General features: G+C 67.1%; 49 protein-coding genes and 3 pseudogenes. 38 read left to right on the top strand and 14 right to left on the bottom strand.

Annotation, left to right across the window (positions count from 1 at the left end; all coding sequences use genetic code 11):
• Positions 1–243: 243 nt before the first annotated feature.
• Positions 244–528 (bottom strand): DUF2782 domain-containing protein, encoded by a 285-nt coding sequence (locus tag AC5P67_RS15115; RefSeq protein WP_005411628.1) that lies wholly within the window; start codon positions 526–528, stop codon positions 244–246.
• A gap of 98 nt (positions 529–626) precedes the next feature.
• Here AC5P67_RS15115 and polA point away from each other — a divergent pair, with 98 nt between their 5' ends.
• Complete coding sequence (gene polA, locus AC5P67_RS15110; RefSeq protein WP_012481616.1) at positions 627–3,401, top strand: DNA polymerase I; 2,775 nt, start codon at positions 627–629, stop codon at positions 3,399–3,401.
• 339 nt (positions 3,402–3,740) lie between these two features.
• Positions 3,741–4,220, top strand: a complete 480-nt coding sequence (locus AC5P67_RS15105) for a DUF421 domain-containing protein (RefSeq protein WP_024957711.1) — start codon at positions 3,741–3,743, stop codon at positions 4,218–4,220.
• Positions 4,221–4,262: 42 nt separating this feature from the next.
• On the opposite strand, the gene AC5P67_RS15100 is transcribed toward AC5P67_RS15105, so the two are convergent.
• From AC5P67_RS15100 to AC5P67_RS15070, 7 genes are all read right to left on the bottom strand, one after another.
• Positions 4,263–5,426 (bottom strand): hypothetical protein, encoded by a 1,164-nt coding sequence (locus AC5P67_RS15100; RefSeq protein WP_076739418.1) that lies wholly within the window; start codon positions 5,424–5,426, stop codon positions 4,263–4,265.
• Positions 5,427–5,521: 95 nt separating this feature from the next.
• A complete protein-coding gene (gene hemF, locus AC5P67_RS15095) occupies positions 5,522–6,418 on the bottom strand; it encodes an oxygen-dependent coproporphyrinogen oxidase (RefSeq protein WP_012481613.1) in 897 nt (298 codons plus the stop codon).
• 54 nt (positions 6,419–6,472) lie between these two features.
• Positions 6,473–8,086 carry a hypothetical protein gene (locus AC5P67_RS15090; RefSeq protein WP_495214857.1) on the bottom strand — a complete coding sequence of 538 codons (1,614 nt, stop codon included), beginning with the start codon at positions 8,084–8,086 and terminating at the stop codon, positions 6,473–6,475.
• Positions 8,087–8,123: 37 nt separating this feature from the next.
• The gene (locus tag AC5P67_RS15085) at positions 8,124–9,245 is read right to left on the bottom strand and encodes a hypothetical protein (RefSeq protein WP_111193555.1); all 1,122 of its coding nucleotides are present in this window, start codon (positions 9,243–9,245) and stop codon (positions 8,124–8,126) included.
• 34 nt (positions 9,246–9,279) lie between these two features.
• On the bottom strand, positions 9,280–9,840 hold the full coding sequence (locus AC5P67_RS15080) for a hypothetical protein (protein WP_012481610.1): 561 nt from the start codon (positions 9,838–9,840) through the stop codon (positions 9,280–9,282).
• 30 nt (positions 9,841–9,870) lie between these two features.
• The gene (locus tag AC5P67_RS15075) at positions 9,871–10,290 is read right to left on the bottom strand and encodes an NUDIX hydrolase (protein ID WP_111118214.1); all 420 of its coding nucleotides are present in this window, start codon (positions 10,288–10,290) and stop codon (positions 9,871–9,873) included.
• Positions 10,287–12,659, bottom strand: coding sequence for a S9 family peptidase (locus AC5P67_RS15070; protein ID WP_111193554.1), 2,373 nt, complete (start codon positions 12,657–12,659; stop codon positions 10,287–10,289). Before AC5P67_RS15070 ends, AC5P67_RS15075 begins: the two co-directional genes overlap by 4 nt.
• 168 nt (positions 12,660–12,827) lie before the next feature.
• Between AC5P67_RS15070 and AC5P67_RS15065 the strand changes: the two genes are divergently transcribed.
• The 28 genes from AC5P67_RS15065 (at position 12,828) to AC5P67_RS14930 (ending at position 40,278) form a co-directional block, all read left to right on the top strand.
• Positions 12,828–13,157, top strand: a complete 330-nt coding sequence (locus tag AC5P67_RS15065; protein WP_005414880.1) for a hypothetical protein — start codon at positions 12,828–12,830, stop codon at positions 13,155–13,157.
• A 37-nt stretch (positions 13,158–13,194) separates the two neighbouring features.
• Positions 13,195–13,848 carry an RNA polymerase sigma factor gene (locus tag AC5P67_RS15060; RefSeq protein ID WP_012481607.1) on the top strand — a complete coding sequence of 218 codons (654 nt, stop codon included), beginning with the start codon at positions 13,195–13,197 and terminating at the stop codon, positions 13,846–13,848.
• Positions 13,845–14,060 (top strand): hypothetical protein, encoded by a 216-nt coding sequence (locus AC5P67_RS15055; RefSeq protein WP_012481606.1) that lies wholly within the window; start codon positions 13,845–13,847, stop codon positions 14,058–14,060. Before AC5P67_RS15060 ends, AC5P67_RS15055 begins: the two co-directional genes overlap by 4 nt.
• Positions 14,061–14,378: 318 nt before the next feature.
• Positions 14,379–15,677: an ABC transporter permease gene (locus tag AC5P67_RS15050; protein WP_044571075.1), complete on the top strand. Its 1,299-nt coding sequence runs from the start codon at positions 14,379–14,381 to the stop codon at positions 15,675–15,677.
• 1 nt (position 15,678) lies between these two features.
• Entirely contained in the window at positions 15,679–16,878 is a 1,200-nt protein-coding gene (locus tag AC5P67_RS15045) for an ABC transporter permease (protein ID WP_012481604.1), read from the top strand.
• Positions 16,879–17,007: 129 nt separating this feature from the next.
• The gene (locus AC5P67_RS15040; protein ID WP_012481603.1) at positions 17,008–18,405 is read left to right on the top strand and encodes a cytochrome ubiquinol oxidase subunit I; all 1,398 of its coding nucleotides are present in this window, start codon (positions 17,008–17,010) and stop codon (positions 18,403–18,405) included.
• A gap of 1 nt (position 18,406) precedes the next feature.
• Positions 18,407–19,420 (top strand): cytochrome d ubiquinol oxidase subunit II, encoded by a 1,014-nt coding sequence (gene cydB / locus AC5P67_RS15035; RefSeq protein ID WP_005414876.1) that lies wholly within the window; start codon positions 18,407–18,409, stop codon positions 19,418–19,420.
• A gap of 217 nt (positions 19,421–19,637) precedes the next feature.
• Positions 19,638–20,381, top strand: a complete 744-nt coding sequence (locus AC5P67_RS15030; RefSeq protein WP_005411612.1) for a beta-ketoacyl synthase chain length factor — start codon at positions 19,638–19,640, stop codon at positions 20,379–20,381.
• Positions 20,374–21,171 (top strand): lysophospholipid acyltransferase family protein, encoded by a 798-nt coding sequence (locus tag AC5P67_RS15025; protein ID WP_005414875.1) that lies wholly within the window; start codon positions 20,374–20,376, stop codon positions 21,169–21,171. The genes AC5P67_RS15030 and AC5P67_RS15025 overlap by 8 nt, the downstream gene beginning before the upstream one ends.
• Entirely contained in the window at positions 21,158–21,415 is a 258-nt protein-coding gene (locus AC5P67_RS15020; RefSeq protein WP_005411610.1) for a phosphopantetheine-binding protein, read from the top strand. Before AC5P67_RS15025 ends, AC5P67_RS15020 begins: the two co-directional genes overlap by 14 nt.
• Before the next feature lie 17 nt (positions 21,416–21,432).
• Complete coding sequence (locus tag AC5P67_RS15015) at positions 21,433–21,690, top strand: acyl carrier protein (RefSeq protein ID WP_005411609.1); 258 nt, start codon at positions 21,433–21,435, stop codon at positions 21,688–21,690.
• Between the two features lie 22 nt (positions 21,691–21,712).
• The gene (locus AC5P67_RS15010; protein ID WP_005414874.1) at positions 21,713–22,264 is read left to right on the top strand and encodes a COG4648 family protein; all 552 of its coding nucleotides are present in this window, start codon (positions 21,713–21,715) and stop codon (positions 22,262–22,264) included.
• On the top strand, positions 22,257–23,942 hold the full coding sequence (locus AC5P67_RS15005; protein ID WP_109337363.1) for an ApeI family dehydratase: 1,686 nt from the start codon (positions 22,257–22,259) through the stop codon (positions 23,940–23,942). Before AC5P67_RS15010 ends, AC5P67_RS15005 begins: the two co-directional genes overlap by 8 nt.
• A complete protein-coding gene (locus AC5P67_RS15000; RefSeq protein WP_109337362.1) occupies positions 23,932–24,702 on the top strand; it encodes a glycosyltransferase family 2 protein in 771 nt (256 codons plus the stop codon). The genes AC5P67_RS15005 and AC5P67_RS15000 overlap by 11 nt, the downstream gene beginning before the upstream one ends.
• Before the next feature lies 1 nt (position 24,703).
• Positions 24,704–25,645 (top strand): lysophospholipid acyltransferase family protein, encoded by a 942-nt coding sequence (locus AC5P67_RS14995; protein WP_024957723.1) that lies wholly within the window; start codon positions 24,704–24,706, stop codon positions 25,643–25,645.
• Positions 25,635–27,185, top strand: coding sequence for an HAL/PAL/TAL family ammonia-lyase (locus AC5P67_RS14990; RefSeq protein ID WP_005411604.1), 1,551 nt, complete (start codon positions 25,635–25,637; stop codon positions 27,183–27,185). The genes AC5P67_RS14995 and AC5P67_RS14990 overlap by 11 nt, the downstream gene beginning before the upstream one ends.
• Entirely contained in the window at positions 27,172–27,603 is a 432-nt protein-coding gene (locus tag AC5P67_RS14985; protein ID WP_005411603.1) for an acyl-CoA thioesterase, read from the top strand. Before AC5P67_RS14990 ends, AC5P67_RS14985 begins: the two co-directional genes overlap by 14 nt.
• Complete coding sequence (locus AC5P67_RS14980) at positions 27,600–28,229, top strand: LolA family protein (RefSeq protein WP_012481598.1); 630 nt, start codon at positions 27,600–27,602, stop codon at positions 28,227–28,229. The genes AC5P67_RS14985 and AC5P67_RS14980 overlap by 4 nt, the downstream gene beginning before the upstream one ends.
• Complete coding sequence (locus AC5P67_RS14975; RefSeq protein ID WP_049459616.1) at positions 28,201–30,576, top strand: MMPL family transporter; 2,376 nt, start codon at positions 28,201–28,203, stop codon at positions 30,574–30,576. The genes AC5P67_RS14980 and AC5P67_RS14975 overlap by 29 nt, the downstream gene beginning before the upstream one ends.
• A gap of 52 nt (positions 30,577–30,628) precedes the next feature.
• The gene (locus AC5P67_RS14970) at positions 30,629–31,879 is read left to right on the top strand and encodes an NAD(P)/FAD-dependent oxidoreductase (protein ID WP_043034447.1); all 1,251 of its coding nucleotides are present in this window, start codon (positions 30,629–30,631) and stop codon (positions 31,877–31,879) included.
• Complete coding sequence (locus AC5P67_RS14965) at positions 31,867–32,424, top strand: DUF3261 domain-containing protein (RefSeq protein WP_005411599.1); 558 nt, start codon at positions 31,867–31,869, stop codon at positions 32,422–32,424. Before AC5P67_RS14970 ends, AC5P67_RS14965 begins: the two co-directional genes overlap by 13 nt.
• On the top strand, positions 32,421–33,605 hold the full coding sequence (locus AC5P67_RS14960; RefSeq protein WP_495214851.1) for a beta-ketoacyl-ACP synthase: 1,185 nt from the start codon (positions 32,421–32,423) through the stop codon (positions 33,603–33,605). Before AC5P67_RS14965 ends, AC5P67_RS14960 begins: the two co-directional genes overlap by 4 nt.
• Entirely contained in the window at positions 33,602–34,057 is a 456-nt protein-coding gene (locus tag AC5P67_RS14955) for a hotdog family protein (RefSeq protein ID WP_005411597.1), read from the top strand. The genes AC5P67_RS14960 and AC5P67_RS14955 overlap by 4 nt, the downstream gene beginning before the upstream one ends.
• Positions 34,054–34,785, top strand: coding sequence for a 3-ketoacyl-ACP reductase FabG2 (locus tag AC5P67_RS14950; protein WP_005414863.1), 732 nt, complete (start codon positions 34,054–34,056; stop codon positions 34,783–34,785). The genes AC5P67_RS14955 and AC5P67_RS14950 overlap by 4 nt, the downstream gene beginning before the upstream one ends.
• Positions 34,785–36,023, top strand: coding sequence for a beta-ketoacyl-ACP synthase (locus AC5P67_RS14945; protein ID WP_005411595.1), 1,239 nt, complete (start codon positions 34,785–34,787; stop codon positions 36,021–36,023). The genes AC5P67_RS14950 and AC5P67_RS14945 overlap by 1 nt, the downstream gene beginning before the upstream one ends.
• 62 nt (positions 36,024–36,085) lie before the next feature.
• Entirely contained in the window at positions 36,086–36,526 is a 441-nt protein-coding gene (locus tag AC5P67_RS14940; RefSeq protein WP_005411594.1) for a hypothetical protein, read from the top strand.
• Between the two features lie 160 nt (positions 36,527–36,686).
• Positions 36,687–36,947 carry a YcgL domain-containing protein gene (locus tag AC5P67_RS14935; RefSeq protein ID WP_005411593.1) on the top strand — a complete coding sequence of 87 codons (261 nt, stop codon included), beginning with the start codon at positions 36,687–36,689 and terminating at the stop codon, positions 36,945–36,947.
• The gene (locus tag AC5P67_RS14930) at positions 36,940–40,278 is read left to right on the top strand and encodes an ankyrin repeat domain-containing protein (RefSeq protein ID WP_111193550.1); all 3,339 of its coding nucleotides are present in this window, start codon (positions 36,940–36,942) and stop codon (positions 40,276–40,278) included. Before AC5P67_RS14935 ends, AC5P67_RS14930 begins: the two co-directional genes overlap by 8 nt.
• Before the next feature lie 209 nt (positions 40,279–40,487).
• On the opposite strand, the gene AC5P67_RS14925 is transcribed toward AC5P67_RS14930, so the two are convergent.
• Complete coding sequence (locus tag AC5P67_RS14925) at positions 40,488–42,266, bottom strand: monovalent cation:proton antiporter-2 (CPA2) family protein (protein WP_005411591.1); 1,779 nt, start codon at positions 42,264–42,266, stop codon at positions 40,488–40,490.
• 344 nt (positions 42,267–42,610) lie between these two features.
• Between AC5P67_RS14925 and mgtE the strand changes: the two genes are divergently transcribed.
• The gene (gene mgtE, locus AC5P67_RS14920; RefSeq protein WP_043034452.1) at positions 42,611–43,981 is read left to right on the top strand and encodes a magnesium transporter; all 1,371 of its coding nucleotides are present in this window, start codon (positions 42,611–42,613) and stop codon (positions 43,979–43,981) included.
• Between the two features lie 85 nt (positions 43,982–44,066).
• Positions 44,067–46,787 carry a bifunctional acetate--CoA ligase family protein/GNAT family N-acetyltransferase gene (locus AC5P67_RS14915; RefSeq protein WP_495214848.1) on the top strand — a complete coding sequence of 907 codons (2,721 nt, stop codon included), beginning with the start codon at positions 44,067–44,069 and terminating at the stop codon, positions 46,785–46,787.
• 63 nt (positions 46,788–46,850) lie between these two features.
• Here AC5P67_RS14915 and AC5P67_RS14910 read toward each other — a convergent pair.
• Both AC5P67_RS14910 and AC5P67_RS14905 read right to left on the bottom strand, forming a co-directional pair.
• A pseudogene (locus AC5P67_RS14910) lies at positions 46,851–46,961 on the bottom strand (YbjQ family protein); the annotation flags it as partial.
• 686 nt (positions 46,962–47,647) lie between these two features.
• A pseudogene (locus tag AC5P67_RS14905) lies at positions 47,648–47,876 on the bottom strand (transposase); the annotation flags it as partial.
• 159 nt (positions 47,877–48,035) lie between these two features.
• Between AC5P67_RS14905 and AC5P67_RS14900 the strand changes: the two are divergent.
• From AC5P67_RS14900 to AC5P67_RS14890, 3 genes and pseudogenes are all read left to right on the top strand, one after another.
• Positions 48,036–48,413 (top strand): hypothetical protein, encoded by a 378-nt coding sequence (locus AC5P67_RS14900; protein WP_043034456.1) that lies wholly within the window; start codon positions 48,036–48,038, stop codon positions 48,411–48,413.
• Between the two features lie 172 nt (positions 48,414–48,585).
• Positions 48,586–49,351: pseudogene (locus tag AC5P67_RS14895) on the top strand (transposase).
• A 128-nt stretch (positions 49,352–49,479) separates the two neighbouring features.
• Positions 49,480–50,181, top strand: a complete 702-nt coding sequence (locus tag AC5P67_RS14890; RefSeq protein ID WP_099473848.1) for an alpha/beta fold hydrolase — start codon at positions 49,480–49,482, stop codon at positions 50,179–50,181.
• On the opposite strand, the gene AC5P67_RS14885 is transcribed toward AC5P67_RS14890, so the two are convergent.
• A complete protein-coding gene (locus tag AC5P67_RS14885) occupies positions 50,144–50,920 on the bottom strand; it encodes a YdcF family protein (protein ID WP_495214846.1) in 777 nt (258 codons plus the stop codon). The genes AC5P67_RS14890 and AC5P67_RS14885 overlap by 38 nt on opposite strands.
• Positions 50,921–51,307: 387 nt before the next feature.
• Here AC5P67_RS14885 and AC5P67_RS14880 point away from each other — a divergent pair, with 387 nt between their 5' ends.
• Positions 51,308–51,634 (top strand): hypothetical protein, encoded by a 327-nt coding sequence (locus tag AC5P67_RS14880; protein WP_099527226.1) that lies wholly within the window; start codon positions 51,308–51,310, stop codon positions 51,632–51,634.
• 1 nt (position 51,635) lies between these two features.
• A complete protein-coding gene (locus AC5P67_RS14875) occupies positions 51,636–53,369 on the top strand; it encodes a hybrid sensor histidine kinase/response regulator (protein ID WP_049395767.1) in 1,734 nt (577 codons plus the stop codon).
• A 62-nt stretch (positions 53,370–53,431) separates the two neighbouring features.
• Here the strand turns inward: AC5P67_RS14875 and dkgB are convergent, their stop codons facing one another.
• Positions 53,432–54,241, bottom strand: a complete 810-nt coding sequence (gene dkgB, locus AC5P67_RS14870; protein ID WP_076739400.1) for a 2,5-didehydrogluconate reductase DkgB — start codon at positions 54,239–54,241, stop codon at positions 53,432–53,434.
• 125 nt (positions 54,242–54,366) lie between these two features.
• A complete protein-coding gene (locus AC5P67_RS14865) occupies positions 54,367–55,581 on the bottom strand; it encodes an MFS transporter (protein ID WP_076739399.1) in 1,215 nt (404 codons plus the stop codon).
• Positions 55,582–55,686: 105 nt separating this feature from the next.
• On the opposite strand from AC5P67_RS14865, the gene AC5P67_RS14860 reads away from it, so the two are divergent.
• Complete coding sequence (locus AC5P67_RS14860) at positions 55,687–56,589, top strand: LysR family transcriptional regulator (RefSeq protein ID WP_005411584.1); 903 nt, start codon at positions 55,687–55,689, stop codon at positions 56,587–56,589.
• Positions 56,590–56,739: the final 150 nt, after the last annotated feature.

The following is a 56,739-nucleotide window of genomic DNA, read 5'->3' as shown; positions in this document are numbered from 1 at the left end:
TTCAAGCGTTCCCGGGGAGGGGACCCGACGCCGGCCGCAGGATGCGCGCCGGCGTTGTTTTTTGTCGGGGATCGGGGGGCGGATCCACGCATGGCGTGGATCTACTGATAGGCGGTCACCCACGCATGGCGTGGATCCACGTTCGTTGTCCCGGTAGATCCACGCCATGCGTGGATGGGCCGTGCCGATGGCCTTGAGGGGTCAGAGCCCTTTCCTGTGGAGAGGGATCCGACCCCGGTCACATCACCAGCTGTACAGCTTCCAGTACACCGGCGACACACCGTCCTTGTCGTTGTCGAAACGGCCATCGCCGTTCTTGTCGTACATGTAGAACGGAGCACCGCGCGATGGCGTCACCTTGACCATGCGCAGCTGGCCGGACACACGGTATTCCTCGATGACATCGCCGTTGTCCATGGTGCGCTTGGAGACATCGGCGCCCTTGACGTCCACCGGGGGAGCACCTGCGCCACCCATGCTGGCGCAGCCAGCGAGCAGGAGCAGGGAAGCCAGCATCAGGGTCTTCATCGGCGGGGGCCTTTGCCTGGAGAGAGCCCTGATTATGCCCCATCGCCAGGTGCGTGCCGTGTCGTCGCGGTGCAGGCACGGGCGCGTAGAATCGGCCCATGAGCAGATTAGTCCTGATCGACGGGTCCAGTTACCTGTACCGCGCGTTCCACGCGCTGCCGCCCCTGTCCAATGCACAGGGTGAACCCACTGGCGCACTGTTCGGCGTGGTCAACATGCTGCGTTCGACGCTGAAGGAACGCCCGGCCTACGTCGCGTTCGTGGTCGATGCGCCCGGCAAGACCTTCCGCGATGACCTGTACGACCAGTACAAGGCCAACCGCCCGCCGATGCCCGATGAGCTGCGCAGCCAGGTCGAGCCGATGTGCCGCATCGTCGAGGCGCTGGGCATCAGCATCCTGCGCGTCCCCGGCGTGGAAGCCGACGATGTGATCGGCACGCTGGCCCTCCAGGGCCTGGCGCAGGACCTGAAGGTGACCATTTCCACCGGCGACAAGGACTTCGCCCAGCTGGTGCGCCCGGGCATCGAGCTGGTCAACACCATGACCGGAAGCCGCATGGATTCGGATGCGGCGGTGATGGAGAAATTCGGCGTGCGCGCCGACCAGATCATCGACCTGCTGGCGCTGATGGGCGACACCGTCGACAACGTGCCGGGCGTGGAGAAGTGCGGGCCGAAGACCGCCGCCAAGTGGCTGGCCGAGTACCAGCACCTGGATGGGGTGATGGCGGCCGCGCCGACCATGAAGGGCAAGATCGGCGAAAACCTGCGCGCGGCGCTGGAGCGCCTGCCGCTGAACCGCGAGCTGGTGACCATCCGCACCGACCTGGCGCTGGACGCCAGCCCGACCACGCTGGCCCTGCGCGAGCAGGACGTGCCGGAGCTGACCGAGCTGTATGCGCGCTACGGCTTCACCCAGGCGCTGAAGGAGCTGGGTGCGCCGGTGCCGGCACCGGTGGCCGCCAGCGAGGCGACCCCGAGCCTGCGCGGCACTGCGGCCGGCTTCGCGCGTGGCAGCGTCGAGGCGCCCGCCGCCGGCACGCTGGATCCGGCACTGTCCGCGCCGGGTGAATACGAGACCGTGCTGAGCGCCGAGCAGCTGCAGGCCTGGGTCGAACGCCTGCAGCAGGCCGACCTGATCAGCTTCGATACCGAAACCGATGCGCTGGACGCGATGCGTGCGCGGCTGGTGGGCATCAGCCTGGCCGTCGAGCCGGGCAGGGCGGCGTATATTCCGGTCGGCCACGATTACCCGGGTGCGCCGGCCCAGCTGCCGATGCAGCAGGTGCTGGACGCACTGCGCTCGGTGCTGCAGGACCCGGCGAAGAAGAAGCTGGGCCAGCACGGCAAGTACGACCTGCACGTGCTGCGACGCCACGGCGTGCAGGTGCAGGGCTACCACGACGACACCATGCTCGAGAGCTTCGTGCTCAATTCCACCGCCACCCGCCACGACATGGATTCGCTGGCGCTGCGCTACCTGGGCTACAGCACCATCAAGTTCGAGGACGTGGCCGGCAAGGGCGCCAAGCAGATTCCGTTCTCGCAGGTGGGCATCGACGAGGCCAGCCGCTACGCCGCCGAGGACGCCGACATCACCCTGCGCCTGCACCACGCGCTGCAGCCGCAGCTGCTGGCCGAGCCGGCGCTGGACAGCGTTTACCGCGGCATCGAGATGCCGCTGGTGCCGGTGCTGGCCAGCATCGAAGCCAACGGCGTGCGGGTCGACACCGACGAACTGCGCCGGCAGAGCCAGGACCTGTCTTCGCGCATGCTGGCCGCGCAGCAGAAAGCCACCGAGCTGGCCGGGCGCAGCTTCAACCTGGATTCGCCCAAGCAGCTGCAGGCGGTGCTGTTCGACGAGTTGAAGCTGCCGGCGGTGGTGAAGACCCCCAAGGGCCAGCCCAGCACCAATGAAGAGGCGCTGGAGGCGATTGCCGACCAGCACGAGCTGCCGCGCGTGATCCTGGAGTACCGCGGGCTGGCCAAGCTGCGCAGCACCTACACCGACAAGCTGCCGGAGATGGTCAACCCGGATACCGGCCGCGTGCATACCAGCTATCACCAGTCCGGAGCCGCCACCGGCCGCCTGTCCTCGTCGGACCCGAACCTGCAGAACATCCCGATCCGCACCGAGGACGGCCGTCGCATCCGCCGCGCGTTCGTGGCGCCGGAGGGCTTCCAGCTGCTGGCGGCCGACTATTCGCAGATCGAACTGCGGATCATGGCCCACCTGTCCGAGGACCCGGGCCTGGTGCGTGCCTTCGAGCAGGGCGCCGACGTGCACCGTGCCACCGCCGCCGAGGTGTTCGGGCGCACGCTGGAGGAAGTGACCCCGAACGAGCGCCGCGCCGCCAAGGCGATCAACTTCGGGCTGATGTACGGCATGAGCGCCTTCGGCCTGGCCCGCAACCTGGGCATCGACCGTGGCCAGGCGCAGGACTACGTGGCGCTGTACTTCAGCCGCTACCCGGGCGTGCGCGATTTCATGGAGCGGATGCGCCAGCAGGCCCGCGACCAGGGCTATGTGGAAACCCTGTTTGGTCGTCGCCTGTACCTGAACGACATTCATGCACGTAACCAGGGCCTGCGCGCCGGTGCCGAACGCGCGGCGATCAACGCGCCGATGCAGGGCACCGCCGCCGACATCATCAAACGCGCGATGGTGGACGTGGACCAGTGGCTGCGTGACAGCGGCGCACCGGCACGGATGATCCTGCAGGTGCACGATGAACTGGTGTTCGAAACCGAAAGCAGTTTCGTTGAAGACTTGCGTTTGCAGGTGGTCGAGCGCATGTCGCAAGCGGCCAAACTGCGGGTGCCGCTGGTGGTCGATACCGGCGTCGGCAACAACTGGGACGAAGCGCACTGAGGGTATTTCAGGCCGAAAACGACGTGAATTCGTTCATTCGTCAGAGGTTTCTGACTCGATCATGAATGTTGTCCTGATCGAGGTTCATTAAATTGGGCCCCTTCACGAACCGTTAGTGTTCGGAGTGCTTCTATAACTCTCGACAGGCGCAACGCCTGTTGTGGATCTCTCCCATCCCCTGGAGCAGATCTCGGAACGGGGACTCCTCCCCAAGTGCCCGTTCCCCGGCCCCGTTGACCTCCCCCTGGTCAGCGGGGCTTTTTATTTGTGCCGCCGCAGCACCAGGATGGGGTCAGATCCTTGGTGCTAGGCTGGGCTACCGTTCCACAGGGGAAGGCCATGCCCGATCTGTTTGCACTGGCAATGCCCTGGTGGGAGTTCATCCTGCGCGCGGTGGTGGTCTATGTCGTGGTGCTGGGCATGGTCCGGCTTGGCGGCAAGCGGGCTCTAGGGCAGATCACGCCCTTCGACGTGCTGTTGATCGTGCTGCTGGGCAATGCGGTGCAGAACGCGCTGCTGGGCACCGATACCTCGCTGGGCGGCGGCCTGCTGCTGGCCGCGACCCTCATCCTGCTCAACTATGGGGTGGGCTGGCTGACCACCCGGAATCGACGCATGGAGCGGATGATCGAAGGAGAACCTACCGTAATCGCGCGCGATGGCCGGCTTTTGGAGGGTGTTCTTCGCCGCGAACTGATCAGCCGGGCCGATTTCGATGCTGCGTTGCGCCAGCAGGGTGGCCTGCGGATCGAGGATGTGCAGATCGCCCTGCTGGAGACGACCGGGCACATCACCATCCTTCCGCGGAAGGGCACCTGATCGTGCAGCACCGAGCATGGGCTCGGCGCTACAGCGCATCATTCACGGTGTGCAGCGGGTAGTGCCGGCCGCCGGTTTGCGCTCGTAATAGGCGAAACGATTGCCGCTGTCGATACCGACCAGGTTGCCGTTCTGCAGCAGCTGCAGCACGAAGTCGCTGCCGATATCGCGGTGGATGAGGATGCGGCCATCGCGCAGGCTTGCCCGCAGTGGCTGTTCGCGGCCACCGGCCTCAACCACACCACCCTCGAGGAAACGCAGCTGCGACAGCACGCTGCGCTCGGCTTCAAAGCTGCCACAGGGCAGTGCGGCGGCCGGCACCGGCGTGAGCGCTGCCGCGGGGGCGCTGGCGAGAACGGCAAGGTCTTTGGCCGGACCGCAGGCCGGGGCATCCGCGCGCTGTGCACAGGATCGCTGCAGCGCATCGCGGGCCTCCTGCAGGCGGCCACTGCTCCACAAGGTTTCGGCGGTGTCGGCGCAGAACGTTTCGCCCTGTTGCACGCGGCAAAGGTCGATCAGTTCATCAAGCTGTGCAGGTGGCAGAGGCGCATCCACGGAATGCTGCAGGCCGAGCAGGGCCTTGCCCATCATTTCCGAGGCAATCTCCTTGGCTGCCGTCATGCAACCCTCGGCGTCGAACGAGGGCAGCTCCTCCCTGCAGATCTCGGGAATCGGCGGTTCTTCCTTTCCGGGCGCTGCGTCCTTGGCCTGCTGCTGGTAGGTCTCCAGCAGGCGCATGCAGGCTGCGCCCACGCCCTCGGCGCACCAGGCGTGCAGTTTCACGGGTGCGGCCTCTGGCAGCGCCTCCAGGCACTCGGAGGTGTTCATCACGCAACCGCCCTCGACGGGCTGCGGCATCGTCTTGCAGGCGGCGGCGTGCTCACGGGTGAACTCGCGATAGGGCGTGCTGATCGTGCGGTCGTTGTCCGAGAAGTACCAGTTTTCCAGCTGGCCCGTGGACAGGTTGCCGGTACCGAGCACGTCTTCCTGGCGGGCGATGCGCAGCTCCTCGGTGGCCTGGTAGGGGCCGGACAGGAAGCCGTGGCCTTCGCTCTCCAGGGTCAGCGTGGTGTTGCCGTTGCTGTCCTTGTAGGTGCCGCAGGCCATCGACTGAGCGGCGGCCGGCAGGCTGGCCGAGGCCAATGCAAGCAACAGCAGGGAGCGCCAGCCCGCAGCGCGAGGGCGGGGGGAAACAGCAGCGGGCATGGGGTCATCCTTGAAGGAAGTGAGCAGGGCCTGTCCGGTGCGGGGCGCACCACAGGCAGGAGAGGGCGCCACGGGTCAGGCGTGGCGCCGGAAGATCACAGCCAGTCGCGCGGCACCAGATAGTCGGCCAGGCGCGCCTCGGCGCTGCCCGCTTCCGGGGTGAAGCCGTACTCCCAGCGTACCCGGGGCGGCAGGCTCATCAGGATGCTTTCGCTGCGGCCACCGCTCTGCAGCCCGAACAGGGTGCCGCGGTCGTAGACCAGGTTGAACTCCACGTAGCGGCCGCGGCGGTACAGCTGGAACTCGCGTTCGCGCTCGCCATAGATGGCGTCCTTGCGCTGCTGCACGATCGGCAGGTAGGCGTCGAGGAAACCATCGCCGACCGCACGCAGATAAGCGAAGTCGCGCTCGAAGTCGCCGTGCAGGTCGTCGAAGAACAGCCCGCCGACGCCGCGCGTTTCATTGCGGTGGCGCAGGAAGAAGTACTCATCACACCAGCGCTTGTGCGCGGCATAGCGTTCGTCGCCGAACGGCGCACACAGATCGCGTGCCACCTGGTGCCAGTGCTGCACGTCCTCGTCGAACGGATAGAACGGGGTCAGGTCGAAGCCGCCGCCGAACCAGCTGGCCACCACTTCACCATCGCGCTGCGCCTGGAAGAAGCGCACGTTGGCATGGGTGGTCGGCACGTAGGGGTTGAGCGGGTGGAACACCAGCGACACGCCGGTGGCGCGCCAGGAGGCGCCGGCCAGTTCCGGGCGGTTGGCCGAGGCCGACGGCGGCAGGCGGCTGCCGGACACATCGGAAAAGCCGATACCGGCCTGCTCGAACACCGCGCCGTCGCGCAGCACGCGGGTGCGCCCACCGCCGCCCTCGGCACGCTGCCACAGGTCTTCCTGGAAGCGGGCCCGGCCATCGACGGCCTCGATCGCCGCACAGATGCGGTCCTGCAGGTCGGTGAGGTAGGCGCGCACGCGCTCGAATTCGTTCATGGCGCGTACTTTACCGCAGGGCCCGCCCGAAGCTGCGGACAGGCCCTGGCCGGCTCAGCGCTTGCGGTTGGAATGGCGTGGCGGCGGGGTGTCGTCTGATGCCGCGTCATCGGCCGCCTTCTGCAGCGCGCGGCCCAGATCGATCAGTTCCCAGTTCTGGGTGCCGAGCACGTCGCAGGCCACGTGCAGGCCACTGCGGTCGGCCTTGCACAGCCGGTCCAGCAGTGCATGTGCATCCACCTCGGCATCGTTGCCCTGGGCCGTGACCAGGTTCTCGCAGCCCTCGCGGACGCCGGCGCGGCAGACCGTGGTGTAGTGCTCGGCGGCCTGCAGCCAGTGCCCGGACAGCGCAAGGCGGTTGCCGAGTACGTTGCAGCCCTGCAGCTTGCCCTGCGCGCAGCAGGCTTCCGCCCCGCCGGTAGCGAGCGCCTGCGGGCAATCCTGGGGTAGCGGCAGCACGGTGTACTGCTTCGGTGCACTGCAGCGGCCCGGGCCATCGCCAGTGGGGGTGAACACCTGGAAGCGGGTCCAGCTATCCAGGCCCAGCAGTTGGCCGCCAGGCAGCGGACGCAGCACGAAGTCGCCGCCCCTGTCGTGGCGGATGCGGATGTCGCCCTCTTCGACGCGGGCGCGGAGATGGCTGTTCCAGCCAACGCCGACCAGGCCGTTGTCACCGAAGTCCAGCGTGTCCATCAGACCGCCATCGGCCCGGTAGTTGCCGCAGGGCAGGGCCGTTGCCGGTTGCGGTCGCAATGATGCGCCCAGCGCCTGCAACGCCGGCAGACGCTCGCAGGTGGCGGTGTCGTTGCCCGGTGTGCAGGCCGCAGCCAGCGCCTGCACCGCCAGCAGGGGATCTCCCGCGTCCCAGGACAGTTCGGCCACCCGCTCGCAGAAGCCGCCATGCGCTACCTCGCGGCACAGCCGCAACAACTGTTGCCGCCGCTCAGCCGGAATGATCACCGGCACGGTCGGCGCCGTCATCGTCACCATGGCTTCGGTCATGGCTGCCGTCATCGCGGCCTTGACCAGCTGCGCCTGCACTGCGGGGTCGGCCTCGAGCGCGGCGGCACATGCCGGGGTTTCCTGTTCGAAGCCACCGTTGTCACAGGCAGCGGGGAGCTTGATACCGGACAGGGCGGCGTCGAGGGCCGCCTTCTGCTGGACAGGATCGGCTTCGACGACAGGTTTAGCCTCCTCATGCCAACGATCAGCCAGTTGCAGGCACATGCCGGGCACGCCTTCCCGACACCCTGCTTCCAGCGTGGCCGGAGTGGCTTCGTGACGGTTGTCCAGGCAGGCCACGGCATTGGCCAGGCAGCTGCCTTCAGCCGGCGTGGTTGCTGCGGCGCACTGTTCGGGGGCCAGCAGGATGTAGGTCGTGCCATCCACCTCGACCGTGCGGCCACGGTCGCGCACCTGCAGCGCGCTGGGCAGGCCATGTTCCAGGTTCACCAGTTGCAGCTTTCCGTCGATCTGCTGGAACGCGACCGGAGACGGCGCACTGCCGAAGTGCTTCTGCTCGCCACGGTTGGGTGAGCTGATGCGCAGCGTGCTGCTGCCTTCGTCGGCCTTGAACAGGCCGCATTGTGGTGACTGTGCGGCGGCCATCGGTGCGGCCAGCAGCAACGCCCAGGCCAGCCAGCGCTGGCGCGGTGCGGGTGAATGCATGTCGTCTCCTTGACGATCGAACGGGAAACTCCAGGCGCTACGGCGAACCAGGGCCCTCGCGCGGGGGCGTACATTCTGCCGTGCCGGGCACGGGCTGGTAACGCTGGTAGGCGGTCTGCGCATCCATGCCGAGCAGATCGCCGTTGCCGAGCTGGCGCAGCACAAGGGTTTCGCCGTTCTGCTGCATGTGGATGGCGCCGTTCTGCAGGCGGGCCCGGGTGCCATCGCCGAAGTCGAGCCTGTCGATCACGCCTCCATCGGCCTGGTAGCGGCCGCAGGGCACCTGCTGGGCCGGGACGAGGCGCAGGTCGGCGCCGGGACCGCGCAGCGGTGCGATGCGTTCGCAGGCGCTGGCGCGGCCGGCATCGCAGACCACCTGCAGCGCCTGCACCGCCAATGCGGGCTCCAGCGCGATCAGCTGCTGTGCGGCTACTTCGACGCAGAAGCGGCCACCACGTTGCTGCAGGCACAACTGCTGCAGGCGATCGCGTGCAGCGGCCGGAAGCGGTGAATCCGGCATGTCTTCGTCTTCCTGTTGCAGGCGTTCACCGACCTTCTGCATGGCGGCGGCCAGCGCATCGCCGGTCAGCGTCTCGCAGGCCTGCGGGTCATGGCCGGGCGTGTGTTCGCGGCAGATGGGCGGGCGTTCGAAGCGCGCGGGGCTGGTGTCATCGCTGCCGGCTACGGTTGTTCCATCGCGAAGCTGGCGCAGCAGCGCCGAGCAGCCCGCGCCAACGCCTTCGCTGCACGCACGCTGGGCCTGGCCGGGTGAGGCCGTGGGCAGCCGTGCAACGCAGTGGCTGCCGGCGGCGCGGCAGCTGCCGTCCATCGCGCTGGGCTCGCTGGCGCAGGCGCGGGGCTGGCGCAGGATGTAGAGCACCACCCCGTCGTGCTCGATGCGCTGCCCATCGGCGCTGATCCGGATCGGCTGCGCCACGCCATCGTCGAGCATGACCAACCGCGTCTGTGCCGCACCGCGATCAACCCACAGCGGCTGCGGCTCGCTGCCCTCATCGTGGTGGTAGCCGCTGCCGGGACTGGTGAACACCAGCGCCATGCCGCCATCGGCGCTGCGGTATTCGCCACATTGCAGCGCGTCGGCGCTGGCAGGCAGCGCAGTCAACAGCAGCAATGCGGGGAGAAGGGTCGGCAAGCGCAAGCGACGGTCCTTGTCGTGCGGGAAAGGGGAGGGCTCAGTGGAAGCGCGAGCGGAGGTCCGGCCGCAACAGGCGCCAGGCCAGCCAGCCCTGCAGGCCGAGGAGCACCAATGACATGGCCACCACGGTCAGCGTGATCAACCAGCGTTTCAGATGGAGTTCCTGCTGCAGGACGGCGTCGTCGGAGAGAAACGGGATGACGTCACGCATGAACACGTCCAACCAGCCGGCGATCGCAAAGTTGGCCAATGCGCTCAGCAGCAGGATCACCACAAAGCTCCACAGGCCCCAGCTGCGCTCGCGCAGCAGGCCCCAGCTGGCCAGCGTCGAGGCCAGGCACAGCAGCGCGGCAATCATCGACGCGGCCACCGGATGCGCCAACAGCCAGGTCAGGCTGTGCAGGTGCTGGTCTTGTACTTCCCTCTCAACCAGATGCCAGATCGGAAGGTTGTGCAGCGGCCACAGCAGCAGTCCCTGCATCACGAAGCACACCGTGAGCAGCAGCGACAGCCAGAACGAAGCGTGTGCGATCGGACGCACCCAGGCGTGATAGGTCGGCTGGACCAGCGAGGGAATCGGCGGGATCGACATTGACATCCGGTGTCCTTGCAATCGGTGCCCGCGCGATCAGCGGGCCGTCACCCGGGTGGCGACGGCCGGCAGGATATGGTGTTCGCTCAACGGTGCCAAGGGCTGGCCATGCGGCGGCTGCAGTGGCACCCAGGCCAGTTCGGTGATCTCGGCACATGCCTGTGGCGTGCCGTCCACCCGCACCCACCAGGCCTGTGCCTGCACGCGATGGCCGGGTTCGTTCACCGCCCAATCCTCGAAGGTGCCCAGCGCGATGGCGGTTTCGGCGCACAGCTGCACACCGAGTTCTTCGTCCAGTTCGCGGGCCAGCGCCTGCAGCGGCGCTTCGCCGGGTTCGGGCTTGCCGCCCGGTTGGATGAAGCGGCTGGCGCCGTGCTTGCGTACCACCAGCGCCCGGCCGCGGTCATCCAGGATGACCGCGGCCACGATGTGGATCGTGGCCGCGGCGTTGCTCACTTCAGGTTCTGCTCGAACAGCTTGAGGATGCGCTTGTACTGGTCCAGCCAGGAATCGGCGCGCACATAGCCGTGGCGCTCCAGCGGGTACGGTGCGATCGACCAGTTGTCCTTGTGCAGTTCGATCAGGCGCTGGGTCAGGTTCACCGAGTCCTGGAAGAACACGTTGTCATCCATCATGCCGTGGGCGATCAGCAGGTTGTCCTGCAGGTTCTGCGCGTATTCGATCGGCGAGGACACGCGGTACGCCTCCGGATCGATGTCCGGGGTATTGAGGATGTTGCTGGTATAGCCATGGTTGTACTGGTGCCAGTCCACCACCGGGCGCAGCGCGGCGCCGGCCTTGAACGTGCCCGGCGAGCGGAACAGGGCCATGAAGGTCATGAAGCCGCCGTAGGAACCACCGTAGATGCCGGCATGGTCGCGGTCACCCTGCTGGGTGTCGACCAGCCAGTCCAGGCCGTCCTTGTAGTCTTCCAGTTCCGGGTGGCCCATGTTGCGGTAGATCGCCGTACGCCAGTCGCGGCCGTAGCCCTCGCTGCCGCGGTAATCCATGTCCAGCACGATGTAGCCCTTCTGCACCAGCAGGTTGTGGAACATCTGCTCGCGGAAGTAGGCCGGGTAGCGCTGGTGCACGTTCTGCAGGTAGCCGGCGCCGTGCACGAACATCACGATCGGGTACTTCTTCCCCGGTTCCTTGTTTTCGGGCTCGTAGTACTTGGCCCAGACCACGCCGGCGCCATGCTTGGACGGCACCGCCACCAGCTTCGGCTGGATCCACTGGCGCGCCTTGAACTCGGCAGTGCGGGTGTCGGTCAGCACGCGGGCCTGGCCTGCGCCGGTGCTCGGTACCACGGCCAGCTGCGCCGGCAGGTAGGCGCCGGAGTAGCGCACCAGCAGCTGCTGGCCGTCCGGCGACAGCGAGAAGTCTTCCACGCCGTTGAGGCTGGTCAGCTCGCGCACCTGGCGGCTGCCGGTGTCGACCGCGCAGACTTCGTAGTCATGCGGCGCCTGCTGGTTGCACAGGAAGTAGAAACCCTTGCCGTCGGCCGACAGCACCGGCGCCGAGGTTTCCCACTTGCCGCTGGTCAGCGCCTGCGGCTTGCCCGTACCGGACTGGGTATACAGGTGCGAGAAGCCCGATTCCTCCGACAGCAGCCACAGCGTGCGGCCATCGGCCATCCAGCCGAAATCATTGAAGCCCCAGTTGATCCAGGCGGTGTCGGTCAGTCGATGGCGGTTCTGCACGCGGCCGTCGGCGGCGTTGACGCTGATGATCCAGCGGTCCTTGTTGTCGTTGGCACGCAGCATCACCGCGGCCTGCTGGCCATCGGGGCTCCAGCGGATGCCACCGCCCATGAAGTCGCTCATCACCTGCAGGCTGCGCTCGCCCTTCAGCGCGTCCTTGCCGGCCTTGCGGCGCAGCTCGGCCAGCGGATCGGTGCTGATGCCCGGCAGGCCGGCCAGCGAAACCTTCTCGGCCTTGCCGGTGCGCACGTCCACGTACCACAGCGTGTGCGGCTCGAAGCCGTTACGGCCGACGCGGGTGCGGGTGTCCTCGGTTTCCTCGTAGCCCGACTCGGTCACGTACAGCGGCATCTTGCCGCCACGGCCGTCATCGAAGTCCTTCGGCTTGGTCACCACGACCAGGTGGGTCAGGTCAGGCGACAGCACGCTGTCGGCGATCTCCACGTCGGCGCCCAGGTACACCGGGCCCGGCGCGCGGGTCGGGTCGGCCTGGCGCCAGCGCTGGTCCTGGTCCTTCAGTGCTTCGCGCTGGTCACGGTCGCGGCGAAGGGTTTCCAGCGTGCGCAGCTGCTGGTCGCGCAGCACGTCGGCCTTCGGCGGTGTACGCGGATCCTTTTCGGCCTTCAGGCTGGCCACCTGCTGCACGCCGCTGGCGGCGGTCCAGTGGAACCAGTTCTGGCCGACGCGCCAGATCACGCCATTGTCGGCGGCGAAGTTCACGTTGCCCGCGCGCTCGTTGCTGCGGGTCAGCTGCGTCAGCGCGCCGCTGCGCAGGTCGCGCACGAACACGTCGCCATTGCGCACGAAGGCACTGCGGCTGCGGCTGCGGTCGTAGACCGGCTCGGCCACGTCCAGGGTGCCGCGCTGGTCATCGGCCACCTGCGCGGCCACGCCACCGGCCACCGGCTGGCGGAAGGTATCGCGCACCGGGCTACCGTTGCGCTTGAGCTGGTACTCCACCTGCTGGCTGTTCCACGACCACCAGGCCTTCTCGACCGGCGGGCCGATCCAGTCCGGGTCGGCCATGGCCTGTTCGATGGTGATCGGCGTCGGCGCGGCATGCGCAGCCGGTGCGGCCAGCACGGCCGACAGCAGGAGGGACAGGGGCAGCACTCGGGACATGGGCGGACGGCACCAGTAGAGGAAAACCGGCCAAGCGTAGCAGCCGCACGGGCCGGGGGCAGGGGCCACAGGTCATGGCAGAGGGATTGGCAAAGTAGTGCAACCGCTGGCCGGCCTCGCGCATCCATTCTCCTGAACCCGCATCATCCACCGAACAGGAGCCCGACCATGCAGGAACTGATCCCGATCACCCTCTTCATCTGCATCGCCTACGCGATCCACGCCATTGCCGATGCCCGCGCGCGTAGCAAGCTGGTGGCCCCGCACGTGCCGGAGGAAGTGATCCGCTCGCTGGCCGTGCTGGAAGAAGAGCGGCGCCGCCAGGGGGCGTTGCGCTGGGGCATCAGCCTGGTCTGCCTGGCGCTGGCCATGGCCCTGCTGGAGGCCATCGGTGCGCGTGACCTGACCTTTGGTGCCGCTGCCGCGCTGGTCGGCAGTGCCGGCCTGGGCCAGCTGCTGGCCTGGCACTTCACCCGCCCCGCCGCACGCAAGGGCTGAGCCGGCGCATGCCACGGGCACAGGGGGCGCCCCGTAGATGAGCCTGCTCGGCGAAGCACTGTCGGCGCTGCGGGGCCGTCGCCGCCACGATGCAGTATCGGCGGCACCGCCCGCCGAGCCGCTCGACGCGGACCAGGCCCTGGTGCGGGCCATCATCGATGGCTCGCAGTCGGCCTTCGCGCAACTGGTTGAAACCCACCAGCGCACCTGCGCGCAAGTGATCGGGCGCATGGTCGGCGACCGCGACCAAGTGCCCGATCTGCTGCAGGAGACCTTCCTGGCAGTGTTCCGCCAGCTGCACCGGTTTCGTTTTGAATCCTCGCTGCGCACCTGGGTTTCCCGGGTCGCTTACACCACGGCGCTGCAGCACCTGCGCCGGCGGCGGCTGGAGGCGCAATGGATGGTGGCGGTGGAGGTGCCGGAGGAACTGGGTGTCGGCGATGAAGGCCCGGGCCCGGTTGAGTTGAGCGAGGCGCTGCAGGTAGGGCGCCAGCTCGGCGCGGCGCTGGAACGGCTGAGTGCACCGCAGCGCCTGATCGTCGGCCTGCACTACCTGGAGGATTTCGATCTGGCCGAAATCGAGCAGGTGACCGGACTGGCACGCGGTACCATCAAGAGCCACCTGCACCGCGCGCGCCAGGTCCTGAAGCAGGAACTGACGCGGCATGCCACTGCCGGAGAACTGCTGTGAACCCATCGACCGACCCTCGTGATGCGGAAGAGCGCGCGCTGGCGCAGGCGTTGCGTGAGCAGGTGCAGCGGGAAGAAACGCCGGATGTGAGTGACGCGCTGCAGAAGCGCATTGCCGCTGAGTCACGCGACAGTGGCGTGGGCTATGTGGTGGTGCAGGTGCTGTTGTTTGGCGCACTGCTGGCTGCAGCGGCCTGGTACTTCTGGGTCTAGAAGAACATTGACGCCCGCAACTGCTTTGGGACGCTTCTTCCTCCAACTTCCGATCAGATATCCAAGCGTCGGGCGTTGTCTCCACGTCGGCAGTTGGTCTTTCCCGTCAGACTCCGTCACGTCGGCCTCGTCATCAGTGGCAGTCGCTCTATCCAGGGTCCGCGAGCTACGTGTGTTTCCTGAGGAAAGTTGCAAACTCCATGCCTCCGCTTGAGTCGGAGTTTCACAATCAGAGACTCTCAACCATCAGCTTCCACGGGTATGGAGTGAGAATCACATGGACAGGTGCGCCAGTAATCCAACGCCGGATGCAATTGGATGATGCTCTACTACATCCAGCTTTCGCTTGCCCGATTCAAGCAACGGATCGGCACTCATCTGGCAATCGCTCTCATGCTGGGTGCGGGGGTGGGGATCACGACCGTGATGCTCTCCATTGTTCTCCAGGCATCGTCGGATCCCGCGCCGGGCCGGAGCTCCGCATTGTTCCGCCCGTACCTTGATGCGCGTCCAGATGCTCTGCGCAGTGGTTCCCCGGATCCGGGACAGGCACTGACCTGGCCGGATGCGAAGGCGCTTCTGGGCCAGGGGAGGTCGTGGAAGCAGGCCGCCATGGCGGGCGGGGCGGTGACGCTCTCCCGGCCGGGAGCCGCCAGCGCAAGGCTGCGTGCGAGGTTCGCAACGTCCGAAGTGTTCAGTGTTCTTGGCATTGCTGTTGTTGAAGGGCGCGCATGGACCGCCGAGGAGGGGCATGCTGCGAGTCGTATAGTGGTCCTGTCGCGTGCGCTCGCCGAGCGCGAGTGTGCGCAGGACTGTGTTGGTCATCGGTTGGAACTGGGCAGGCGCACCTACACTGTTGTGGGTGTCGCGGAGGACTGGCATCCGGTGCCGATGTTTCAGGGAGATCTCACACGGCGGCCGTTTGTGGAACCTGACGAGATCTACCTGCCGGTTGAGACCGCAATCGCGGACAGGCTGACTGTTGTGGACGGGACGGCGATCTGGGGGGGTGACCAGGACACGGACCCTGCAGGAGCCAACGTGTCATGGCTTCAATTGTGGGCGTGGCTGCCCACCGCGGATGATGTCGCCGCCTACCGGGCGAATCTGGATGCCTATGCACAGACAAAGGGCCTTCGGATCGAACCAGGCACCCAGCAGGTGGCACTCTGGCCGTTGATGGAGTGGCTGGACAGGCTGGGATTGGTTCCGGAGCGGGCCAGGATGCAGCTTCGGCTGTCACTGATCCTTCTCGGTGTGTGCATCGTCAACGCGGCGGCGCTGCTGAGCTTCAGTCTGGGGCGCCGTCGGCGGGAGCTCGCGATACGACGTGCACTGGGAGCGCGACGTCGGGACGTGTTCATCCAGCTCATGTGGGAATCCATCGCGGCGGGAGCCGCAAGCAGTGTGCTCGCTGTCGTCACCTACACGCTGGGAATCCGGGTGGTTGCTGCGGGAGACGTTCTGCCCAGCGCGATAACGGCGATGCATGCTGGGGCAATGCTGATGGCCGCTGGCCTGGGAGTCGTCACGACGTTGCTCTGTTCATTGGTCCCGTCGTTTGAAATCTGCAGGGTCAGCTCCCTGTCGAGTGCCTTCGCGAAGGGGGCTGCCTGAAATGTTCGAATCGATGAGGGAGACCCGACGACATTTGGGAAGCGCCGCACTGCTTGCAGTGCAGGCAGCGCTTGCAAGCCTGGCATGTGCGTTCGCACTGCAATCTGCGCTGGACAGCTTCGCCAGATTGAACGCCGGGAGCATCCGGGAGGCAGCATCGATTGGTGTGGTCAGAGTCTCTGATGTCGAAGACGGCGCGGATGCGGCAGTGCTGCGGGCAGACCTGTCCGCGATCCGGCTGCCCGGTGTTCAGGACACGGTTGTGAGCGACGCTGTTCCGTTCGGGGGAAGAGCCCATCGATACGGCGTATGCACCAGTGAGTCGGCCATGGTGCATTCGATGAACGCGGGCACGGCAGACGTTGCTGGATGTGATCGCGTTCCCGTTGTAACTGCAAGCTCTGGCTTGCTGGCGATGCTGGGCGCGGGAATCGTCCTGGGGCGCGATGCCATGGAGGAGGACATGGTTGAAGGCGCTCCGGTGGTGCTGATCAGTGAATCGCTGGCTGCCCATCTGTTCGGAGCGGGGAATGCTGTTGGCCGCCACCTGTATTTCGGCCCCGGCAGCAGCCGGGTCATCGTGGGCGTATTTGCGTCTGTTGCTGGACCGGCGCCAGGCGGCAATGAGCGAGATTCGCAGTGGGTGCTGCTCCCGGGCCTTCCCATGGGCGCCAGTCGCTATTATCTGGCGAAGTGGAGGTCGGAGGTTGATCGTTCATCGCTTGATCGCACCGCCGATGCGCTGCAGCGGCCTTATCGGATCATGCATCCAGCCGGTGTCGAGACGCTGGCGGGTTATCGCGACGCCTACGTCAAAGCTGATCGCTTCGCTACGACCGTGCTCGCGGTCATGACCGCCGTTGTTCTCGGTGTGCTGATGGCCGGCGTTTCCGGAGTTGTGGGCGCGTGGCTTGATCGGCGCCGGCACTCCATTGGGGTTCGACGGACATTGGGTGCTCGCGGATCCGTGATCTTTGCCGAAATCATGTTCGAGGTTTCACTGTTCACCACGCTGGGCACCCTGCTCGGCGCGTTGTCGTTGCAGTGGGTAGGGTCGCCGCAGGACGGCAGCACAGGTTCACCGTGGTTCTCGATATCGAGCGCTGTCGTGCTGGTGATGGGGGCCTGCTTGACTGCACTGGTACCCCAGGCCCTGCGAATCACCAAGGAGCCGCCCTTGACCCTGCTGAAGCCCTTGTAGCCCATTCATCCTGTCACCCAGCTTCACCTGCGACAAAGTGAAGCAGCGCGTCACCCGGTCGCATCCCGTCTTAACGAAATCCTCCTAAAGTGGTCCGGTATCCCACCGGTCACAGGCAGGAGGCGTCCCTTGGACGCGTTGTTGTTGTCCCGGATCCAGTTCGGATTCGTCATCAGTTTCCATGTGCTGTTCCCCGCCTTCACCATTGGCACGGCCAGCTGGCTGGCCTTCATCGAATGGCGCTGGCTGCGCACCAAGCTGCCCGTGTGGCGCGAGCTGTATTTCTTCTGGCAGAAGATCTTCGCGGTGTCGTTTGGCATGGGCGTGGTCAGCGGCATCGTCATGGCCTTCCAGTTCGGAACCAACTGGCCACGGCTGAGCGAGGTGGCCGGCACGGTCATCGGCCCGCTGCTGACCTACGAAGTGCTGACCGCGTTCTTCCTGGAAGCCAGCTTCCTCGGCGTGATGATGTTCGGCTGGGGCCGCGTCTCGCCGCGCCTGCATTTCCTGTCCACCTGCATGGTGGCGCTGGGCACGCTGTTCTCCACGTTCTGGATCCTGTCGTCCAACAGCTGGCTGCATACGCCGGCCGGCTACGAGATGGTCAACGGCGTGGTGCATCCGGTGGACTGGTGGCAGGTGGTGTTCAATCCTTCGTTCCCGTACCGGCTGGCGCACATGGCGCTGGGTTCGTTCATCACCACCTGTTTCGTGATCGGTGGCGTCGGCGCGTGGTACCTGCGCAAGGGCACGCACGTGGAAGCGGGCCGGCGCATGCTGGTGGCAGCGGTGGCGTTCGCGGCACTGACCGTGCCGGTGCAGATTTTCGTCGGCGACATGCATGGCCTGAACACGCTCAAGCACCAGCCGATGAAGATTGCGGCGATGGAAGCGCACTGGCATGAAACCAAGGAGGGCGAGGGCGTACCACTGGTGGTGTTCGCGCTGCCGAACGAGAAGGAAGAGCGCAATGATTTCGAAGTTGCCATCCCGAAGCTGGGCAGCGTGATCCTCACCCACAGCCTGGACGGCACCTTCGACCCGCTCACTTCAGTACCGTCCAGCGAGCGGCCGCCGGTGACGCCGGTGTTCTTCGCCTTCCGGATCATGGTCGGGCTGGGCACGCTGATGCTGCTGCTGGCCTGGGTGTCGGCTTTCCAGTTGTGGCGCAGGAAGCTGCTGGATTCGCCGTGGCTGCTGCGCGGCTGGAACTGGATGCTGCCCAGCGGCTTCATCGCGCTGCTGTCCGGGTGGTTCGTCACCGAGATGGGCCGCCAGCCGTGGGTGGTGTATGGCGTGCTGCGCACCGCTGATGCGGTCGGCCCGCAGAGCGCGTGGATGACCGCGCTGTCGCTGGCGGTCTACGTCGTTGGCTACGCCTTCGTGTTCGGCTGGGGCATCTGGTACCTGGTGAAGATCCTGCGCCACGGACCGCGTCCGCACGATGATGGGCCGTCGCTGGACCACGGCAGCCACACCCCGGCACGCCCGCTGTCGGCGGCCGACGAACCGCTGGAGGAGCGCTGACATGGACCTGATGACCTGGCTGCCGGTGGCGTGGTTCGCGGTGATCGGCTTCGGCGTGCTGATGTATGTGGTGCTGGACGGTTTCGTGCTCGGCATCGGCATCCTCGCCCCGTTCGCCGAGGACGAGGAACAGCTGGACCTGATGATGAACACCGCCGCGCCGATCTGGGACGGCAACGAGACCTGGCTGGTACTGGGCGGCGCCGGGCTGCTGGCGGCGTTCCCGAAGGCCTATGCGGTGTTGTTGTCGGCGCTGTACCTGCCGGTGTTGTTGCTGGTGGTGGCGCTGGTGTTCCGCGGGGTGGCCTTCGAGTTCCGCTTCAAGGCGCATCGATCGCGCCGGCTGTGGAGCGTGGCGTTCGGCCTCGGTTCGCTGCTGGCGACCTTTGCCCAGGGCGTGATCCTGGGCACCCTGGTGCAGGGCATCCCGCTGGTGGACGGCGTCTATCAGGGCGGACCGTTCGCCTGGTTCAGCCCGTTCGCGATGCTGACCGGTGCCGCGCTGGTGGCCGGCTATGCGCTGCTGGGCAGCACCTGGCTGATCCTGAAGACCGAAGGCCGCGTGCAGGCGCTGGCACGGCAGATGACCCGGCCGCTGGTGGTGGCGGTGATCGCAGCGATGGGCCTGGTCAGCAGCTGGCTGCCGTTCCTCGATTCGCGGCTGATGGCCCGCTGGTTCAGCGACGGCAACTTCTGGTGGCTGTCGCCGGTGCCGCTGTTGACCCTGGCGGTGGCCGCCGCGCTGTGGCGCAGTGCGACCCATCCGCGCCGCGACCTGCCGCCGTTCCTGCTCAGCCTGGCGCTGTTCGTGCTTGGTTTCCTTGGCCTGGTGCTGGGCATGTGGCCGTACCTGCTGCCGCCGTCGATGACCCTGTGGCAGGCCGCCGCGCCGGCCTCCTCGCTGGGCTTCACCCTGGTCGGGCTGGTCATTCTGCTGCCGGTCATCCTGGGCTATACGGCGTGGTCGTACCGGGTGTTCCGCGGCAAGGTGCACGCCGACACCGGTTACCACTGATGGGTTGAAGGCGGGGCCCGCCGGTGCCGGGCCCCGTGTTGGGGAATGTGAAACCTGCACACCCCGGGCGGGACGTGCTAGCGTGCGCTCCTTTCCGGCAGCCAGGGGGGCAGCCGGCGACGTCCTGGACGGACGCACGGCTGCAGGAATGGGGGGCCGCCGCGCGTCGCCGTAATGGCTCGTGCCTATCGTTCTCCCGTTGAAGCACCAACGCTAAATGATTGAATTCTCCATCGTCGACTGGGCCGCGTGGGCGCCCGGCCTGAGCGAGCGTAGCCAGTGGCTGGGCTGGGCCGAAGCGCCGTACCTGCCGCACGGCGGGGATACGCCGGCACTGGCAGAGGTTCCGGCAATGCAACGCCGTCGCATCGAGCGGTTGGGCCGCATGGCGATCCAGACCGCGTGCTGGTGCGAGGACGGGCAGGGGGCCGACAGCGACGTGCCGCTGGTGTTCGCCAGCCGCCATGGCGACGTCGCACGTTCGATGGACCTGCTGGGGGCGCTGGTCGGCGACCAGCCGTTGTCGCCCACCGGATTTGGCCTGTCGGTGCACAACGCGATCGCCGCGCTGTATTCAATCGCCCGCGGCCATCGCGGCAACTACCTGGCATTGGCTGCTGGCCAGGCAACGGTCGAAGCCGCGTGCCTGGAGGCCGTCGCCCTGCTTGCCGATGGCGCCCGCGAGGTACGGGTGGTGGTCTACGAGTCGCCGCTACCGGAGGTTTACGCGACGTTCGCCGACGAACCCGACCCGTTCTTCGCCTGGTGCTGGCGTTTGACCGCGCCAGCAGAGGGCCGGCCGACGCTGGCGCTGCAGTGGCAGCCGGCCGACGGCCAGGCCAGCACTGTACCCGGCCTGCTGCCGCACGCGCTGGACCTGCATCGCTTCCTGTTGTCCGGCGCGCCAGCGCTGGAGCACGTGGCCCATGGCCAGCGCTGGCGCTGGGGCCGCCGTGAGTGAGCTGCCGCGCCGCCTCGACCACGCCTGGCGGGTGTTTGGCACCGGCCTGAGCTTTGTTGCGTTTGGCCTGGGCGGGCTGCTGCTCGGCGTCCTGGTGATGCCGGTACTGCTGCTGATGCGGGACCCGGTGGCCCGTCGCCGGCGCGCCCGGCGCGTGGTCCAGGTCGCGTTCGCCAGCCATCTGCGGCTGATGCGCGGGCTGGGGGTGATGACCTACGAGATCGAGGGCGGTGAACGCCTGCAGCGTGACGGCCTGCTGGTGCTGGCCAACCACCCGACCCTGATCGACGTGGTCTGCCTGATCTCGCTGCTTCCCAACGCCGACTGCGTGGTCAAGCGGGCCGTGGCCTGCAACCCGTTCATGCGCGGTCCGGTACGGGCCGCCGGCTACATCTCCAATGACGATGGCGCCGGCCTGGTCGATGACTGCGTGGCCGCGGTGCATGCCGGCGGCACCCTGGTCATCTTCCCGGAGGGCACCCGCAGCGTGCCCGGGCAGCCGCCGCGCCTGCAGCGCGGGGCCGCCAACATCGCCGTACGGGGCCGCATCGACGTCACCCCGGTGCGGATCACCTGCAGCCCGCCAACCCTGACCAAGGGACAGAAGTGGTATCGTGTCCCCTCACGTCGCTTTCACGTTCGGCTGCAGATCGGCGAAGATATCCCGATCGCGCCTTTCTTGGCCGAAGACGACTCGCCAAGGGGGGATGCCTTGGCGGCACGCCGCGTTACCGAGCACCTTTCTCGTTATTTCGACCTGTCTGGAGAGCCGCCCCGTGCAAGCACTTGAGCACGAGATCAAGGAATTGATCATTTCCTCCCTTTCGCTGGAGGACATCACGCCGGAGGACATCGATCCGACCGCGCCGCTGTTCGTCGAGGGCCTCGGCCTGGATTCGATCGACGCGCTGGAGTTGGGCCTGGCGTTGCAGAAGAAGTACGGTGTCAGCCTCTCGGCCGATTCGGAAGAAACCCGTCGCCATTTCTCCAGCGTGCGCGCGCTCGGCGAGTTCGTCGCCGCCCGCCAGTCGTAACGGCGCCAGGAATTGCCATGACCAAGAATGAACTGTTCGAACGCATCGTCAGCATCCTGACCGACAGCTTCGAGATCGAAACCGCCCGGATCACCCCCGAGGCACGCCTGTACGACGACCTGGATATCGACAGCATCGATGCGGTCGACCTGATCGTGCAGCTCAAGCCGCTGCTGGGCCGCAATCTGCAGCCGGAAGCGTTCAAGGCCGTGCGCACCGTGCAGGACATCGTCGATGTCGTGCATGGGTTGCTGCCGGACCAGGCAGCCGCCTGACCGCAGCGCCGGCGGCTCCGCCATGGCACGCGCACGCACGGTCGTGGTGGCTGCGATCTCGCTGGCCTACCCGGTGCTGGTGTACCTGGCGATGGGCCGTTTCGAGCCACGCTGGCTGTCGCTGCTGCTGTTCACCCTGGCCCTGCTGCGTGCGCTGAGTACGCGCCAGCCGCTGTGGTGGGCCGCCGCCGCGGGAACCGGCCTGCTGGCCGTGTTGGCCACCGTGCTGAACCAGGCCCTGCCGCTGAAGCTGTATCCGGCGCTGGTCAACATGGTGATGCTGGCGGTGTTCGGCACCAGCCTGCGCTTCGGCCCGCCGCTGGTGGAACGCCTGGCGCGGTTGCAGGAGCCGGACCTGCCGGCGTTCGCGGTGGCCTATACCCGCCGCGTCACCCAGGTGTGGTGTGGCTTCTTCGTTCTCAACGGCAGCCTGGCCCTGCTGACCGCGCTTTACGCGTCGGACCGGGTCTGGATGCTCTACAACGGATTGTTGGCGTACGTGATGATGGGCGTGTTGTTTGCAGGTGAGTGGCTGGTGCGGCGTCGGGTCAAGGCAGCGCACGCGCATGGCTGAGTGGATTGCCCTGGACCGGCTGCTGGTGGACCCGCAGCCGCAGCGCAGCATCGGCGTGTGCGATGGCGAGGTGATCGACCATGCCCGCTTCCGCCAGCGGGTGCTGGCCTGGCGTGCGGCCTTTGCTGCTGCCGATGGCCGTGACTGGGCCCTGTACTTCGATGATGCGGTGGCCTTCGCTGCTGCGCTGTTCGGCGCCTGGCATGCCGGCAAGCGGGTGTTTCTGGCTGCCGACAACCTGCCGGCCACGCTGCAGGCGCTGCAGCCACAGGTGAGCGGTTTCGCCGGCGATGTTTCCGCCGACTACCGAGCGCTGGTTGCCCCCACCGTTGGCGTGGACGGCGAACTGCAGGTGCTGGACGAGCGCGCCTGCGAGCTGTGCGTGTTCACCTCCGGCAGCACGGGCCAGCCCAGTGCGATCAACAAGCGCATGGACCAGCTGGCGCGCGAGGTGGATGCGCTGCAGGCTGCGTTCGGCGCGCAGCTGGAAGGCGTGCAGGTGCATGGCACGGTGTCCCACCAGCACATCTACGGCCTGCTGTTCCGGGTGCTGTGGCCGCTGGCCGCCGGCCGCCTGATCCATCCGCGCCGGTTCTTCCACGAAGACCTGGTGGGCGCGCTGGCCGGTACCGACACGGTGCTGGTGGCGACGCCAGCCCACCTCAAGCGCCTGCCCGAGCAGCTCGACTGGGCCAGCCTGCACGGCCGCCTGCGCGCGGTGTTCTCCTCCGGTGGCCCGCTGCCCGAAGAAGCCGCACGCCAGGTACGGCAATGGCTGGGCGTGGCACCGACCGAGGTTTACGGCAGCAGCGAAACCGGTGGTATCGCCTGGCGCCGCTGGGATACCGACCTGCCGCCGTGGCAGCCGTTGCCAGGCGTGCAATGGCGCATCGAGGATGGCTGCCTGGCCGTCGCCTCGGCGCATCTGGAAACCCTCGACTGGTGGCGCACCCAGGACCGCGTGGAAGCGTTGGCCGATGGCCGCTTCCGCCTGCTGGGCCGTGCCGACCGCATCGTCAAGATCGAGGAGCGCCGCGTTTCGCTGGATGCGCTGGAACGCGCGCTGCGCGAAGACACCGAAGTGGACGATGTGAGAGTACTGGTCCTGCCAGGACAGCGTGAGCAGCTGGCAGCGGTGGTGGTACCGGCCAACCTGGCGCTGCTGGAGGGCGGTGACGCCGCGCGCCGCGCGCTGGGCCAGCGCCTTGGCGCGCGCCTGGCACAGGCGCATGACGCGGTCACCCGGCCGCGCCGCTGGCGCCTGGTGAAGGCGCTGCCGATCAATGCACAAGGTAAGGTCACCCAGGCGGCACTGGCGGCGCTGTTCCAGCCGCTCATGCCGGTGCCGGTCTGGGTTCACCGCGATGCTGCCAGCGCTACGTTGCGCATGACCCTCGACCCGGCGCTGCGGCCGTTCCAGGGCCACTTCCCGCAGGCGGCGATCCTGCCCGGCGTGGCGCAGCTGGACTGGGCCGTGCGTTTTGGCCGCCAGGCGTTCAGCATGCCGGCCGGATTCCTGCGCATGGATGCGGTGAAGTTCCAGCACGTGGCCCGCCCGGGCGATGAGCTGACCCTGCAGCTGGACTGGGATGCCACGCGCAATGTGCTGGCCTTCCGCTACACCTCCAGCCACGGTGTGCATGCCAGCGGCAAGGTGGTTTTCGCCGATGCGGACTGATCCGGCCGTTGCCGGTGCCGCGTTCGCGCCACTGGTGGTGATTCCCGTCTACGACCACGAGCACGCCATCGCGGCGGTGGTCGACGGCGTGCAGGCCGCTGGCCTGCCGTGCCTGCTGGTCGACGATGGCTCGCATGAAGCGTGCGCGACGGTGCTGCGTTCGCTGGCACAGCGCCAGGGCGTCGACGTGCTGCGCCTGGACATCAACCAGGGCAAGGGTGGGGCGATGCTGGCCGGCTTTGCCGAGGCCGCTGCGCGTGGCTACAGCCACGTGCTGCAGATCGATGCCGACGGCCAGCACGATACCGCCGACCTGCCGCGTTTCATCGAGGCGGCGCGTGCGCACCCGGGTGCGGTGATCTGCGGCATCCCGGCCTACGACGCCAGTGTTCCCAAGGCGCGCCTGTACGGACGCTACGCGACCCATATCTGGGTCTGGATCAACACGCTGTCGCTGCACCTGCGCGACACCATGTGCGGCTTCCGCGTGTATCCGCTGCCGCCGGTGCTGCGCCTGATCGGTGAAGAGACCATCGGCCGCCGCATGGATTTCGATACCGAGGTGATGGTGCGCCTGTACTGGCGACAGCTGCCGGTCGAGCACCTGGCCACGCGGGTGACCTATCCCGCCGATGGCGTGTCGCACTTCGATGTGTGGCGTGACAACGTGCGCATCAGCCGCATGCATACCCGCCTGTTCTTCGGCATGCTCTGGCGCGCGCCGCGCCTGCTGTGGCGCCGCCTGCGGGGGCAGCGCTGAGATGGCGGCCGCGCAGGGCGCTCCGCACTGGGCCGACATCGGCGAATCGACGTCGGTGGCCGGCGTGTTGTTCCTGTGCTGGGTGCACCGCTGGTTCGGGCGCTGGCCGTTCCGACTGTGCGTGTGGCCGGTGGTGGCCTGCCACTGGCTGGGCAACCGCGTCGGCCGCCAGGCCTCCATGCAGTACCTCCAGCGCCTGCAGGCACACAGCGGTGTGCTGGGCCGTGCGCCGACCCGGCGCGACAGCCTGCGCCACTTCTTCGCCTTCGCCGACACGATGCTGGACAAGATCCTCGGCCTGGGCGGGCGCTATCCGGCCGAACGCATCCACCTGCATCGCGACCTGGTGCTGGACAAGATCGCGCGCCGCGAAGGCGGGCTGATCCTGACCGCGCACATCGGCTGCCTGGAACTGTGCCAGGTGCTGGCCGAACAGGTGCCGGGGTTCCGCATCACCGTGCTGGTGCACACCGCGCATGCGCAGCGCTTCAACCGCCTGCTGCAACGGCTGGACCCGCTGGCGGCGGTGGAACTGGTGCAGGTAACCGAAATGGGCCCGGCCACGGCAGTGATGCTGGCCGAGCGCGTCGCGGCGGGGGGCTTCGTCGCCATCGTCGGCGACCGCACGCCGGTGCAGGGCGGACGCAGCGTCACCGCCGATTTCCTTGGCCACCGCGCCCCGTTCCCGATCGGCGCCTATGTGCTCGCCGCCGCACTGGGCTGCCCGGTCTACACCATGGCCTGCCTGCACCAGGGCGAGGGCTACCGCGTGGCATTCGAACAGTTCGCCGAACGCATCGTGCTGCCGCGCGGCTCACGCGATGCGGCACTGGCCGAACAGGCACAGCGCTTCGCGCGTTGGCTGGAACTCCAGGTCATCCAGTCCCCGTTGGACTGGTTCAATTTCTTCCCCTTCTGGGATCAGGCTCCGCATGACGACTGACGCCGTACCCGCATGCCGCTTTGGCGATGCACCGTTGACCATCGAAGACGTGGTTGCCCTGGCCCAGCGCCAGTGCGAGGCCGCACTGAGCGACGCGCCGGCGTTCCGCGCGCACATCCAGCGCGGTGCCGACTTCCTCGACCGCCTGCTGCGCGAGGACGGCGTGATCTACGGTGTGACCACCGGCTATGGCGATTCGTGCACGGTGAACATCCCACCGGCGCTGGTGGCTGAACTGCCGCACCACCTGTACACCTACCATGGCTGCGGCCTGGGCCGTTACCTGGACCCGGTCGAGACCCGTGCGGTGCTGGCGGCGCGCCTGGCCTCTCTGGTGCGCGGCATGTCCGGTGTAAGCCTGCCGCTGCTGGAAGGCCTGGCCACGCTGCTGCAGCACGACGTGCTGCCGATGATTCCGGCCGAAGGCTCGGTCGGTGCCAGCGGTGACCTGACGCCGCTGTCCTACGTGGCGGCGGTGCTGTGCGGCGAGCGCGAGGTGCTGCACGACGGCCGCGTGCAGCCGGCGGCGGACGTGCTGGCGAAGATCGGCATGACCCCGCTGAAGCTGCGGCCGAAGGAAGGCCTGGCGATCATGAACGGCACCGCGGTGATGACCGGCCTGGCCTGCCTGGCCTGGCAGCGCGCCGACTACCTGGCACGCATGGCTACGCGCCTGACCGCGTTCAACGTGCTGGCCAGCGACGGCAACGCGCACCACTTCGACGAAACCCTGTTCGCAGCCAAGCCGCACCCGGGCCAGGGCCGCATCGCCGCGCGCCTGCGCAGCGACCTGCACAGCGAGCGCCCGCCGCGCAACGAACAGCGCCTGCAGGATCGCTACTCGCTGCGCTGCGCACCGCATGTGATCGGCGTGCTGGAGGACAGCCTGCCGTTCCTGCGCCAGCTGATCGAGACCGAACTGAACAGCGCCAATGACAACCCGCTGATCGACGCCGACGGCGAGCGCATCCTGCATGGCGGCCACTTCTACGGGGGCCACATCGCGCTGGCGATGGACACCCTGAAGAACACCGTGGCCAACGTTGCCGATCTGCTCGACCGGCAGCTGGCGCTGGTGGTGGACGCCCGTTACAACCATGGCCTGCCGGCCAACCTGTCGGCGGCCACCGGTCCGCGCGCGGCCATCAACCATGGCCTGAAGGCACTGCAGATCAGCGTGTCGGCCTGGACTGCCGAAGCGCTGAAGCAGACCATGCCGGCCAGCGTGTTCTCGCGTTCCACCGAATGCCACAACCAGGACAAGGTCAGCATGGGCACCATCGCCGCGCGCGACTGCCTGCGCGTGATCGAGCTGACCGAACAGGTGGTGGCGGCAATGCTGATCGCCGCGCGCCAGGGCCTGGCCCTGCGTGAACGGGTTGGCCTGAATGCGCAGCTGCATGGCAGTCTGGCCGACATGTACGCCGACCTGGGGCAACGCATCGCCCTGGTCGAGGAAGACCGCGCGCTGGATCGCGAACTGCGGGAACTGCTGGTGGAGATCCGCGCGCAACGTTGGGAGCTGTATGCCGGTGAATGAGGCCATTGAACGGGTTGGCGAGATTGCGTTGACCCCCGCCTTCCATGACTGCGATCCGATGAACGTGGTCTGGCATGGCAACTACTTCAAGTACTTCGAGATCGCGCGCTGCGCGCTGCTCGGTCGCTACGACTACGACTACCCGCAGATGCTCGAATCGGGCTACCTGTGGCCGGTGGTCGATGCGCGGGTGAAGTACGTGCGCCCGCTGCTGTTCAACCAGGCGCTGCGCGTGGTCGCGCGCATCGTGGAATGGGAGAACCGGCTGAAGATCGAGTACGAAATCCTCGATGCGGAAAGCGGCCAGGTGCTGACCCGCGCGATGACCATCCAGGTCGCGGTGGACGCGGCCAGCAAGGAAATGCTGTACCAGTGCCCGCCGGTACTGTGGGAACGCCTGGGAGTGCCTGCGCCATGACTATGCTTGCCCGTCTTCCGAGCGTGCTGCTGTGCGCGCTGATGCTCGTCGCCGCACCGCGCGTGCAGGCGGCCGACCCAGCCATCGATGCGATTACCCAGGCGGTGGCGCGGCCGGATGTGCTGCGTGGCCAGTTCACTCAGGAAAAGCAGGTGAGTGGCTTCAGGAACCCGCTGCGCTCGCAGGGCCGGTTCGTGGTCGCGCGCCAGCACGGCGTGATCTGGACCACGCTCAAGCCGTTCCCCTCGGAAGTAGTGGTCACCGCCGACCGCATCCTCAGCCGGCAGCGTGATGGCAGCACCCGCGTCGAACTGGACGCGCGGCAGCAGCCGGCGATGCGTTCGGTGAATGCGATCATGTTCGCGTTGATGAGTGGCGACGTGCAGGCACTGTCCAGCCAGTTCAACGTGGCGGCCAGCCGTGAAGGGCAGGGCTGGCGGCTGCGCCTGACGCCGAAGTCGGCGATGCTGGCCAAGGCCTTCGAATCGCTGACCCTGCAGGGCGACCGCTACGTGCGCCAGGTCGAGATCGTCGAGGCCAACAAGGACCGCACGCAGATCCAGTTCAGCGCGTTGAGCGAGGCGCCGGCCACGCTCAATGCCGACGAGGCCCGCCGCTTTGAGTGAGGCCGTGGCATCGAACGCACCGGACCGGTTGCGGCGCTGGTGGCACTGGCTGGGCATTGCCTGGCTGCTGGTGCTGCTGGCGCTGGGCGCACAGCAGTGGCAGCTGTGGAGCCAGCAATCGCGGATCGACACCGACATCCTCGCCCTGCTGCCGCAGGATGCGCACGACCGCCTGTTGAGCGACGTCACCCGGCGCATTGCCGATGGCAGTTCGCGGCAGGTCGTGGTGCTGCTCGGCAGCAAGGACAGCGCGGCTGCCAAGCGCGCGCAGGCGGCCTTTGCGGCGGCCATGGCCAAGGATGCCGACCACGCCTTGCTGGTACCCAGCGGTTCGATCGAAGGCTGGTTTGACGAGGCGCGCGCGTTCTACGCGCCGTACCGCGACCGCCTGCTGACACCGGCCCAGCGCGAGCAGTTGCAGGGCAGCGAACCGGGCGTGTTGGCCGAGCAGGCGCTGGCTGCGCTGTATGGGCCGATGGGTGCGCCGCGATTGACTGAATGGCGCCAGGATCCGTTGTCGCTGTGGCCGCAGTGGTGGCAGCAGCAGGCGCAGGGTTCGGGCCTGCGGTTGGGCGATGACGGCCTGCTTGAAGCCGAGGGCAGGCATTGGGCCGTGCTGCAGTTCGATACGCCCGGCTCGGCGTTCCAGCTGGATGGCGAGCGCCACCTCGATGGCCTGCTGGAACGTGCCGGGCAGGCCGCCACGGCGGCGGCGCCTGAGCTTGAAATCCTGCATGCCGGCGTGCCGCTGCATGCCGAGGCCGCCGCGGTGCAGGCCAACCAGGAGATCAACACCATCGGTTGGGGGTCGCTGGCGGCGGTGCTGCTGCTGGTGTGGCTGGCATTCCGCTCGCTGCGCCCGATCCTGCTGGTGGCCGCCTCGCTGCTGATCGGCTGTGGCGTGGCGCTGGCGGTGACCGTGCTGGTGTTCGGCAAGGTGCACGTGCTGACCCTGGTGTTTGGTGCGTCGCTGGTGGGCGTGGCCGAGGATTACGGCATTCACTGGTTCGCCTCGCGCCAGGCCGAACCGGCCGATCGTCGCTGGAAACTGCTGCGGCATCTGCTGCCCGGCCTGTGGCTGGCCCTGCTGACCAGTGCGCTGGCCTACCTGGCATTGGGCCTGGCCCCGTTCCCCGGCCTGCGCCAGATGGCACTGTTCTCGGTGGTGGGCCTGGCCGCAGCTTTCCTCACGGTGATCTTCTGGTTCCCGTGGCTCGACGGTGGCGAGATCCGCCAGACCCGCTTCTCGCAGTGGCTGGGCAATACGCTGGAGCGTTTCCCGCGGCTGCATGGCCGCCGCGCGGTGACGGTCTTCGTGGTGGTCGCGCTGGCACTGTCTGCCATCGGCATCGTGCGCCTGCAGAGCAACGACGACCTGCGCAGCCTGCAGTCCTCGCCGCCGGCGTTGATGGCGCAGCAGATCCGCCTGAGCCAGTTGCTGGGCATGCCCAGCCCGGCACAGTTCTACCTGGTGCAGGGCGCCGATGCGGCGCAGCTGCTGCAGCGCGAGGAAGCACTGACCGAGCGCCTGCGTGTATTGGCCACCGACAAGCGCATTGGTGGCTATCGCGCGATCAGCGATTGGCTGCCGTCGCCGGCGCGCCAGCAGGCCGATGCTGCGCTGACCGCGAAGGTGGAACCCGGCGTGCTGTCGGCCGTGTCCGAGGCGGTGGGCGAGCCGCTGCAGCGGCCGCAGTTCGCCGCCGCGCCGCTCACCGCCGAAGCCTTCCTGGCCTCGCCGGCCTCGCAGCCGTTCCGCCACCTGTGGGTGGGTGAAGTCGGTGGGCAGATGATCAGCGTGGTGATGGTCGATGACCTGTCGCGCGCCGATGCCCTGGCCACGCTGGAGGGTGCCGCCGAAGGCCTGCCCGGCGTTCGCTGGGTAGACCGCACCTCCGATTTCTCCAAGCTGCTGGGCCACTACCGCAAGCTGATGGGCGGGCTGCTGCTGGTCGGCATCGCACTGGTGTTCGGTGCGCTGTGGCTGCGCTACCGCCGCCAGGCCTGGCGCGTATTTGCCCCCACCCTGATTGCCGGCGCACTGACCCTGGGCCTGCTGGGCCTGTTCGGCCAGCCGCTGCAGCTGTTCAACGTGCTGGCGCTGATGCTGCTGCTGGGCATGGGCATCGACTACGGCATCTTCCTGATCGAACACCGTGGCGATGCCAGCGCATGGCTGGCGGTCTGCGTGGGTGCGGCCAGCACCTGGCTGTCGTTCGGCCTGCTGGGCCTGTCGCAGACCCCGGCGCTGCGCGCGTTCGGCCTGACCCTGCTGTTCGGCATCGGCCTGGTCTGGCTGATCTCGCCACTGTTCCGGCCGCCACCGCATGACCTGCCGCCGGCCTGAGTCCGCCTTCCGCTTTTCTTCTTTCCCCTGATCGAGCAACAAGGACGCCCCGATGAGTACTGCTGTGGATGCTGTCGAACGCACTGAAATCCTGATCATCGGCGCAGGCCCGGCCGGCTCCGTGGCCGCGGCGATGCTGCGCCAGCAGGGCCGACAGGTGCTGATGCTGGAGCGCCAGCAGTTCCCGCGCTTCTCCATCGGCGAAAGCCTGCTGCCACAGAGCATGGAGTACATCGAAGCAGCCGGGCTGCTGCAGGATGTGGTCGAGGCCGGCTTCCAGTACAAGAACGGCGCGGCCTTCGTGCACGGTGAAGCGCGTACTGCCTTCGACTTCCGGAAGAAGTTCTCGCCGGGCTGGGGTACCACCTACCAGGTGCAGCGCGCCGACTTCGACAACGTGTTGGCACGCGGCGCCGAGCGCATGGGAACCACGCTGCGTTTCGGTGATGAAGTGCTGTCGGTCGAACCCGGTGAACAGCCTGCGGTGAACGTGCGCCGCCCGGATGGCAGCGAATACCGCATCGAGGCCGATTTCATCCTCGACGCATCGGGCTTCGCGCGCCTGCTGCCGCGCCTGCTGCAGCTGGAATCGCCATCCAATTTCCCGGTGCGCGGCGCGATCTTCTGCCACGTGCGCGACAACATTCCGGCCGAAGCCGACTTCGACCGCAACAAGATCCTGATCACCACCCATCCCGAACACATCGACGTCTGGTACTGGACGATTCCATTCTCCAACGGCTGCTGCTCGCTGGGCGTGGTCGCCGAGCCGTCGTTCTTCGAGCGCTACGAAGGCGACGACCTGCAGAAGCTGCAGGCCATCGTCGGCGAGGACCCCAACCTGACCCGCCTGCTGGCCAATGCCGAATGGGCGGTGCTGCCGGTGCGCCGCATCACGGGTTACTCGGCCAATGTCAGCTCGCTGTGGGGCCCCGGCTACGCGTTGCTGGGCAACGCCGGCGAGTTCCTCGACCCGGTGTTCTCGTCCGGTGTGACCATTGCCTTCAAGTCCGCGCAGCTGGCCAGCGAGTGCCTCAAGCGCCGTTATGCCGGCCAAACCGTCGACTGGGAAGCTGAATTCTCGATCCCGCTGCGCGCCGGCGTGAAGACCTTCCGCCGCTTCGTGGAAAGCTGGTACCAGGGCGGCTTCCAGAAGATCATCTACCACCCGCAGCAGCAGCCCGAAGTGCGCGACATGATCAGCTCCATCCTGGCCGGTTACGCCTGGGACACCAAGAATCCGTATGTGGCCGATGAAAGTGGTCGCCGCATGCGCGTGCTGGAGGAATTGTGCAGCGCCTGATCTTCCGTACTGCGGCCCTGCTGCTGTGCCTGCTGCTGGCCGCCTGTGCCGGGCGCATGCCCAAGCCCCAGGTGGAGCTGCCGCCACTGCGGCTGTCGCCGGCCAGCCTGCCGGCGCCGCTGGCCCTGCAGCAGCAGCTGCATTTCCGCTTCGGCAGCCATGAGCGCGACCTCGACGCGCTGCTGGAAGCCGACGCGCAGCAGGTGCAGCTGGCGGTGCAGGCGATGGGCCAGACCGGCGTGCGCCTGCAGTGGGACGGCCAGCAGCTGACCCAGCAGCGCGCGCCGTGGCTGCCGCCGCAGGTACGTGCCGAGCGTGTGCTGGATGACCTGCAGTTCGCGCTGTGGCCGACCGCGGCCATCGCCGCCGCGCTGCCGTCCGACTGGCAGGTCAGCGACGACGGCCAGCAGCGCAGCCTGTCGCGCGATGGCACGGTGTGGCTGCAACTGCAGCGCCTGGACGATGGCAGCGTGCAGCTGGACAACCGTGCCGAAGGCTATGCGCTGCGCATCGAATCGATCGACATGGCCGGACAGGACCGATGAGTGCACCGATCTACCTGAACGACCTGGGCGTGATCTGCGCGCTCGGCGATGGCCGCGCCGCTGTCGCGTCGGCGATGTTCGCCGACGTGCCGGGCGGGCTCAGTGACAACGACAGCCTGTTGCCGGGGCGCACCCTGGCGGCGGGAGAAGTACGCACGCCACTGCCGGCGCTGGAGGAACTGCCGGTGGCCCTGCGCGGGCGCAACAACGCCCTGCTGGACGTGGCACTGGCGCAGATCGCTCCGGCGGTGGCCGCCGCGATCACCCGCCATGGCGCCGAGCGCGTGGCGGTGGTGCTGGGCACCAGCACCTCGGGCATTGGTGAGTCCGAGCAGGCCCTGCGCACCCACGCCGAACAGGGCCAGTGGCCGCAGGGCTTCGATTACGCCCAGCAGGAAATGGGTACTGCCGCGCAGTTCGTGCGCCAGCGCAGCGGCGCTCAGGGGCCCGCGTGGACCCTGTCCACCGCCTGCTCGTCCAGTGCCAAGGCATTGATGTCGGCTGCACGCATGCTGCGAGCCGGTATCGTCGACGCCGTGATCGCAGGCGGTGCGGACTCGCTGTGCCGCTTCACCGTGGCCGGCTTCAGCGCGCTGGAATCGGTGTCGGCCCTGCGCTGCAATCCGTTCTCGCAGCACCGCGCCGGTATCAACATCGGTGAGGGCGCCGCGCTGTTCCTGCTCACCCGCGAGCCGGGTCCGGTGTGCCTGGCCGGATGGGGCGAATCGGCCGACGCTCACCATATGTCCGCTCCCGATCCGCAGGGCCTGGGTGCCATCGATGCCCTGCAGCAGGCGCTGCAGCGCGCCGGCTGGGCGGCCGATGAAGTGGACTACGTGAACCTGCATGGCACCGCCACCGGGCACAACGATGCGATGGAAAGCCTGGCGGTTTCGCAGGTGCTGGGCAACGGCATTCGGGCCAGTTCGACCAAGCCCCTGACCGGCCATACGCTGGGTGCGTCAGGCGCGATCGAAGCTGCATTGTGCTGGATCGTGCTGGCCGAAAACCCGCAGCAGCAGCTGCCACCGCACTGGTGGGACGGCGTGGCAGACCCCGCGCTGCCGGCACTGCCGCTGGTCGCACCAGCCACCCGCCTGGCGCAGGCACCGCGGCGGGTGCTGAGCAATTCGTTCGCCTTCGGCGGCAGCAATGCCGTGCTGGCGTTGGAGCGTCGATGAACATGCTGTATGCAATTGAAGAGGTGGTACCGCACCGCCAGGACATGTGCCTGCTGGAGCGCATCACGCACTGGGACCAGGACACCATCGAGGCGGAACTGGTGGTGCCCGAGGCCGGCCTGTTCGTGGAAAACCACGAAGTGCCGGCCTGGGTGGGCATCGAATACATGGCACAGGCCATCGCGGCCTGGGCCGGCTGCCGTGCGCGTGCAGCGGGCAAGCCACCGCAGCTGGGCTTCCTGCTCGGCAGCCGCCGCTACAACAGCGCGCGCTGCAGCTTCCCCAGCGGCTCGCGGCTGCGCGTACAGGCGCGCTGCGAGCTGTTGGGTGACAATGGATTGGGGATGTTCGCCTGCCGCATCCTGGCGGGCGAGGACGAATGGGCGACAGCCAACGTGTCGGTGTTCGAACCGGCCGATGCGATGGCCTATCTGGAGAGTGGACAGGCATGACAGGGAATCGAAGCGTGCTGGTGACCGGCGCCAGCCGGGGCATCGGCCGGGCCATCGCGCTGCGCATCGCGCGCGATGGCTTCGACGTGGTGGTGCATTGCCGCAGCCGCCTGGATGAGGCACAGGCCGTGGTGGCCGAGATCCACGCGTTGGGCCAGCAGGCCCGCGTACTGATGTTCGACGTGGCCGACCGCGAGGCCGCACGCGCCGCGCTGGAGGCCGATGTCGAAGCGCACGGCGCGTACTACGGCGTGGTCTGCAATGCGGGCATCGCCCGTGATGGCGCCTTCCCGGCACTGTCGGCGGAGGATTGGGACCAGGTCATCCACACCAACCTGGATGGCTTCTACAACGTGCTGCATCCGCTGATCATGCCGATGGTGCGGCGGCGCAAGCCGGGCCGCATCGTCACCCTGTCGTCGGTGTCCGGACTGGCCGGCAACCGCGGGCAGGTCAATTACAGTGCCGCCAAGGCCGGCATCATCGGTGCCACCAAGGCCCTGGCGCTGGAACTGGCCAGCCGCCAGATCACCGTCAACTGCGTGGCCCCGGGCCTGATCGAGACCGAAATGCTCAACGATGAAGTGATCGAACACGCGCTCAAGCTGATTCCCGCCGGCCGCGTCGGCCGTCCCGACGAAGTGGCGGCCACGGTGGCGTTCCTGCTGTCCGAACCGGCCGGCTACATCACCCGCCAGGTGATCTCGGTGAACGGGGGCATGCTCTGATGGCCACCGATCGTCGCGTCGTGGTGACCGGTGCGTCCGCGATCAGTCCGCTCGGCCATGACTGGCCGACCATCGAGGCGCACCTGCGCAGCTGCCGCAACGCGGTGCGCGCGATGCCCGAGTGGGATGTCTATGCCGGGCTGAACACCAAGCTGGCTGCGCCGGCGCAGGACTTCGCGCTGCCGCCGAACTACAACCGCAAGACCACCCGCTCCATGGGCAAGGTCGCGATCATGTCGGTGCGTGCCACCGAAGTGGCGCTGCGCGAAGCTGGCCTGCACGAGCACCCGGTGCTGCGCAGCGGTCGCACCGGCGTGGCCTATGGTTCCTCGTCGGGCAGCCACGAAGCCACCGGCGAGTTCGGGCGCATGCTCAACGAGTTCACCACCGAAGGCATCAGCGCCACCACCTACCTGAAGATGATGAGCCACACCGCGCCGGTCAACATCGGCGTGTTCTTCGGCCTGTCCGGGCGTGTCTATACCACCTCCAGCGCCTGCACCTCGGGCAGCCAGGGCGTGGGCGCGGCCTATGAAGCGATCCGCAGCGGCAAGCAGACGGTGATGGTCGCCGGTGGTGCCGAGCAGCTCGACGCTACCGCTGCGGCGGTGTTCGACACCCTGTTCGCCACCAGCGTGCGCAACGACGCGCCGCAGACCACGCCGCGCCCGTTCGATGCCGGCCGCGATGGCCTGGTGCTGGGCGAGGGTGCCTGCACGCTGATCCTGGAAGACCTGGAGCACGCGCAGGCGCGCGGTGCCACCATCCTTGCCGAGGTGGTCGGCTACGGCACCAACAGCGACGGCCAGCACGTCACCCAGCCCAGCGCCGACACCATGGCCCAGGCCATGCGCCTGGCGCTGGAGGATGCGGGCCTGGAGGCGGCGCAGATCGACTACGTCAACGCCCACGGCACCGCCACCGATCACGGCGACATCGCCGAGACCCAGGCCACCGCGCAGGTGTTCGGCAGCCGCGTACCGATCAGCTCGCTGAAGAGCTACGTCGGCCACATGCTCGGTGCCTGTGGTGCGTTCGAGGCCTGGCTGAGCATCGAGATGATGCGTGCCGGCTGGTTCGCCCCCACGCTGAACCTGGCCGAGGTTGACCCGCGCTGCGGCCAGCTCGACTTCATCACCGGGCAGGGCCGCGAATTGCAGGCCGAGTACGTGATGAGCAACAACTTCGCCTTCGGCGGCATCAACACCTCGCTGGTGTTCCGCCGCTGGAGCGAATGATCCACCGTCCCATCCCGCCTTTTTCCTCAACCCACCCGCACCCCCGACAAGGAGATGTTCCGATGCGCCGCACCCTGATGATCGCCACGGCCACTGCACTGCTGGCCCTGACCTCCACCGCCTCCGCCCGCGACACCCGCGTTGAGCAGTCCCTGCAGGAGCTGGTCACCTCGCAGGCCGCCCGGGACGCCGGCATCGACGGCAGCGTGCGCTTCTACCTGGCCGGCCAGCCGGTCAGCGTGCAGCAGCGCCTGGGCGAGGACGTGACCAACAAGAAGACCAACGCCGCCAACAAGAGCGATGCCGAGGCTTGCCGCTGGGTCGCGCTGTCGGCGCTGCGCGCACTGCAGGACGGCGCCAAGTCGCGCGGTGCCAACGCGGTGGTCGACATCGTCAGCTACTACAAGAAGAACGAGTTCAAGAGCAGCACCAACTACGAATGCTATGCCGGTACGATCCTCGCTGGCGTGGCGCTGAAGGGCACCTACGCCAAGGTCAAGTAAGCGACCGCAGGGCAGCGGCGTTGCCTGAACGCCGCCGCCACATTGCTGAACCCCGTCGGGGAAACGCCGTCGATCACGCCGCCATCGTCGGCCGACGGCTTTCCCCGGTGTCGGCTTTCCGACACAATCATGGCTCTTCCCGGGTTATCGTCCCGCGGACATGCACGCCTACGTCTATAAAAGCCAACTCAAGCCTGACACCTACGTCTACGTTCCCCGACGCGATGATTTCAGCGCGCTGCCTGCGCCGCTGCTCACCTCGCTGGGTGCGCTCACCTTCGTCCTGGACGTGGCCCTGGATGCCCAGCGTCGCCTGGCCCAGGCCGACCCGGACAAGGTTCGCAGTGACATGAGCGAGCGCGGGTTCTACCTGCAGGTGCCGCCGTCGGTGGCCAGCCTGATGCCGCGCCACTATGACTGACGTCTCCCGTCCGCGCGCCCTGTCGATCGCCTTCGCCGTGGGCGCCTTGCTGGCACTGGGTGCTGCCGTGGGCGGCGTTGCCGGTGCCATCCTCGCCGCCCTGGCGCAACCGGCGTTCGCGCTGGGCGTATCGTGGTGGCGGCGCAGCCGTGCGCTGCTGCCGCTGAAGGTGGTTGCACGCCAGGACCTGCCGGCGCTGCTGGCGTTGTGGGCGGCCGCCCCGCTGTTGCTGGCGCTGCTGCTGGCCTGGCCGTTGGCGGCGCTGCGTGACAGCGGCAGCCTGGCCGCGGTGCTGGGCCTGAGCGTGCTGGTCAGTGCCGGCCTGCTGGCGGCCTGGCGCACCTGGCCGCTGTGGAACGACGTTGAACGCCTGGATGGCAGCCTGGCCCAGCATTGGCAGGCGCTGGCCGGACGCGACCTGACCGCCTGGCGCGGTCTCGGTGTCGCCGCGCTGGTGATCGCGCTGGCCGCGCTGGTGGTGCTGCCGGCCTGGCCGGGGCTGCTGCCGGAGAGCGCGCGCTGGCCCGCTGCGCTGGCCGTGGTGGTGGTGTCTCCCGTGCTGCACCTGCTGCTGCAACGGGTCGCGCCGGCGCCGCTGGTGTCGTTGCGCCCCAGCCCGATGGCGACGTCCAGCGCAGAACACGAACCGATGTTCGCTGCCGCGGCCGAGACCGCGCCGCTGGAGGCGATGGCACCGCAGGAGCTGACCCCGGCCCTGTATGAAGCCGCCCGCCACGGCCGCATCGACCGCGGCCTGCAGCTGCTGCAGGCCGGCGCCGATCCGTATGCGCTGCCCGACCCGAACTGGCGCGACCAGCGCAGCCTGGCGGTGCTGGCGGCGGTGTTGCCGGACCTGCGCCTGCTGCGCGAACTGATTGCCCGCGGCGTTGACGTGAACGCGCCGCACCGGGGCATGACCCCGCTGCTGGCCGCCACCCGCGACAGCTGGCATGGCCGCCCCGAAGCCGTGATGACCCTGCTCGCCAACGGTGCCGATTCGCGTGCCACCGACAGCGATGGCAACACCCCGCTGCACCATGCCGCGCGCAGTTCCGACCCAGGCGTGGCCGCGCTGCTGCGCGATGCCGCCGCCGAAGTCGATGCGCTGAACAACGAGGGCTGGTCGCCGCTGGCCGTGGCGTGCCAGGTCGGCAACTGGCGCCTGGCCCGCTTCCTGCTCGAACGCGGTGCGCGCAGCGAACCGGCAGAGGGCACCCCGGTGCTGCTGGCCGCCGCCGCCACCGAAGACGACGATCCGGCTGGCGTGCAGCTGCTGCTCAAGCACAAGGCGCGTGCCGACGCGCGTGATCGCCAGCGCCGCAGCGCGCTGCACGAGGCGGCGCTGGCCGGCCACGTTGAAATCATCGGCGTGCTGCTGGCTGCCGGTGCCAACCTGGAAGCACGCGATGCACTGGGGCGTACGCCCTGGCTGGAAGCTGCCCGTGCCGGGCGCGCCGCGGTGGTCGAACACTTGCTGCCGCACAAGCCGGACCTGGTTGCCGTCGACGGCGAAGGGCGCAACGCAGTGCAGCTGGCGGTGATGGCAGAGGATGTCTCGCCGTTGCTGGTCAAGCGCCTGGTGGAGCTGGGCATCGCCGCCGACGCGACCGATCCGGTCGGTCGTCGTGCAGTGGACTACGCTGCCGAAGCCGGGCGCTGGGCGATTGTCGCCCTGCTGGATCCGTCCTATCCGTTGCCGGCCGCGGTCAGTGACGGCCTGGCCGAGCGTGGCGAAGCCGCCAGTGCCAGCGGCCTGCTGCCGGACCGCCCGCCGCTGACCCTGCTGCGCGAAGCGCTGGGCTTCGGCAACACCGAAGGCATGGCCGCGCTGGCCAAGCTGTGCCAGCCGGAAGAACTGGGCGGCCTGCTGCTCGACCCCGAGCTGGCGCTGGAGCCGCGCGCGGTGGATTGGCTGCTGGGCCATGGCGCCGATCCCTACGTGCGCGACGCCTGTTCCGATACGCCGATGTTCGCGTTGCTGTCGCGCGGCATTGATGCGGTGCCGGCGTTGCAGGTGATGTTGCAGCGTGGCTTGTCGCCGGCCGGACGCGGTGGCCTGGCGCGCTTCCTGGCGGCCTGTGCGCAGCACGACCAGGCCGCCCGTGGCCTGGAACAGCTGGCGCTGGAATTGCTGGAGCGTGGCGCCGATCCGTTCGCGGCTTCGCCGGCCGGTGATCCGCCGTTGTCGCTGGCGGTGCGCCTGGGCTGGCTGCGCCTGCAGCAGGCGCTGCTGAAGGCGGGCGTCGATCGCGAAGCGCGCGACAGCCATGGCATGACCGCATTGCATCTGGCCACCGCATTGGCCCGCGAAGGCGCGCTGAAGCTGCTGGTGCAGCACGGTGCCTCGCCGGAAGCACGCGCCGCCGATGGCCAGACGCCGCTGGGCGTGGCGCTGTCGATTGGTCGCCGCGACCTGGCCGACTGGCTGGACTGGCGGGTGTGGCCGTTGCCGCGCCGCACCCTGCGCGAGTCCGATCTGCCGGCCGCCGCAATGGCCGGTGACGTGGATGCGGTACGCCGCCTGATCGATCTGGGCTTCGCCGTCGATGCGGTTGATGCGCAGGGCTGCACCGCGCTGCTGCGCGCCGCCGGTGGTGGCCATCTGGCGGTGACCGACCTGTTGCTGGCGCGTGGCGCTGATCCGCAGCACGCAGCGGCCAGTGGTGCCACGCCGCTGTCGGCGGCGGTCAGCATGCGCCAGGTGGACATCGTCTCGGCCCTGCTCGACGCTGGCGCCAAGCTGGAACACCGCCTGCCGGGCGGAGTGACCGTGCTGATGCTGGCGTCCGCGCTGGGCCTGCCGGACATCGTTGCGCGCCTGCTCACCGCCGGTGCCGACGTGCACGCCGGTGACGCCCAGCAGCTGGGCCCACTGCACTGTGCCGCGCTGTATGGCTTCAGTGCCCGCGACCGCTCGCGCCTGCTCGCCCTGCTCGACACCCTGCTGCTGGCCGGTGCCGAACCGGACCAGGCCGCGGCTGGTTCGGTCACGCCGCTGCTGCTGCTGCTGGGCGCACGCGCCGAGCCCGGCACCGCCTGCGACGAACAGGTGGTGATGGCCGCAGTGGAACGCCTGCTGGACGAAGACGTGAGCCTTGAGGTGCGCGATCCGCGCGGCTTCGGACCGCTGCACCTCGCGGCCCTGCACGGTCTGCCGCTGCTGGTGCAGCGCCTGCTGCGCGCTGGTGCCGATCCGGAGGCGCGCGACAGCCTCAACCGCAGCCCGCGCGAGATCGCGGTGATGCGTGGCTTCATCGACGTGGCCGGCGAGTTTGAACCGCGCGTGCCGGGTGTCTCGTCAATGGCGCGGTTCCTGCGCGACAACGGTTGAGCATCGGGGTCGGATCCCTTTCCCACGGAAAGGGCTCTGACCCCGGCATCGCGTCATCCACGCATGGCGTGGATCTACGGCCGGAATCCCCAGTGGGTAGTGCCGGCCGCTGACCGGCAATCTCCTGAAACCTTCGGGATCCCGAGGCTGCCGGCCAGCGGCCGGCACTACTGCAATCCGTGGTGGGTGCCGACCGTTGGTCGGCACGCCTACTTGCCGTCGCTTTCCGCGTCGGCCTCGAACAGATGCATCAGGTCGTTGCGTGCGTCGCGCGAGGTCTGGATCACCGCTGCCTCGTCGTCGTACACCAGGTACTGGTCGCGCAGCAGCTGCTCATCGTGCTCGCGGAAGCGCTGCACGTGGCGCTCGGCCACGTCCGGTGCCACGCCCAGCGCGGTCAGCACGCGGCCGCTCATCTCCAGGCTGGTGCCGAACACTTCGCGGAACGGCTCGGCCGACATGTCCATCAACCGCCACGCATGCTGACGGTTGCGTGCACGCGCCAGCACCGTCGCGTCCGGGTACAGCCGGCGCACCATGCGCACCGCGCGCAGGTTGGTTTCCGGGTCATCCACGGTGATCACGAACACATCGATGTGCTCGCCCCCGGCCGCGCGCAGCATCTCCGGCCGGGTCGGGTCGCCGTAATACAGCTGGTTGCCGAATCGGCGCAGGTCGGCCACGGTATCCGGGTTCGCCTCCAGCGCCACGAACGGCACCTTCTGCGCGGTCAGCAGGCGCGCAATCACCTGGCCGAAGCGGCCCATGCCGGCGATCAGCACCTTGGGCCGGTTGTCCGGCGCCACCTTGTCGGCCTCGGCCGGCTCGCGCGGAGTGGCTTTCTCCTGGCCGAGCAGTTTCAGCAGCGCGATCATCAACAGCGGCGTGATCGCCATCGACAGGCCGACGATCGCCACCAGCCGGTCGTGGTTGGCGTTGCCCAGCAGGTGCGCGCGCTGTGCCTCGTTGAACACCACGAAGGCGAACTCACCGCCCAGCCACAGGACGCTGCCCAGCAGCAGCGATTGCCGCGAGCTGAGCCGGGCGACACGTCCAACCGCGTAGAGCAGGCTGAACTTGACCACCAGCAGGATGCCGACACCTGCGGCGATCAGCCACGGCTCGGCGGCGATGCGGTCCAGGTCGATGCCCATGCCCACTGCGATGAAGAACAGGCCCAGCAGCAGCCCCTTGAACGGCTCGATCTGCGCTTCCAGCTCATGCCGGAACTCCGAATCGGACAGCAGCACGCCGGCCAGGAACGCGCCGAGGCTGGGGCTGAGGCCGGCTTCCTGCATGAACCAGGCGGTGCCCAGCACCACCAGCAGGGCGGTGGCAGTGAATACTTCCGGGCTGCGGGTGCGCGCGATGATGCTGAACACCTTGCGCAGCACCGGTCGTCCGCACAGGATCACCACCGCCAGCGCACCCAGCGCCACGGCCGCATCTTCCCAGCGCAGGGTCTCGTTCTTGACCCCGCCCAGCAGCGGGATGGCCGCCAGCAGCGGAATCGCGATCAGGTCCTGGAACAGCAGGATGGCAAAGCCCAACCGGCCGTGGTCGCTGTTGATCGCCTTGTGCTCGGACAGCAGCTGCAGGCCCACCGCCGTGGATGACAGCGCCAGCGCCACACCTACCACCAGCGCGCTCTTCCACTGGAAGTGGTCGAGCAGCAGCAGGCCGCCCAGCACCAGCCCGGACAGCGCCACCTGTGCCGCACCGGCGCCGAACACCGAGCGCCGCATCACCTTCAGGCGTGCCGGCGACAGCTCCAGGCCGATCACGAACAGCAGCATCACCACGCCGATCTCGGCGGCGCCGAGGATGCGGTCGGCGTCCTGCACGAAGCCCAGCCCGTCCGGGCCCAGCACCACACCGGCCGCCAGGTAGCCCAGCACCGCGCCGAAACCGAACTTCTTGAACACCGGCACGGCGATGACCGCTGCCAGCAGCAGCACCAGCGCCAGTTCCAGACCACCGCTATGCATGGGAATACCTGGTCATCGGGGGAGCCGCTGTGCGTCCGTTCGGGTTGGGAAAAGCGTGGCGAACACCACCGCGCCATTATGCGCGCCGGCCTGTGTACGCACGAGAACAACCTGCGGGCAGGGTGCTGCCGCGGCGGGACCGGGTTGACCTGCATGGTCCACGGGTCCAGACTGCCTGCCGCTGGCGGCGCGTCCGTCGGCACACGCATCCCGGAGTCCCCAACCCATGTCCAGCGACAGTAGAAGTCGACCTCGTTCGACGCCAGCGATGGCCACCGCCTGACATCGGGACGGTTTGCCTGCGTTGGCGTTGCGCGAGGTCGCACCCCCACAAGGCAAACCCGATGAACCAGAAGCAATTGCTGCGCCCGGTGGCCGATGCCGCCGCACTGGCCGCGCCGCTGGCGAACTTCAACACCGCCGATGCGGTGGAATTCCTCAACACGCTGGAACTGACCCGCGCCGCGGAAACGCTGGCTGCGCTGCCGTTGCCGCGTGCAGTGAAAATGCTGGAAGCGCCGGAACTGCACCGCAGCGGCGAACTGGTGGCTGCGCTGCCGCCGGCGCGCGCTGCCGCCCTGCTCGGCTTGATGGCCGACGACCGCGCCACCGACATCGTCCATGAGCTGGATGAGGAAGAACGCGCCCGGTTGATCCCGCTGCTGGGCACCGACGCCCGCCAGGCCATCCAGAAGCTGCTCAGCTACCCGCCGAACACCGCCGGCGCGCTGATGACCACCGAGTACGTGGCGGTACCCGCCAGCTGGACCGTGGCGCAGACCCTGCAGCACATCCGCCAGGTCGAGCGCACCCGTGAAACGGTGTACGCGATCTACGTGCTGGAGCCGGCCAGCCAGCAGCTGCAGCAGGTGGTGACCATGCGCCGGCTGATCACCGGCCTGCCGGAGGAGTCGATCCTGGACGTGGCCCAGGTCAATCCACCGGTGACGGTGGACGCACTGATGGACCAGGAAGAAGTGGCACGGCTGATCCGTCGCCACGACCTGCTGGCGATCCCGGTGGTCGATGCGCAGCAGCAGATGCTCGGCATCGTCACCGTCGATGACGTACTGGATGCGCTGATCGAGGAATCCACCGAGGACGCGCACAAGTTCGGCGGCATGGAAGCGCTGGACAAGCCGTACATGCAGATCGGTTTCTTCGAGATGCTGCGCAAGCGCGCCGGCTGGCTGAGCGTGCTGTTCCTGGGCGAGATGCTGACCGCCAGCGCGATGCAGCACTATGAGGACGAACTGGCGCGTGCGGTGGTGCTGACCCTGTTCATTCCGCTCATCATGAGTTCGGGCGGCAACTCCGGTTCGCAGGCCACCTCGCTGCTGATCCGCAGCCTGGCGCTGCGCGAACTGCGCCTGCGCGACTGGTGGAAGGTGGCCCTGCGCGAAGTGCCCACCGGCATGGTGCTGGGCGCGATCCTCGGCTGCCTGGCCATCGTGCGAATCGTGATCTGGCAGCTGGGTGGCCTGCATGACTACGGCGAGCACTGGATCCTGCTGGCGATCACCATCGGCGCGGCGCTGATCGGCATCGTCACGTTCGGCTCGCTGTCCGGATCGATGCTGCCGTTCATCCTGAAGCGGCTCGGCTTCGACCCGGCCAGTGCCTCGGCCCCGTTCGTGGCCACCCTTGTGGACGTGACCGGGCTGGTGATCTATTTCAGCATCGCCGCGATGATCCTGCACGGCACGCTGCTGTAACAGAAAAGGGGACGGAGGGGATTAAGTCGTTTGTGGCACAAACGACTTAATCCCCTCCGTCCCCTTTTTTGGGTACCGTAGGCGCATGAGTACCTACCACCTGCAGTCCGTGTTCCGTCCGCAGTCGGTCGCGGTGATCGGCGGCAGCCCGCGTCAGCGCTCGGCCGGACGTGCGGTGATGCGCAACCTGCGCGGCACCGGCTTCCCCGGCAAGGTGGCGTGGATCAACCCGCGGCATGCCGAAATTGATGGCATCCGCACCGTGAAGCGGCTGAAGGACCTGGACTGGGTGCCGGATCTGGTGGTGATCACCGCGCCGGCGTCGATCGTGCCGCAGGTGGTGCGCACCGCTGCCGAACGCGGCGTGCAGGCGGCAATCATCCTCACCGCGCACCTGGGTGAAGGCCCGGGCTCGCTGTCGGCGCAGGTGGAGGCGGTGGCGCGCAAGCATGGCCTGCGCATCCTCGGCCCACACTGCCTGGGTGTGATTGCACCGCACGCACGGCTCAATGCCAGCATCGCCGCGCACTTCCCGCAGGCCGGTGATCTTGCGTTGATCTCCGAATCCTCGGCCATTGCCGCCGCGCTGGTGGAGTGGGGCGTGGCCCGCTCGGTCGGGTTTTCCGCGGTGGTCTCGCTGGGCGACACGATGGACGTCGACTTCGGTGACCTGCTCGACTACTTCGCCACCGACTACCGCACCCGCGCCATCCTGCTCTACGTCGAGCAGATCAAGGATGCGCGCAAGTTCATGTCGGCCGCGCGTGCCGCCGCCCGCGCCAAGCCGGTGGTGGTGGTGAAGTCCGGCCGCGCCGAGCGCGTGCAGCCGGGCAGCCGCGATACCCATGTGCAGGCCCTGGCCCGCACCGACGACGTGTACGGTGCGGCCTTCAACCGCGCCGGCCTGCTGCGCGTCAGCGCGCTGGACGAGCTGTTCACGGCTGCCGAATCGCTGGGCCGGTTGGGGACGTTCCCCGGTCGTCGCCTGGCCATTCTCAGCAATGGTGGCGGTGTCGGCCGCCTTGCCGTGGATCAGCTCATTGCATTGCGTGGCACGCTGGCCAACCTGTCCGACAGCACGGTCGAGAAACTCGACGCCGTGTTGCCGCAGGGCTGGTCGCGCAGCAATCCGGTCGACATCGTGGTCGACGCCGATGGTGACCGCTATGCCGCCGCCATTGAAGCGCTGCTGGCCGACAACGAGAACGACGCGGTGATGGTGGTCAATGTGCCCACCGCATTCACCTCGTCTGCAGACGCTGCGCAGGCGCTGACCCGCACGCTCGGCCTGCGTCCGCGCCACCATCGCGACAAGCCGGTATTCGCGGTGTGGCTGGGCAACGATGACCAGGCCACCGCCACGCTCAACGCGGCACGGGTGCCGACCTATCCGACCGAGGCCGAAGCGGTGCGCGGCTTCCAGCATCTGGTGCGCTATCGCGAAGCGCAGAACGCGCTGATGGAAACGCCGCCCAGCCTGCCGCAGGACTTCAATGTCGACGCGGCGGCCGCACGCGCGCTGGTCGATGCCGCGCTGGCCAACGGCCAGCAGTGGCTGGACCCGCTGGCTACGCATGAACTGCTCAAGGCCTATGGCATTCCGTCCGCGCCGGTGATGCATGCGCGCGATGCGCATGAGGCGATGGACCTGGCGCAGCCGCTGCTGGAACGTGGTGCCACCGTGGCACTGAAGATCCTGTCACCGGACATCCCGCACAAGTCCGAAGTGGACGGCGTGCGCCTGAACCTGTCCACCCTGCCGGCGGTGCAGAGCGCGGCCAACGCGATCCTGTCGCGCGCGCGCCAGCTGCGGCCGGATGCGCGCATCGACGGCCTGCTGGTGCAGCCGACCATCGTTCGCCCGAAGGCGCGCGAACTGATTGTCGGCATCGCCGATGACGCGACGTTCGGCCCGGTGATCGTGGTCGGCCGTGGCGGTACCGCGGTTGAAGTGATCAATGACAAGGCATTGGCGCTGCCGCCGCTGGACCTGCGCCTGGCCCATGAGCTGATCGGCCAGACCCGTGCCTCGCGCATCCTCAAGGCCTATGGCGATGTGCCTGCCGCCGACGAGCGCGCACTGGCATTGGCGCTGGTCAAGCTGGCACAGCTGGCCGCTGACATCCCCGAAGTGCGTACGCTGGACATCAATCCGCTGCTGGTCGACGGCAAGGGCATCCTCGCCCTCGACGCACGCGTGGCGGTGGCGCCGTCGCGCATCCTGCACAAAGGCCGTGGCCATCCGCGCTTCTCGGTGTTCCCGTACCCGAAGGAGTGGGAGCGCACCATCGAACTGTCCGATGGCGGCCGCGCCTTCGTGCGCCCGGTGCGGCCGGAGGATGACGCGCTGTTCCGTGCGTTCTTCGCCCGCGTCAGCGACGAGGATCTGCGCCTGCGCTTCTTCCAGTCGGTGAAGCACTTCAGCCACGAGTTCATCGCGCGCCTGACCCAGCTCGACTATGCACGCTCGATCGCACTGGTGGCGATCGAACCGCGCAGTGGCGAAATGCTCGGCGCGGTGCGCCTGCACGCCGATGCGGATTACCACCGCGGTGAGTACGGCATCCTGATCCGCTCGGACCTGAAGGGCCACGGCATCGGCTGGCGGCTGATGGCGATCATGATCGAGTACGCCAAGTGGCTGGGCCTGGACGTGGTCGAAGGTCAGGTGCTGCGCGAGAACAGCACCATGCTGGCGATGTGCCAGAGCCTGGGCTTCAAGACCAAGCTCGATCCGGACGACCCGACGGTGATGATGGTGACTCTGCCGGTGCAGCAGGTCGAAGTCCCCACCTCGCTCTTGTAGAGTCGAGCTTGCTCGACTGCCATCATCGAAAAGCAGTCGAGCAAGTTCGACGCTACAGTCAGGTCAACGCAATGGTTCCACCACCACCGCCGTGCCATAGCACAGCACCTCGGTCAGCCCGGTCATCACATCGGTGGCGTCGTAAAGCAAGCTCATGCTGATGATTGCGCTGCTGTCAGTCGTTCCGACGATTGAATATAGACTACAACGATGGCTTATACCCTACGCCAGTGACGTCCGAGTGGTCCACGCATGTCGGCGTACCGGGTGCCTGCTGTGTCTCTTGCGTAGGAGTGACTGAATCACCAGAAGGAAAGAAGCGGCTACTGACGCATTTCGCTCTTCAACTCAGCGAAGAAGCAACGCTACCATTGCGCCACTGCGTGGCGGCGACCCTTCGTGACCTTATTGAAAGAAGATGTTTCCCGATGTTGCAGGAATGAGGAAATTTGTGAGGATCCAAGGTATCAACGAAAAGACCTTCGCCATCTGCGTGTGCTGCCTAGCTATGGTGGCGGCAACTGCAGACGGTCGGACCTTGCCGTTCTTGTTCATAGGAGCGGTTGTCATTGTGATAGCCAGGCGTGCCGACGTCAGGCGCGAGCGGATTCGGGAAGAGCACGCGTCGAAATGATCACTTTGCAAGGATGCCGCTTGAGCTGCAGCTGCGGCTGATTCCTGCAAGGACGCCAAGTCCGTATTGGTTTCAATGCGGCAGTTGATGGACCAGAGCAATCGTCATGACTCTTCTCGACGCTTGGCATGGAGTCCACGCGAGTTATGCAGGGCATCTTGACCTGAGAACGACTGGTGAGCCGTTCGAACAGCCGCATCGAATCAATCTCGTGCAACGCTTGCTACATGCCCGAATCGCTCAAACGCATATCACTGCTGCAGCAGGTGGATGCGCAGCATCGTCTCCATCGCATACGGTGACCGACCCACGCGACCCGAACGCGGGTAATGTGGCTCGATCCGGGCCGGTAGTGCCTTCCATGGCACTACCTAGTCCACCTCGTAAAGGAGAATCTCGCGCCGGGTCTGCTTGCGCTTGCCCAGGCCCTGCGCATCCCCAAATGTCAGCCGTATGATGTATTCCACTACGCGACTCAATAGTGTCCCCCGAAGCGGCAATCTGTGGCGGGCACTGCTGCACAGTTCGCAGGGAGCTGTTCAGAACATCCTTGGCGCTGGTAAATCATTGGCTGGATCGCGGGGCTTTCGCCCTGCGATCCTTTGAGGGTCGATATGAAGATTACTGATGGATTTGATGGGCGGCATGGCAAGTTCTATTTTATTTCCCTGGTAGCAATGGCGTCTGCCTCAGCGCTGATGCTGGTGGCGGCGCTTCGGGGTGCTGAGCCTTTGCAGGTTCCTCAGGAGGTCGGAGTTTCTGTTGCCGCATTCTCGCTGATGTGTTCGACGGCAAGTTACCTGCTAATAGGGAAAATTAAGTGCTCGTTCCTGCTGCTTGGGGCTTCGGCTGTCGTGTTTTCGGCCGCTCTATGGTCGTTCGGTGCGCCTTTGTCGTTCGTGCTTCTTTTGGGGCTTCCAGCTCTGCTCCTGTCTTTAATTTCAGTTATTTTTCGGGATAAGGTCGATATACAGGTCGAGGGGGATGACTAACGTTATTTATCTATAGATTTGCTTATTCTTAGTCCATTGGTCGCTGATGGCTGAGCGAGATTTGTCGTCCTCATGACCTGCATCTACGGATGCTCTGAACAACTACTTCGGTAGTGCTGTCCGCTGGCCGGCGGCCTGAGAGACAATAGAGGCACACGTTGAGAAGCCATCCATGCAGCTGACATTTGGCGATACGCAGGGTCTGGGCAAGCGCAAGCAGACTCGGCGCGAGATTCTCCTTTACAAGGTGGACTAGGTAGTGCCATGGAAGGCACTGCTGGCTCGGATCGAGCCACATTACCCGCGTTCGGGTCGCGTGGGTCAGTCGCAGTATGCGATGGAGACGATGGTGCGCACCCACCTGCTGCAGCAGTGATATGCGTTGGAGCGATCCGGGCATGTAGTAAGCGCTGCACGAGATCGCTTCGATGCGGCTGTTCGCCCGGGTCAGCGAGCTTGATGCGATCCCGGATGACCAGTTGTTTGCCGGGAGCATTGCCGACAACATCAGCGGCTTCGACAGTGGCTTCGATGAACAGCGCATTGAGGAAGCTGCTCGAATGGCCGCGGTGCACGATGACATCGCGGGGATGGCGATGGGTTACCACGGTCTTATCGGCGACATGGGCAACTCGCTCTCAGGCGGTCAGAAGCAGCGAGTGATTCTGGCCCGCGCCCTCTACCGCCGGCCACGGATTCTGTTTCTAGATGAGGCCACCAGCCATCTTGATGTCATGCGCGAGCGCTTGGTCAACGAAGCCGTGCAGCGTATGGAGCTGACCAAGGTGATCGTGGCCCATAGGCCGGAGACCATAAACAGCGCCGACCGCGTGCTCGTGATGGAGCAGGGGCGGATCGTCCAGGAGGTGCGGCCCCAGCGTGGGGCGTCGACGGCGCCTGCTTCCGACGCCGAGGAATGCGTCGCGGCATCGGTCTGACTCGCGTCCCACAGGGTATCCAGAAGCGGGCGTGGGTCCGGCGCGCCTGGCTCATCCGGCGGCACGTCGCCGCGCTTGGCGCGGTCGCTGGCATGGCGCCGTCACCGCACCGGCGCGACAATACCCCCATGACCGACCGTACCCCCCTGTTGCTGCTGCCCGGCCTGCTCAACGATGGCGAGCTGTGGCGCGCGCAGTTGGCCGATCTGGCCGACATTGCCGATTGCACCGTAGGCGACCAGACCCGTGGTGAGACCCTGCACGCCGTGGCCGAGGATGTGCTGGCGCAGGCGCCGGAGCGCTTCGCGCTGGCCGGTTTCTCGCTGGGCGGTTTCGTCGCCCAGCAGATTCTGCGCATCGCGCCGGAACGCGTGTTGCAGCTGGCGCTGGTCGATACCTCGATCCACGCCGATTCACCGGAACGTGCCGAACAACGCCGCAGCCAACGCGCCAGTGTGCGCCTGCCGGGGAAGTTCCACGGCTTCGGCGATGCGCTGATGCGCAGCTACATCGACGCCTCGCGGCTGGATGACTACGTGCTGGTGCAGCGCGTGCGCGACATGACCGCCCGCCTGGGCGCGGAAGTGTTCCTGCGCCAGAGCGCGCTGGAACGCCCTGACGGCCATGACGTGCTGGCTGGCTACCGCGATCCGCTGTTGATCATCTGCGGGGCCAACGATCGCATCACGCCGCTGGCAGTAAGCGAGGAAATGCATGCCCTGGTGCCGCACTCGCAGCTGGTGGTGGTGCCCGATTGCGGGCACCTTGCCCCGATGGAGAAGCCGGACGAGGTCAGTGCGGCGATGCGTGGGTGGTTGCTGCAGGCGTGACACTGTCCAGCTTGATGGATTCCTCGTTCCAACCCATGCCGTTGTAAACGTGGTAGCGCAGGACGCCGATGTACTCGTGCAGCATCACTTCGATCAGCAGCAGGTTGTACGCAGAGGGAAGCCACCCCGGCGAGGCGCGGAGGCGATCACTGGGCAAGCCCTCGGCCACGACACCGAAGTGCCGGAAGTAGATCAGACTTCGCCTTAGGTGCAGGCCAGAGGTCACCAGCACTACCCGGACACTGTCGCGCTGGATCATTCGGCTGCTGTTGCTGGCGTTCTGCCAGGTGTTCACGCTGGCGTGCTCGCGGATGATGTGTTCCGCAGGCACGCCCAGCGCAATCAGTTCACGCGCGTAGACGTTGGCTTCTGCGGCATTGTCTGGCGCAGTAGCGCCACCGCTGACCAGCACCACGCAGGATTCGCCGGTGCGTTCGCAGGCGAGGTGGCGCTGCGTTGCGGCCATCAACCGGCTATAGCCAGCCAGGCCGGGCCTGGAGCCGTGAGCGTCCTGATCGATGCCAGCGCCCAGCACGACAATCGCCGTGCGTGGATGGTGCGCTGTTGCAGTGCTTGGCGGCGCGTCCTGTGCCAGGTCCAGCAGCAGTTGCGTGATGGGCGCGCTCGCGCTGGCCAGGATGGCCAGTGGCGCTACGGCGAGCAGGGCGCCGCTACGCACGTGTCGCTTTCGAACCAGAACCGCACACGAGAGCAGCAGAAAGAGTGTCAGGGCGAGCATGTCGAACCTCAGGAAAATTTGAAAGGAATCCGATGGCGTTACGCGATCGTTGCTTCCATGCTGGATGCCATGGATCTGAAGCGAATGTCACTCCCGGTCAGATGTGTTGCCATCGTGGGCGCCATCCTGCTCGCGGTTGCAGGCGGGCATCTACTGGGTAGCATGTTTCCGCAGCTGTTCCTGCAGATCCATCAACGGATGCAGTAGTCCGTACGCTCCGCACGTTGTCGCTTCAGGCCTCTGTTTGGGTGTCGCGGAACGCGGAAACGCATCTCTTCAGGTGTTGAATGCGACAAGCAGAGGAAAGCAATGCGACGCTTGAACTCAACGCAAGGCGTAGAGCCGCGGCGACATCCTGCAGACGGACCTGAGCTCGGGGAGCGATCGATGCTCAACCTGATTGCAGCGACCGCGCCAGACCAGTTCTCATCGTTTGTCGTTGACCTGGACGAGGCGATTTCGCGCTGGATGAGCGCTGCGGAGAATGAATCCCCGGGTTGCCTGGAACAGGAGCTTTCGCGCATGCATGCCTTGAAAAGTGTGACCTCGGCCTTGGGCAGCTGCAGGATTGCCGATGCCTGCGAAAATCTGGCTGATGCTCTCCGCTCCGGCGAAGCCATCGGCAGCGTGCGGCTGCGCGGCTGCGCGCTGGCAATCTCGGCAAAGCGCCTTCTGGGACGCACGACAGGTCAATCACTGACCGGGGGCCGCTGACATGCATGATCCGTACACGCCCTCTCCAATGTCGTCCCCGGCAGCGCTGCTGCATGCTGCGCGCGTGCTGGAAATGCATCGTCTGGCTCTACTGCTGTCATGCTTCCAGGAGCCGCGCGCCAGTGGGTTCCGTGTGCTGCTGCAGGCGCTTGCGGTGCTGTGGTGCTGGCTTTGGATCGATGGCCCTCAGCCTGTTCTGGCCGATGAGGCAGCGCGGGTGCTGCCGGCCGCCGTTGTACTTCTGGCGGTATCTGTAGCGTGGGCACTCTTTGTAAACCTTCGCAGGGCGCGTCACGACACGTGGTACGACGCGGCGGGCCTTCTGCTCAGTCTGGCGATGGTGGCCATCCAGGTGCACGCGGCCTTCATCCTGTTGATGGCACTCAATGCAATCCTGCCGTTCCTCGTCATCGCCGCGACGGTGGCTTACGGACGCAAGGCCATGGCGCCGGCAATCGCGGTAACGGCCGTGGCGCTGCTTTGGGCAGCCCCCGAAGGCTACTGGTTCTCGCGGCCCGCCTATCTGGCCTATGCGCTGGCGCTGACCATCCTGTTGCCGCTGGTCGTGGCGTCATTGGTGGCAGCGATGCGCGAAATCGCGTTGCGTGCCATTGCGTCGCGTGAGGCGCAGGGGCGATTCGTCGGCACCATGAGTCATGAGCTTCGCACGCCGCTCAATGCCATCATCAGCGGCATCCAGCTTCTGGAGGTCAATACGGCAAGTGCTGCCCAGCGACACGCACTGGCCACCGTTGCAGGGCAGGCCCAGGCGCTCCGACGTCGCATTGATGATGTACTTGATGTTGCCAGCATTGATGGTGGCAAGCTGAAACTGCGGCCACATCCTTGTTCGCTGCGTTCCATCATCGAGGCGGCGCAGGCGAGCTGCATGCCTGCGGCTGCAGACAAAGGCGTGGTACTGCAGGTGGATGTGGGGAGAGCAGACGTATGGCTGTTGGCAGATGGCGGTCGCATCGAACAGGTGGTGACCAATCTTCTCTGCAATGCCATCAAGTTCAGTCCCATGGCGGGCGAGGCGAGGGTCTCGGTTGGCGCCGTTCGAGCGGTGGATGACTGGCAGGTGCGGATCTCGGTCTGCGACTCCGGGACGGGCATCGACGAAGCGCAGAGAGACATGATTTTCTCGCCTTTCGTGCAGGTCAGTCAGGGCGAAGCACGTTGCGAACAGGGCGTCGGGCTCGGGCTGTACATCGTTCGGCTGATTTCCGATGCCATGGGCGGAACGATCAGCGTCGGCCGCAGCGATGTCGGCGGCGCCTCATTCGTGTGGTGCTTCGCTGCTGCCGTGGCCGATGAGGCTGAGCCGCTTCCTTCCCTGGGTGAGCTTTTCCAGTTGCACGCGGCGGTGGTTCGTCCGCTGCACTGCCTGCTGTTCGAAGACGTGGAGACCAACCGCGAGGTGGTGCAGCACCTGCTGCAGTGTGCAGGCCATCGCCTCAGCTTCCGGAAAGATGGTCACGATGCTCAGGCCGTCATCAAGGCGCTGGCGCCCGACGTAGTTCTGCTGGATCTGCACATGCCAGGTTGCAGTGGATGGGACGTACTGGAGGCGCTGGTCAGGGACCCTGCGGCGCCTCCCGTTCTGGTGATGAGCGCAGACACCCGGGTAGAGGTGATTGACAGGGCGCAGGCGCTGGGCGCGGCTGGGTTTCTGTGCAAGCCACTGGACATCGAGAGCGTCCTGGATATGTTGCGCGGTGTTGCCGAGCGCTGACCGTCCGGTAGGTGCCGACCAAGGGCGGCACCTACCGATTCCGATCCGTAACCGCAGCGGGATCAATCCCAGGCCGGGGCGATACCTTCCGGGTTGGCCAGGCGATGGCCGCGGTCCAGCTTGGCGATCTGCGCCATGTCTTCGTCGGTCAGGCGGATCGCTGCTGCTTCCAGGTTGCCCGACAGGTTTTCGCGCTTGGTCGACGACGGGATCACCGAGAAGCCCTGCTGCAGCGCCCAGGCCAGCGCGATCTGCGCCGGAGTGGCCTGGTGGCGGCCGGCAATGGCCTGGATCACCGGGTCCTTGATCACCTCGCCATAGGCCAGGCTCATGTAGGCGGTGATGTGGATGCCGTTGTCCTGCAGGAACTTCACCAGCAGGCGGTTCTGCAGGTACGGATGGATCTCGATCTGGTTGGTGGCGATGGCGCCTGCACCGAGGATGCCGATCGCCTTGCGGGTCTGTGCGATGGTGAAGTTGGAGATGCCTATCTGCTTCGTCAGGCCCTGTGCCTTGGCCTCGGCCAGTGCGGTCAGGTACTCCTCCATCGGCACGTCGACCTTGTCGTTCGGCGACGGCCAGTGGATCAGCGTCAGGTCCACATGATCGGTACGCAGCTTTTCCAGACTGGTACGCAGGCTGGCCAGCAGCGCTTCGCGCTTGAACTCGGTGATCCAGACCTTGGTGGTCAGGTAGATCTCTTCGCGCGGCACGCCGGAATCGGCGATGGCCTGGCCGACCTCGGCTTCATTGCCGTAGATCTGCGCGGTATCGATGGCGCGGTAGCCGACATCCAGCGCATTGCGCACGGAATCGATCACGGTCTGGTCTTTGAGGCGGAAGGTGCCGAGACCGAAGGCGGGGACAGTCATGGGGAGCTCCAGCAAAGGGGAGGGATGCGAATATCCGGCAAAGGGTAGGCCAGTGGCCGCATGCGTGCCGGCAACGGTGCATTGCACCACCGTACCGGCAGGGCGCCGGCACGGCATGACTTATCTCAATGCGCGGCCACGGCGATGCCATCGGCGCGGTCATCGATGCCGTCGCGGCGGTCCAGGCGGCCGCTGAGCACGGTCAATGCATACGCGCCCACCACCACCAGCGCGCCCAGCCACGGCGTGTGCATCAGGCCGATGTTCTCCACCACCAGCCCGCCGAGCGAGGCGCCCAGCGCGATGCCGATGTTGAAGGCGGCGATGTTCAGCCCCGAGGCCACGTCGGTGGCCTGCGGCGCATAGCGCTGCGCCTGCTTGACCACGTAGACCTGCAGGCCGGGCACGTTGCCGAACGCCACCGCACCCAGTGCCAGCACCGTGAGCAGCATCAGCCAGGTGTTGTAGGCGGTGAAGGTGAGCACGAACAGCACGATGGCCAGCAGGGCGAAGATGCGCTTCAGTGCGGGCACCGGACCCATGCGGTCGGCCATGCGCCCGCCCCACAGGTTGCCGATTGCCACCGACACGCCGTACACCAGCAGCACCAGGCTGACCGCATTGGCGGAGAAACCGGTGACGTCCTGCAGGATCGGCGCCAGATAGGTGAAGGCCAGGAAGGTGCCGCCGTAGCCCAGCGCGGTCATCGCATAGACCAGCAGCAGGCGGGGTTGGGCGAGTACGGCCAGCTGCTGGCGGAAGCTGGCCGGCGCACTCTGCGGCACGCTGCGCGGCACGAACAGCAGCGCGCCGAGCAGGGCGATCACGCCCAGAGCGGCCACCGCCAGGAAGGTGGCGCGCCAGCCCAGGTGCTGGCCGATGAAGGTGCCCAGCGGCACCCCGGTCACCAGCGCCACGGTGAGGCCGGTGAACATGATGGCGATCGCGCTGGCGGCCTTCTCCTTCGGCACCACCGCGGTGGCGATGATCGAACCGATCGAGAAGAACACACCGTGGGCGAGGCCGGTGAGGATTCGGGCGACGATCAGCGAGGTGTAGCCCGGCGCCAGGAAGGCGATGACGTTGCCGAGGGTGAACAGCACCATCAGCGCCACCAGCAGCGACTTGCGCGGTACGCGGCCGGTGAGCGCGGTCAGCACCGGCGCACCGATGGCCACGCCGAGGGCATACAGAGAGACCAGCAGGCCGGCCGAGGGCAGGCTGACCTGCAGGTCGGCGGCAATGGTGGGAATCAGGCCGACGATGACGAACTCGGTGGTACCGATGGCGAAGGCACCGAGGGTCAGCGCCAGCAGGGCGAGGGGAATGCCACGGATCATGGCCGGCTCCGGAGGGAAGGAAGGCGCGCAGTGTGCGCGGCGCACCTTTGCCGAAAAACCGGTCTTCACGCCAATCACTATTGCCGCCCAGTCAATAATGGAGGCATGAAGACCACTCTCGATGAAATGCAGGCCTTCCTCGCGGTGATCGACAGCGGGTCGATCAGTGCTGCCGCCGAACAGCTGGGGCAGACGCCGTCGGGCGTGAGCCGGGCGCTGGGGCGGCTGGAAGACAAGCTCGGCACCACCCTGTTGACCCGTACCACCCGCCGCCTGCACCTGACCGCAGAGGGCGAGGCCTACCTGCGCCATGCACGGGCGATCATCGATGCGGTGGAGTCCGCCGAGGAACAGATGGCCGCCCGCCGCGAGCGCCCGGCCGGACGCCTGCGCGTGGATGCGGCGATGCCGTTCGTGCTGCACGTGATCGCGCCGCTGGTGGCCGGGTACCGCGCGCGCTACCCGGAGGTGCAGCTGGAGTTGAACAGCTCCGAGCGCTACATCGACCTGCTGGAACGGCGCACCGATCTGGCGATCCGGATCGGGCCGCTGGCCGACTCCACCCTGCATGCGCGGCCGTTGGGTCGCTGCCAGCTGCGGCTGGTGGCCAGTCCGGCCTACCTGGCGGCACACGGCGAACCGGCCAGCGTCGCCGCGCTGGGCCAGCACACCCTGCTCAGCTTCAACGAACCGGAATCGTTGAATCACTGGCCGTTGCCGGGCGATGCCGATGGCCTGCTGCGGGTGCGTCCGGATATCGCGGTGTCCAGCGGCGAAACACTACGCCGACTGGCGGTGGAAGGCGTGGGCATCACCTGCCTGTCCGACTTCGTGACCGACCGCGACCGCGCCGCCGGCACTCTGGTGCCGGTGCTGGCGACGCAGACGCTGGATGTGTACCAGCCGATCCACGCGGTGTATTACCGCAACACGGCGGTGTCGGCGCGGATCAGCTCGTTCCTGGATTACCTGGGTGAAGCGATGGCGCGGAGCGATTACCTGCGCTGAGGTCGTGGCGGGGTTGCCGGCCAGCGGCCGGCACTACCGCAGGTTACGGCGGGTGCGGACCGTTGGTCCGCACGGCCCCTGCCATCGCCCGACCAACGGTCGGGCGCTACCCATGTGGTGGTGGGGTCGCCGGCCAGCGGCCGGCACTAC

Source organism: Stenotrophomonas sp. YJH_SMC_21, from assembly GCF_059369555.1.
This window is presented reverse-complemented; position numbering and strand designations above follow the sequence as displayed.

Bases quoted from the DNA above. Each gene is read 5' to 3' on its own strand.
- AC5P67_RS15115 (WP_005411628.1), bottom strand. From the start codon at position 528: ATGAAGACCCTGATGCTGGCTTCCCTGCTCCTGCTCGCTGGCTGCGCC.
- polA (WP_012481616.1), top strand. From the start codon at position 627: ATGAGCAGATTAGTCCTGATCGACGGGTCCAGTTACCTGTACCGCGCG.
- AC5P67_RS15105 (WP_024957711.1), top strand. From the start codon at position 3,741: ATGCCCGATCTGTTTGCACTGGCAATGCCCTGGTGGGAGTTCATCCTG.
- AC5P67_RS15100 (WP_076739418.1), bottom strand. From the start codon at position 5,426: ATGCCCGCTGCTGTTTCCCCCCGCCCTCGCGCTGCGGGCTGGCGCTCC.
- hemF (WP_012481613.1), bottom strand. From the start codon at position 6,418: ATGAACGAATTCGAGCGCGTGCGCGCCTACCTCACCGACCTGCAGGAC.
- AC5P67_RS15090 (WP_495214857.1), bottom strand. From the start codon at position 8,086: ATGCATTCACCCGCACCGCGCCAGCGCTGGCTGGCCTGGGCGTTGCTG.
- AC5P67_RS15080 (WP_012481610.1), bottom strand. From the start codon at position 9,840: ATGTCAATGTCGATCCCGCCGATTCCCTCGCTGGTCCAGCCGACCTAT.
- AC5P67_RS15070 (WP_111193554.1), bottom strand. From the start codon at position 12,659: ATGTCCCGAGTGCTGCCCCTGTCCCTCCTGCTGTCGGCCGTGCTGGCC.
- AC5P67_RS15065 (WP_005414880.1), top strand. From the start codon at position 12,828: ATGCAGGAACTGATCCCGATCACCCTCTTCATCTGCATCGCCTACGCG.
- AC5P67_RS15060 (WP_012481607.1), top strand. From the start codon at position 13,195: ATGAGCCTGCTCGGCGAAGCACTGTCGGCGCTGCGGGGCCGTCGCCGC.
- AC5P67_RS15050 (WP_044571075.1), top strand. From the start codon at position 14,379: ATGATGCTCTACTACATCCAGCTTTCGCTTGCCCGATTCAAGCAACGG.
- AC5P67_RS15045 (WP_012481604.1), top strand. From the start codon at position 15,679: ATGTTCGAATCGATGAGGGAGACCCGACGACATTTGGGAAGCGCCGCA.
- cydB (WP_005414876.1), top strand. From the start codon at position 18,407: ATGGACCTGATGACCTGGCTGCCGGTGGCGTGGTTCGCGGTGATCGGC.
- AC5P67_RS15030 (WP_005411612.1), top strand. From the start codon at position 19,638: ATGATTGAATTCTCCATCGTCGACTGGGCCGCGTGGGCGCCCGGCCTG.
- AC5P67_RS15015 (WP_005411609.1), top strand. From the start codon at position 21,433: ATGACCAAGAATGAACTGTTCGAACGCATCGTCAGCATCCTGACCGAC.
- AC5P67_RS15010 (WP_005414874.1), top strand. From the start codon at position 21,713: ATGGCACGCGCACGCACGGTCGTGGTGGCTGCGATCTCGCTGGCCTAC.
- AC5P67_RS15005 (WP_109337363.1), top strand. From the start codon at position 22,257: ATGGCTGAGTGGATTGCCCTGGACCGGCTGCTGGTGGACCCGCAGCCG.
- AC5P67_RS15000 (WP_109337362.1), top strand. From the start codon at position 23,932: ATGCGGACTGATCCGGCCGTTGCCGGTGCCGCGTTCGCGCCACTGGTG.
- AC5P67_RS14995 (WP_024957723.1), top strand. From the start codon at position 24,704: ATGGCGGCCGCGCAGGGCGCTCCGCACTGGGCCGACATCGGCGAATCG.
- AC5P67_RS14990 (WP_005411604.1), top strand. From the start codon at position 25,635: ATGACGACTGACGCCGTACCCGCATGCCGCTTTGGCGATGCACCGTTG.
- AC5P67_RS14985 (WP_005411603.1), top strand. From the start codon at position 27,172: ATGCCGGTGAATGAGGCCATTGAACGGGTTGGCGAGATTGCGTTGACC.
- AC5P67_RS14980 (WP_012481598.1), top strand. From the start codon at position 27,600: ATGACTATGCTTGCCCGTCTTCCGAGCGTGCTGCTGTGCGCGCTGATG.
- AC5P67_RS14975 (WP_049459616.1), top strand. From the start codon at position 28,201: ATGCCGACGAGGCCCGCCGCTTTGAGTGAGGCCGTGGCATCGAACGCA.
- AC5P67_RS14970 (WP_043034447.1), top strand. From the start codon at position 30,629: ATGAGTACTGCTGTGGATGCTGTCGAACGCACTGAAATCCTGATCATC.
- AC5P67_RS14960 (WP_495214851.1), top strand. From the start codon at position 32,421: ATGAGTGCACCGATCTACCTGAACGACCTGGGCGTGATCTGCGCGCTC.
- AC5P67_RS14955 (WP_005411597.1), top strand. From the start codon at position 33,602: ATGAACATGCTGTATGCAATTGAAGAGGTGGTACCGCACCGCCAGGAC.
- AC5P67_RS14950 (WP_005414863.1), top strand. From the start codon at position 34,054: ATGACAGGGAATCGAAGCGTGCTGGTGACCGGCGCCAGCCGGGGCATC.
- AC5P67_RS14945 (WP_005411595.1), top strand. From the start codon at position 34,785: ATGGCCACCGATCGTCGCGTCGTGGTGACCGGTGCGTCCGCGATCAGT.
- AC5P67_RS14940 (WP_005411594.1), top strand. From the start codon at position 36,086: ATGCGCCGCACCCTGATGATCGCCACGGCCACTGCACTGCTGGCCCTG.
- AC5P67_RS14935 (WP_005411593.1), top strand. From the start codon at position 36,687: ATGCACGCCTACGTCTATAAAAGCCAACTCAAGCCTGACACCTACGTC.
- AC5P67_RS14930 (WP_111193550.1), top strand. From the start codon at position 36,940: ATGACTGACGTCTCCCGTCCGCGCGCCCTGTCGATCGCCTTCGCCGTG.
- AC5P67_RS14925 (WP_005411591.1), bottom strand. From the start codon at position 42,266: ATGCATAGCGGTGGTCTGGAACTGGCGCTGGTGCTGCTGCTGGCAGCG.
- mgtE (WP_043034452.1), top strand. From the start codon at position 42,611: ATGAACCAGAAGCAATTGCTGCGCCCGGTGGCCGATGCCGCCGCACTG.
- AC5P67_RS14915 (WP_495214848.1), top strand. From the start codon at position 44,067: ATGAGTACCTACCACCTGCAGTCCGTGTTCCGTCCGCAGTCGGTCGCG.
- AC5P67_RS14900 (WP_043034456.1), top strand. From the start codon at position 48,036: ATGAAGATTACTGATGGATTTGATGGGCGGCATGGCAAGTTCTATTTT.
- AC5P67_RS14890 (WP_099473848.1), top strand. From the start codon at position 49,480: ATGACCGACCGTACCCCCCTGTTGCTGCTGCCCGGCCTGCTCAACGAT.
- AC5P67_RS14885 (WP_495214846.1), bottom strand. From the start codon at position 50,920: ATGCTCGCCCTGACACTCTTTCTGCTGCTCTCGTGTGCGGTTCTGGTT.
- AC5P67_RS14880 (WP_099527226.1), top strand. From the start codon at position 51,308: ATGCTCAACCTGATTGCAGCGACCGCGCCAGACCAGTTCTCATCGTTT.
- AC5P67_RS14875 (WP_049395767.1), top strand. From the start codon at position 51,636: ATGCATGATCCGTACACGCCCTCTCCAATGTCGTCCCCGGCAGCGCTG.
- dkgB (WP_076739400.1), bottom strand. From the start codon at position 54,241: ATGACTGTCCCCGCCTTCGGTCTCGGCACCTTCCGCCTCAAAGACCAG.
- AC5P67_RS14865 (WP_076739399.1), bottom strand. From the start codon at position 55,581: ATGATCCGTGGCATTCCCCTCGCCCTGCTGGCGCTGACCCTCGGTGCC.
- AC5P67_RS14860 (WP_005411584.1), top strand. From the start codon at position 55,687: ATGAAGACCACTCTCGATGAAATGCAGGCCTTCCTCGCGGTGATCGAC.